This window comes from Frigoribacterium sp. AC759 (genome assembly GCF_979256015.1).
Map to the genome: position 1 here is coordinate 1 of NZ_CEEDMT010000018.1, position 41,056 is coordinate 41,056.

Annotated in this window: 42 protein-coding genes; 19 read left to right on the plus strand and 23 right to left on the minus strand. The window is 71.8% G+C overall.

Annotation, left to right across the window (positions count from 1 at the left end; translation table 11 throughout):
* Positions 1-42: 42 nt before the first annotated feature.
* Positions 43-825: a type I methionyl aminopeptidase gene (gene map / locus ACZ6JE_RS11700; protein ID WP_464319057.1), complete on the plus strand. Its 783-nt coding sequence runs from the start codon at positions 43-45 to the stop codon at positions 823-825.
* A 34-nt stretch (positions 826-859) separates the two neighbouring features.
* The gene (locus ACZ6JE_RS11705) at positions 860-1,192 is read left to right on the plus strand and encodes a DUF3140 domain-containing protein (protein ID WP_243213926.1); all 333 of its coding nucleotides are present in this window, start codon (positions 860-862) and stop codon (positions 1,190-1,192) included.
* A gap of 69 nt (positions 1,193-1,261) precedes the next feature.
* Here ACZ6JE_RS11705 and ACZ6JE_RS11710 read toward each other — a convergent pair whose 3' ends face one another.
* Entirely contained in the window at positions 1,262-1,819 is a 558-nt protein-coding gene (locus tag ACZ6JE_RS11710) for a CGNR zinc finger domain-containing protein (protein ID WP_464319039.1), read from the minus strand.
* Between the two features lie 73 nt (positions 1,820-1,892).
* Here ACZ6JE_RS11710 and ACZ6JE_RS11715 point away from each other — a divergent pair, with 73 nt between their 5' ends.
* The 3 genes from ACZ6JE_RS11715 (at position 1,893) to ACZ6JE_RS11725 (ending at position 4,349) form a co-directional block, all read left to right on the plus strand.
* Positions 1,893-2,918, plus strand: coding sequence for an EamA family transporter (locus tag ACZ6JE_RS11715; protein ID WP_464319040.1), 1,026 nt, complete (start codon positions 1,893-1,895; stop codon positions 2,916-2,918).
* Positions 2,915-3,640, plus strand: a complete 726-nt coding sequence (locus ACZ6JE_RS11720) for a TSUP family transporter (protein ID WP_192059099.1) — start codon at positions 2,915-2,917, stop codon at positions 3,638-3,640. Before ACZ6JE_RS11715 ends, ACZ6JE_RS11720 begins: the two co-directional genes overlap by 4 nt.
* Positions 3,641-3,704: 64 nt before the next feature.
* Complete coding sequence (locus tag ACZ6JE_RS11725; RefSeq protein WP_464319041.1) at positions 3,705-4,349, plus strand: MOSC domain-containing protein; 645 nt, start codon at positions 3,705-3,707, stop codon at positions 4,347-4,349.
* A 32-nt stretch (positions 4,350-4,381) separates the two neighbouring features.
* On the opposite strand, the gene ACZ6JE_RS11730 is transcribed toward ACZ6JE_RS11725, so the two are convergent.
* Both ACZ6JE_RS11730 and ACZ6JE_RS11735 read right to left on the minus strand, forming a co-directional pair.
* Positions 4,382-5,509, minus strand: coding sequence for an AI-2E family transporter (locus ACZ6JE_RS11730; RefSeq protein ID WP_464319042.1), 1,128 nt, complete (start codon positions 5,507-5,509; stop codon positions 4,382-4,384).
* A gap of 151 nt (positions 5,510-5,660) precedes the next feature.
* Positions 5,661-5,822, minus strand: a complete 162-nt coding sequence (locus ACZ6JE_RS11735; protein WP_192059105.1) for a hypothetical protein — start codon at positions 5,820-5,822, stop codon at positions 5,661-5,663.
* A gap of 190 nt (positions 5,823-6,012) precedes the next feature.
* On the opposite strand from ACZ6JE_RS11735, the gene ACZ6JE_RS11740 reads away from it, so the two are divergent.
* The gene (locus ACZ6JE_RS11740; RefSeq protein WP_464319043.1) at positions 6,013-7,518 is read left to right on the plus strand and encodes a DHA2 family efflux MFS transporter permease subunit; all 1,506 of its coding nucleotides are present in this window, start codon (positions 6,013-6,015) and stop codon (positions 7,516-7,518) included.
* Between the two features lie 111 nt (positions 7,519-7,629).
* Here the strand turns inward: ACZ6JE_RS11740 and ACZ6JE_RS11745 are convergent, their stop codons facing one another.
* Genes ACZ6JE_RS11745 through ACZ6JE_RS11770 form a run of 6 tightly spaced genes read right to left on the minus strand, consistent with a single transcriptional unit; the run spans position 7,630 to position 13,789 of the window.
* Positions 7,630-8,535 carry a phosphogluconate dehydrogenase C-terminal domain-containing protein gene (locus ACZ6JE_RS11745; RefSeq protein WP_464319044.1) on the minus strand — a complete coding sequence of 302 codons (906 nt, stop codon included), beginning with the start codon at positions 8,533-8,535 and terminating at the stop codon, positions 7,630-7,632.
* Positions 8,528-9,331 (minus strand): sugar phosphate isomerase/epimerase family protein, encoded by an 804-nt coding sequence (locus ACZ6JE_RS11750; RefSeq protein ID WP_243216519.1) that lies wholly within the window; start codon positions 9,329-9,331, stop codon positions 8,528-8,530. The genes ACZ6JE_RS11745 and ACZ6JE_RS11750 overlap by 8 nt, the downstream gene beginning before the upstream one ends.
* Positions 9,328-10,143, minus strand: coding sequence for a triose-phosphate isomerase family protein (locus ACZ6JE_RS11755; RefSeq protein ID WP_464319045.1), 816 nt, complete (start codon positions 10,141-10,143; stop codon positions 9,328-9,330). The genes ACZ6JE_RS11750 and ACZ6JE_RS11755 overlap by 4 nt, the downstream gene beginning before the upstream one ends.
* Positions 10,140-10,631, minus strand: a complete 492-nt coding sequence (locus ACZ6JE_RS11760) for a ribose-5-phosphate isomerase (protein ID WP_464319046.1) — start codon at positions 10,629-10,631, stop codon at positions 10,140-10,142. Before ACZ6JE_RS11760 ends, ACZ6JE_RS11755 begins: the two co-directional genes overlap by 4 nt.
* Positions 10,632-10,670: 39 nt before the next feature.
* Positions 10,671-12,413 (minus strand): dihydroxyacetone kinase family protein, encoded by a 1,743-nt coding sequence (locus tag ACZ6JE_RS11765; protein ID WP_464319047.1) that lies wholly within the window; start codon positions 12,411-12,413, stop codon positions 10,671-10,673.
* On the minus strand, positions 12,410-13,789 hold the full coding sequence (locus ACZ6JE_RS11770) for an MFS transporter (protein WP_320477732.1): 1,380 nt from the start codon (positions 13,787-13,789) through the stop codon (positions 12,410-12,412). Before ACZ6JE_RS11770 ends, ACZ6JE_RS11765 begins: the two co-directional genes overlap by 4 nt.
* Positions 13,790-13,950: 161 nt before the next feature.
* Between ACZ6JE_RS11770 and ACZ6JE_RS11775 the strand changes: the two genes are divergently transcribed.
* Positions 13,951-14,700, plus strand: coding sequence for a FadR/GntR family transcriptional regulator (locus ACZ6JE_RS11775; RefSeq protein ID WP_464319048.1), 750 nt, complete (start codon positions 13,951-13,953; stop codon positions 14,698-14,700).
* Positions 14,701-14,809: 109 nt separating this feature from the next.
* On the opposite strand, the gene ACZ6JE_RS11780 is transcribed toward ACZ6JE_RS11775, so the two are convergent.
* Both ACZ6JE_RS11780 and ACZ6JE_RS11785 read right to left on the minus strand, forming a co-directional pair.
* On the minus strand, positions 14,810-15,412 hold the full coding sequence (locus ACZ6JE_RS11780; protein WP_464319049.1) for a response regulator transcription factor: 603 nt from the start codon (positions 15,410-15,412) through the stop codon (positions 14,810-14,812).
* Positions 15,409-16,590, minus strand: coding sequence for a sensor histidine kinase (locus tag ACZ6JE_RS11785; protein ID WP_320477730.1), 1,182 nt, complete (start codon positions 16,588-16,590; stop codon positions 15,409-15,411). Before ACZ6JE_RS11785 ends, ACZ6JE_RS11780 begins: the two co-directional genes overlap by 4 nt.
* Before the next feature lie 131 nt (positions 16,591-16,721).
* Between ACZ6JE_RS11785 and ACZ6JE_RS11790 the strand changes: the two genes are divergently transcribed.
* Positions 16,722-17,663, plus strand: a complete 942-nt coding sequence (locus tag ACZ6JE_RS11790) for an ABC transporter ATP-binding protein (protein ID WP_192059129.1) — start codon at positions 16,722-16,724, stop codon at positions 17,661-17,663.
* Between the two features lie 35 nt (positions 17,664-17,698).
* On the plus strand, positions 17,699-18,463 hold the full coding sequence (locus ACZ6JE_RS11795; protein WP_243216515.1) for an ABC transporter permease: 765 nt from the start codon (positions 17,699-17,701) through the stop codon (positions 18,461-18,463).
* Positions 18,464-18,580: 117 nt separating this feature from the next.
* Here the strand turns inward: ACZ6JE_RS11795 and epsC are convergent, their stop codons facing one another.
* From epsC to ACZ6JE_RS11825, 6 genes are all read right to left on the minus strand, one after another.
* Positions 18,581-19,129, minus strand: a complete 549-nt coding sequence (epsC, locus tag ACZ6JE_RS11800) for a serine O-acetyltransferase EpsC (protein ID WP_320479839.1) — start codon at positions 19,127-19,129, stop codon at positions 18,581-18,583.
* A gap of 1 nt (position 19,130) precedes the next feature.
* Positions 19,131-20,069 (minus strand): cysteine synthase A, encoded by a 939-nt coding sequence (gene cysK / locus ACZ6JE_RS11805; protein WP_464319050.1) that lies wholly within the window; start codon positions 20,067-20,069, stop codon positions 19,131-19,133.
* A 45-nt stretch (positions 20,070-20,114) separates the two neighbouring features.
* Positions 20,115-20,915, minus strand: a complete 801-nt coding sequence (locus tag ACZ6JE_RS11810; RefSeq protein ID WP_464319051.1) for a hypothetical protein — start codon at positions 20,913-20,915, stop codon at positions 20,115-20,117.
* Between the two features lie 506 nt (positions 20,916-21,421).
* Positions 21,422-23,119 carry an FAD-binding oxidoreductase gene (locus ACZ6JE_RS11815; protein ID WP_308196191.1) on the minus strand — a complete coding sequence of 566 codons (1,698 nt, stop codon included), beginning with the start codon at positions 23,117-23,119 and terminating at the stop codon, positions 21,422-21,424.
* Positions 23,116-24,105, minus strand: coding sequence for a lysophospholipid acyltransferase family protein (locus tag ACZ6JE_RS11820; protein WP_192059137.1), 990 nt, complete (start codon positions 24,103-24,105; stop codon positions 23,116-23,118). The genes ACZ6JE_RS11815 and ACZ6JE_RS11820 overlap by 4 nt, the downstream gene beginning before the upstream one ends.
* Positions 24,102-24,881: an SDR family NAD(P)-dependent oxidoreductase gene (locus tag ACZ6JE_RS11825; protein WP_192059139.1), complete on the minus strand. Its 780-nt coding sequence runs from the start codon at positions 24,879-24,881 to the stop codon at positions 24,102-24,104. Before ACZ6JE_RS11825 ends, ACZ6JE_RS11820 begins: the two co-directional genes overlap by 4 nt.
* 85 nt (positions 24,882-24,966) lie before the next feature.
* Between ACZ6JE_RS11825 and ACZ6JE_RS11830 the strand changes: the two genes are divergently transcribed.
* Genes ACZ6JE_RS11830 through ACZ6JE_RS11845 form a run of 4 tightly spaced genes read left to right on the plus strand, consistent with a single transcriptional unit; the run spans position 24,967 to position 29,325 of the window.
* The gene (locus tag ACZ6JE_RS11830; RefSeq protein WP_464319052.1) at positions 24,967-25,788 is read left to right on the plus strand and encodes a hypothetical protein; all 822 of its coding nucleotides are present in this window, start codon (positions 24,967-24,969) and stop codon (positions 25,786-25,788) included.
* Entirely contained in the window at positions 25,785-28,121 is a 2,337-nt protein-coding gene (locus ACZ6JE_RS11835; RefSeq protein WP_464319053.1) for an SDR family oxidoreductase, read from the plus strand. Before ACZ6JE_RS11830 ends, ACZ6JE_RS11835 begins: the two co-directional genes overlap by 4 nt.
* A gap of 23 nt (positions 28,122-28,144) precedes the next feature.
* The gene (locus tag ACZ6JE_RS11840) at positions 28,145-28,981 is read left to right on the plus strand and encodes a ferritin family protein (protein WP_192059146.1); all 837 of its coding nucleotides are present in this window, start codon (positions 28,145-28,147) and stop codon (positions 28,979-28,981) included.
* The gene (locus ACZ6JE_RS11845; protein WP_192059148.1) at positions 28,978-29,325 is read left to right on the plus strand and encodes a helix-turn-helix domain-containing protein; all 348 of its coding nucleotides are present in this window, start codon (positions 28,978-28,980) and stop codon (positions 29,323-29,325) included. Before ACZ6JE_RS11840 ends, ACZ6JE_RS11845 begins: the two co-directional genes overlap by 4 nt.
* Here the strand turns inward: ACZ6JE_RS11845 and ACZ6JE_RS11850 are convergent.
* The 4 genes from ACZ6JE_RS11850 to ACZ6JE_RS11865 all read right to left on the minus strand — a co-directional run bounded on the left by ACZ6JE_RS11850 (position 29,303) and on the right by ACZ6JE_RS11865 (position 32,979).
* Entirely contained in the window at positions 29,303-30,505 is a 1,203-nt protein-coding gene (locus ACZ6JE_RS11850; protein ID WP_464319054.1) for a GAF domain-containing protein, read from the minus strand. The two genes, ACZ6JE_RS11845 and ACZ6JE_RS11850, sit on opposite strands and share 23 nt — an antisense overlap.
* Positions 30,506-30,608: 103 nt before the next feature.
* Positions 30,609-31,208, minus strand: coding sequence for a hypothetical protein (locus tag ACZ6JE_RS11855; protein ID WP_243214097.1), 600 nt, complete (start codon positions 31,206-31,208; stop codon positions 30,609-30,611).
* A 148-nt stretch (positions 31,209-31,356) separates the two neighbouring features.
* Complete coding sequence (locus ACZ6JE_RS11860) at positions 31,357-31,935, minus strand: type 1 glutamine amidotransferase domain-containing protein (protein ID WP_243214098.1); 579 nt, start codon at positions 31,933-31,935, stop codon at positions 31,357-31,359.
* 144 nt (positions 31,936-32,079) lie between these two features.
* On the minus strand, positions 32,080-32,979 hold the full coding sequence (locus ACZ6JE_RS11865; protein WP_192059324.1) for a sugar-binding transcriptional regulator: 900 nt from the start codon (positions 32,977-32,979) through the stop codon (positions 32,080-32,082).
* Between the two features lie 239 nt (positions 32,980-33,218).
* On the opposite strand from ACZ6JE_RS11865, the gene ACZ6JE_RS11870 reads away from it, so the two are divergent.
* The 4 genes from ACZ6JE_RS11870 to ACZ6JE_RS11885 all read left to right on the plus strand — a co-directional run bounded on the left by ACZ6JE_RS11870 (position 33,219) and on the right by ACZ6JE_RS11885 (position 37,422).
* Positions 33,219-34,919 (plus strand): glycerol-3-phosphate dehydrogenase/oxidase, encoded by a 1,701-nt coding sequence (locus ACZ6JE_RS11870; RefSeq protein ID WP_279292972.1) that lies wholly within the window; start codon positions 33,219-33,221, stop codon positions 34,917-34,919.
* A 155-nt stretch (positions 34,920-35,074) separates the two neighbouring features.
* Positions 35,075-35,734 carry a GntR family transcriptional regulator gene (locus ACZ6JE_RS11875; RefSeq protein ID WP_192059158.1) on the plus strand — a complete coding sequence of 220 codons (660 nt, stop codon included), beginning with the start codon at positions 35,075-35,077 and terminating at the stop codon, positions 35,732-35,734.
* A gap of 92 nt (positions 35,735-35,826) precedes the next feature.
* On the plus strand, positions 35,827-36,642 hold the full coding sequence (locus ACZ6JE_RS11880; RefSeq protein ID WP_320479833.1) for a hypothetical protein: 816 nt from the start codon (positions 35,827-35,829) through the stop codon (positions 36,640-36,642).
* Between the two features lie 210 nt (positions 36,643-36,852).
* On the plus strand, positions 36,853-37,422 hold the full coding sequence (locus ACZ6JE_RS11885; RefSeq protein WP_463463342.1) for a manganese efflux pump MntP: 570 nt from the start codon (positions 36,853-36,855) through the stop codon (positions 37,420-37,422).
* Between the two features lie 23 nt (positions 37,423-37,445).
* Here ACZ6JE_RS11885 and nadE read toward each other — a convergent pair whose 3' ends face one another.
* A complete protein-coding gene (gene nadE / locus ACZ6JE_RS11890) occupies positions 37,446-38,270 on the minus strand; it encodes an ammonia-dependent NAD(+) synthetase (RefSeq protein WP_464319055.1) in 825 nt (274 codons plus the stop codon).
* Positions 38,271-38,519: 249 nt separating this feature from the next.
* On the opposite strand from nadE, the gene ACZ6JE_RS11895 reads away from it, so the two are divergent.
* Both ACZ6JE_RS11895 and ACZ6JE_RS11900 read left to right on the plus strand, forming a co-directional pair.
* Entirely contained in the window at positions 38,520-39,239 is a 720-nt protein-coding gene (locus tag ACZ6JE_RS11895; RefSeq protein WP_192059167.1) for a hypothetical protein, read from the plus strand.
* Between the two features lie 155 nt (positions 39,240-39,394).
* The gene (locus ACZ6JE_RS11900; protein WP_192059170.1) at positions 39,395-40,681 is read left to right on the plus strand and encodes an Nramp family divalent metal transporter; all 1,287 of its coding nucleotides are present in this window, start codon (positions 39,395-39,397) and stop codon (positions 40,679-40,681) included.
* Positions 40,682-40,750: 69 nt separating this feature from the next.
* On the opposite strand, the gene ACZ6JE_RS11905 is transcribed toward ACZ6JE_RS11900, so the two are convergent.
* The coding region (locus ACZ6JE_RS11905) for a hypothetical protein (protein WP_464319056.1) at positions 40,751-41,056 on the minus strand (306 nt) is incomplete at its 5' end.

Below are 41,056 nucleotides of genomic sequence, written 5' to 3' on the forward strand. Positions count from 1 at the left end.
CCCCCGCACCCCCAGACCACCGCATCCCGAAAGGCCCCCCGCGTGATCGAGATCCTCACCCCCGACGAACTCCGCCGAGCCCGGCGCACCGGTGCGCTGGTCGGCGACATCCTGCACGAGCTGTCGGGGCGCGCCCGGGTCGGCACGAACCTGCTCGAGATCGACCGGTGGGCGCGCGAGATGATCCTCGAGGCCGGGGCCACGTCGTGCTACGTCGACTACGCGCCGTCGTTCGGGCGGGGTCCCTTCGGGCACTACATCTGCACCGCGGTGAACGACGCGGTGCTGCACGGGCTCCCCCACGACTACGCGCTGGCCGACGGGGACCTGCTGACCCTCGACCTCGCGGTCGTGCTCGACGGCATCGCGGCCGATGCGGCCGTCAGCTTCGTGGTGGGCGACTCCCCCCAGCCCGAGAGCGACGCCCTGATCGACTCGACGCGCCGCGCCCTCGCGGCCGGCATCGCGGCGGCCGGCCCCGGTGCTCGCCTCGGCGATCTGTCGGCGGCGATCGGCGCGGTGCTGAGCGCCGACGGCTACCCGATCAACGTCGAGTTCGGCGGCCACGGCATCGGCTCGACGATGCATCAGGACCCTCACGTGGCGAACACCGGTCGCGCCGGCCGCGGCTACAAGCTCCGCCCCGGTCTGCTGCTCGCCCTCGAGCCGTGGATCATGGCCGACACCGACGAGCTGGTCACCGACCCCGACGGCTGGACGCTCCGCAGCGCGACCGGCAGCCGCACGGCGCACACCGAGCACACGATCGCGATCACCGAGACCGGCGCCGAGATCATGACGCTGCCGGGGCACCTCCGCGCCTGAACCCCCGGGCGCCCCGCGGGAGCAGCATGGGCGCATGACCGACCACGACGACAAGGCCACGCGCGACGAGTTCGGCGACGCCGTCAACATGACCGCCTCCGAGCTCGAGCGCTGGCTCGACACCGACGAGTCGAAGGAGGTCGGCCAGAAGACCGACGGCCACGAGTCGACCGGTCACGCGAGCGGTCGGCGCATCGTCGGCATCCTGAAGAAGAAGCAGGCCGACTACACCGACGACGACTACGCCCACATGCGCAAGGTCGTCGGCTACGTCGCCCGCCACTCGAAGCAGCGCCCCGACGGCGACGTCACCGACACGCCCTGGCGCTGGTCGCTGATGAACTGGGGCAACGACCCCCTGAAGTAGTCCCGGCTCCGTCAGGGCGGGTCGGGCCGAGCGGACCCGACCGGGTCGACGGGAGCCGAGGAGGCGCGGCTAGGCGCCGTCCGTCGACTGACGGGCCCGGAACGCCACCATGTTCATGCGGTTGCCGCATCGGACGCTGCAGAACCGCTTCGAGCCGTTGCGCGACAGGTCGACCAGCACGCCGTCGCAGTCGGGCGCCTCGCACGCCCGGAGGCGCCCGACCTCGTCGGAGCGGATGACGTCGACGAGGGCCAGTGCCGCCTCCACGCGGATGCGCACGGCGAGCGGAGCGTCGTCGGCCGTCGCGTGCACGTGCCAGTCGAAGTCGTCGTGCCGCACGAGGCGCGGTGTCGCGTCGGCGTCGCCGAGCAGGGCGTTGACCTCGCCGACCATGGTCTCGCGATCGAGCGACCACAGTCGTCGCAGCTCGGCCCGGGCCTCGTGCACCTCGCGCAGCTCGCGCTCGTCGTGGTCGATGCGCCCCGAGAAGCCGCTCTCGGCCAGCAGCCCGCCGAGCTGCTCGATCGTCGCGAGCTCGTCGGCACCCGACCTCGACGCCGAGGCGGACGTGTTGAGCAGCACGACGTCGAAGGCGAGGACGTCGGTCGTGTCAGGGGCGAAATGCAAGTTGACTCCTTATCCGCAGACACCCTAGCGTCAGGACCACCACCTCCTCCAGCCCCTGACCAGAAGGCGTCCCATGTCGCATCACCCGACCACGCGGGGCCTGCTCGTCGCCCTCGTCGCCGCCACCTCGTTCGGCGTCTCGGGCGCCCTCGTCAAGCCCCTCCTCGAGGGCGACTGGAGCCCCGCCGCGGCCGTCACCGTTCGCGCCCTCGTCGGCGGTCTCGTGCTGGTCCCCTTCGCCCTCCGCGCCCTGCGCGGTCGCAGGCGCACCCTCTGGACGGCCCGGTGGCGCATCCTCGGCATGGCCGTCGTCGGCGTGGTCGGCACGCAGGTCTTCTACTTCGCAGCCGTCCGGCGCATCCCCGTCGGCACCGCGATCCTGATCGAGTACATGGCACCGCTCCTCCTCGTCGCGGTCGCCTGGGTCGTGACCCGTCGCCGACCGGCCGCGGTCGTCCTGATCGGCGCCGCCGTCGCCGCCGGAGGACTCCTGCTCGTCGTGTCGCCGAGCGGCGGCGGTCGTCTCGATCCCATCGGCCTCGCCTCGGCGGCCGTCGCGATGGTCTGCTGCGCCGCCTACTTCGTCATCGCGGCCCGACCGACCGAGGGGCTCCCTCCCGTGGCGCTGGCCTGCGCCGGGCTGCTGCTCGGGGTCGTCGTGCTCGCGATCGTCGGGCTGACCGGCCTGGTCCCCTACACGGCGTCGACGGCACCGGTCGAGCTCTTCGGCGCCACGACCGCGTGGTGGGTCCCGATGCTCGCCGTCGGCGTCGTCGCCACCGCGATCTCGTACGCGGCGAGCATCACCGCGACCACGATGCTGGGGTCGCGACTGGCGTCGTTCGTCGGCCTGCTCGAGGTCGCCGCCGCCGCGCTGTGGGCGTGGATCCTGCTGGGCGAGTCGCTCACCCTCCTGCAGGGGCTCGGCGGCGCGGCGATCCTCGCGGGGATCGCCTTCGTGCGCTCGGATCGCGAGGGCCGACCTGAGGACGCCGTGGCCGAGGCCGCGTCCGACATCGGCCCCGTGCCCCAGGCGGCACCCGCGCCCGCCGTCGGCACGCCGGACGCGGCTCCCCCGGGGGCTAGCGTGGAACGGTGACCCCGTTGACCCTCGGCCTGGCCGCCGCCGCGATCATGCTGGGGGCGCTGACCCAGCGCATCTCGGGGATCGGCTTCGCCCTCACCGCCGCGCCCCTGCTCGTCATCGTGCTGGGCCCCGAGGCCGGCGTCACCGTCGGCAACGTGCTCGCCGCCGCCCTCGCCGCGGTGCTGCTGGCCCAGACGTGGCGCACCGTGCGGTGGCGGCGTGCCCTGCTGCTCGTCGCACCGGCTCTCGTCGCCGTCCCGATCGGGGCGTGGGTCGTCCGCACCGCCCCGACCGGGCCCCTGACCGTCGCCGTCGGAGTGCTCGCCCTGGTCGGCGTGCTCGTCATGGCGTTCTCGTCGACAGTGCGGCTGCTGCCCGGCCCGGGAGGCGCGGTGGCGGCGGGCGCGCTCGGCGGCTTCATGAACGTCACGGCCGGGGTCGGCGGCCCAGCGCTGACGGTGCACGCGACGAGCGAGCGGTGGTCGCGCGACGTCTTCGTGGGCACGGGGCAGGTGTTCCTCCTCTCGGTCAACCTCGCGTCGGTGCTGTCGAAGGGCGTGCCGTCCGAACCCTGGGGCGTCTGGGTCGGCGCCTTCGCCGCCCTCCTGATCGGCGCCGTAGCCGGCCACCGCCTGAGTCGGCACGTGTCGGCCCGCGTGGGGCGCATCCTCGTGCTCGTGCTCGCCGCGGTCGGCAGCGCGGCCGCGGTCGTCCGGGGCGTTCTGCTGCTCTGAGGGTCGAAGGCGGATGGTCTCGCGGCGCTTGTCGCCGGGCCGCCCCGTGCGGCAGCATGGCGTCATGCCCTCGCTGACCGCCGTCTGCCGCGTCCACGCCCTCCTCGACGACTCGGGCTCGGTGGGCGTCACGGCCATCGACAAGCGACCCGTCGACGGCCCGGTCGAGGTCAAGCGGCTCGGCGTCCGCGGCGACGTCCAGGCGAGTCGCGCCCACCACGGCGGCCCCGACAAGGCCGTCTACGCGTACGCCGACTCCGACGCCGAGCACTTCGCGGGGATCCTCGGCTACGAGGTGACTCCCGGGCTCTTCGGCGAGAACCTGCGGGTCGACGGGCTCGACGTCACCGGCGCCGTCATCGGCGAGCGCTGGGCCGTGGGCGAGACGCTCGTGCTGCAGGTGACCATGCCCCGCACGCCGTGCGCGACCTTCGCCCGCCGGCTCGGCGAGAGCGGCTGGGTCAAGCGGTTCCAGGCGGAGGGACGCCCCGGCGCGTACCTGTCCATCGTCAAGGCCGGCCCGATCCGGGCGGGCGATCCGATCGAGGTCGTCTCGCGCCCCGCGCACGGGGTCACCATCGGCGACGTCTTCGCGGGTCTCGAGCCCGAGCAGGCGTTGGCGCTCCTGGCCTCGCCCGCGCCCCGGCTCAGCGAGATCGTGCACGGCCTGGCCGAGAAGGCGCTGACCCGCGCAGCCGTCGGCGCCTGACCAGGCCGACCCGCGCCTCCTCGGCCCCGGGGTCAGACGCGCTGCTGCCGCGGTACGACGACCCGCTCGAAGACGAGCACGCCCGCCGTCGCGATCGGGATGGCGACGAGCGCCCCGAGCACGCCGCCGAGGGCCCCGCCGCCGAACGCCGCGACGATCACGAGGGCGCCGGGCACCGCCACCGCCTTCGACATCACCCGCGGGGTCAGCACGTACGCCTCGATCTGCGCGTAGACGAGCAGCACGACGCCGACCACGAGCGCGGTGACGGGCGAGACGGTGATCGTCGCCGCCACGATGACGGCGTACGCCACGACCGTGCCGACCACGGGGATCAGCGCCCCGAGGAACGCCAGGGTCGCGAACAGCACGGGCACGGGGCCGCCGGCGATCGACAGCACGATGAACACGAACACCGCGTTGACCGCGGCGAGCACGACCTGACCGGCGACGTAGCGGCCGACCGACAGGAAGATCTCGTCCGAGATGTCCATCACGCGCTCGCGGTGGCTGCGGGGCACGGCCCGGCTGAGCGAGCGGAGCATCTGCGGCAGGGTGATCGCGAAGTACAGCGTCAGGATGGCGACGACGATGACCGCCGTGATCGCCGAGGTGATGCCCTGACCGACGGCCAGGATGCCGCCGCCGAGCGCGAGCAGCTGATCGGGGTCGAGCAGGTACGACGACACCGCGCCCACCGCGTCGTCGATGTCGAAGTCGAAGCCGACGGTCTGCTGCACCCACGGCTCGCGCGACAGCTGCTGCAGGGTGGCCGGGGTCTCGCGGATCACGTAGCCGATCTGCTCGACCAGGGCCGGCACCACGGCGGCGACGATGCCGACGACGACCCCGATCACGAGCACGACGGCGACGACCACCCCGACCCAGCGCGGGGCGCCCGCGCGGACGAGTCGGCGGACCACCGGTTCGAACGCCAGCGCGAGGAAGAACGCGAGCCCGATGTACACGAGGATCGTCGACAGCGCCATCAGCGAGACGATGATGCCGACGCCGAGTCCGCCGCCGAGCGTGGCGATCAGACCGAAGCGGAACGCCCCCGTGCGACGGGCGGGGTCAGGAGGCGCGGGGTGCGTCGCGCCCGTCGGCCCGGTCGCCGTCGCCGAACGACGGACGGAGCGGGCGCGTGAGGAGAGAGCCATGCGACCATCCTGGCGTGCCGCCGCGGCTGGGGGCCGCCGGCACCGGGGGCCGCCGCGGCCGGGGGCCGCCGGGCACGACACGGCCCCGCCCGGTCGCCGGCCGCAGCGGTCTGCGGTCGAGGCCCGAGCGGGGCCGGTGGTGCGGGTGTCGCTAGTTCGCGGACCCGTCGGAGATCTCGCTGTCGTCGCTCTCCTCGGAGTCGTCGACGAGGCCGGGCTTCGAGCCGTCGGGCAGCCCTTCGGTGCGCTTCGCCTGCTCGTCCGTGATGTCGGTCGATCCGTCGGGGGCGGTGGTCTCTTCTGGTGTGCTCATGTCCGGGACGATACGCCGCGACTCCGGGGTCGTGTCCACCGAGAAGATGCAGACCATGAACTATTCTCGGCGGGCTCGGGTACCATCGATGCTTCTGGCCGTCCGGTCTCGGCGACTCCCCTGCCGCACGTTCGCGCCTCCTCTCCTCCTTCTGCTCCTGTCCGGCCCCGCGCCGCACGAAAGGCCCCTCATGACCGACGCCACCGCCCGGGCGACCGCCCCCGCGCCCGCCATCCCCCGGCAGTCCTGGCTGGCCCTGGTGGCCCTCCTGCTGGGCATGTTCATCGCGCTGCTCGACACGACGATCGTCAACGTCGCGCTGCCGACCATCCGCACGACGCTCGACGCGTCGGAGGCGACCCTGTCGTGGATCATCTCGGGCTACGCCCTCGCCTTCGGCCTCACGCTCATCCCCGCCGGCCGCATCGGCGACCGCATCGGGCACAAGTGGGTGTACTTCACGGGCGTGCTGCTCTTCACGCTCGCCAGCCTCGCCTGCGGCATCGCGACGAGCGATGTCCAGCTCGTGGTGTTCCGCGTGGTGCAGGGTCTGGCCGGCGGCATCTTCGTGCCCGCGGTGACGGCGTTCATCCAGCTGCTGTTCCCCGGTCGCTCGCGGGGCAAGGCGTTCGCGATCATGGGCGCCGTCATCGGCGTCTCGTCGGCCCTCGGGCCCATCATCGGCGGGCTGATCATCCAGGCCTTCGGCGACGAGAACGGCTGGCGTCTCGTCTTCTTCGTCAACCTGCCGTTCGGCGTCATCACGCTGATCGCGGCGGCCATCCTGCTGCCGAAGCGCGACGAGTCCGTGCCCCGCCCCGACAAGGGCCTCGACGTCGTCGGCCTCGTGCTCGTCTCGGCCGCGTTCGTCGCCCTGCTCGTGCCGCTCATCCAGGGGCAGGACGAAGGCTGGCCGCTCTGGACGTACCTCACGATCGCCGCCGGCCTCGTCCTGCTCGCCGCCTTCGGACTGTGGGAGGTGCGCTACACCCGCTCCGGTCGCACCCCGCTCGTGCCCCCGACGCTGTTCTCGCACCCCTCGTTCACCGGCGGCGTCGTCCTCGCCCTGGTCTACTTCGCCGCGTTCACCAGCATCTTCTTCACGATCTCGCTGCTCTGGCAGTCGGGCCTCGGGCACAGCGCGCTCGCCTCGGGCGCCGTGGCCATCCCGTTCGCGGTGGGCAGCATCATCAGCTCGTCGCAGAGCAACCGGATCGCCCAGCGCCTCGGTCGCAACGTGCTCGTGCTCGGCACCGCCCTGGTCGCGATCGGGCTCGGCTCGATGTGGATCATCCTGATGCTCACCGACGCCGCCGACCTCACCAACTGGCTGCTGCTCGTGCCGCTGCTCGTCGCGGGGCTCGGCAACGGGTTCTTCATCGCTCCGAACGTGCAGTTCATCGTCGCCACCGTCGACCCCCGCGACGCCGGCTCGGCCAGCGCCGTCATCTCGGCGATCCAGCGGATCGGCTCGGCCGTCGGCATCGCCATCATCGGCAGCGTGCTGTTCGGGTCGCTGCCCGGGGGCCGCGAGCTGGCCACGGCGGCCGGTCGCGCCACGGGCTTCACGGACGCGGCGGCCGCGGCCATGGGCGTGAGCGCGGCGTTCGCGGTGCTCGCGTTCGCGCTGGTGTTCGCGCTGCCGCGCCGGGTCGACCAGCACCGCGGGGCGCCCAGCGCGCCCGACGCCGCCTAGCCGCCGCCGGCGCTCCCGCACCCGCACCCGCGCGTCGATGAGTCACGACACGCCGCGCCTCTTCCCGAGGACGCGGCGTGTCGCGACTCATCGACGCCGGTCGACGCCTCGCTAGCGCTTGACGGCGTCGATCTTCAGCATGCGCGCGATGACGTGGTCGAGCTGGTCGTCGTCGAAGATCTTCTTCCAGTCGTCCTTGACGATCGACTCGCGGCCGTAGTCCATGGCGATGTGGCAGGCGTCCGAGAACGGGTTCGAGCCGCGCAGCGCGTTGGTCAGCGCGATGCCGGTGTGACCCCAGAGCATGGCCCGGGCGGCCTCGGCGGGGACGCCGGCCTGGTCGACCGTCGTCTCCAGCGCCTCCTGCAGCAGTTCGCCGATCATGCACGCGATGGTCTCGACGAGCGTCGGCTCGAGGATCGCCAGCTGCTTGACGGTGACCCAGTGCACCTGGATGACGGGTGCGTAGATCGTCGTGATGACGTCGGTCGCGAGCTGACGGACGGCGTCGGCCGGCTCGCCCTCGAGGGCGGCGACGACCTCCTGCGGGGCGGCGATGCCGCCGAACGTGTCGGCGTACTCGGCGTCGGTGCGACGCTCCAGGAACACCGACGGGTGGCACGGGTGCGCCACCGCGTAGTGGATGTCGGCGCGCTCCTCGAGCAGGCCGGCGTAGGCGGCGGCCGGGTCGAGGGTGAGGATGATCGAGCCCGACTTCATCGCCGGCACGACGCTCTCGGACACCTTGCCGAGCACGACGTCGGGCACCGCGAGGATGACGACGTCGGCGTCGGCGATCGCGTCGTCGGTCGAGGTCACCTCGCGCCCGAGGCCGCGGATCAGCTCCTGCCCGGCGGGCGACGCCTCGCTGTAGAAGACGGTGTAGCCGCTCTTCTCGAGGTTGTTCGAGACGCGCTGGCCCATCTTGCCGCCGGCGCCGATCACGGCCACGGTGACGTCGGGGGCCCCCTGGTCGGCGGCCTGGGTCACGGTCTGCGTGCTGAGGGTGTCAGTCATTGCTGTTCTTCTTCCTGAGGTGGTCGATGGTCAGGGTCGTCCACTCCGCCTCGAGGCGGGTGGTGGTCTCGGGGTCGCTCCGCCAGGGCAGCCAGTGCTCGACGACCTGGTTGATGCCGCGGGCCTCGGGCTCGAGCAGGGCGAGCATGCCGTCGTAGTCGAGTCGCCCGGCGCCGAGGGGCGTGCTGGTGAGGGCGAAGCCGACCCAGCCGTCCTCGCGCGAGAACGCGAAGTCCTTGATGTGCCAGTTCTTGACGAACGGCGCGCAGCGGGCGGTCACGTCGGCGGGGTGCTCGAGGTTCGCGACGGTGTTCGCGGGGTCGAGCACGATGCCGAGCCGGTCGCTGCCGATGCTGCGCACGACGGCCACGAGCTCCGTCGAGGTCACCTGCTCGTAGGTCTCGAGGGCGAGGGTGACCCGCGCCTCCTCGAACTCCGGCAGCACCTCGCGGAGGCGCCGATCGGTCTCGATCGCGTCGGGCCGGTCGTCGCCGGCCGTCCACATGCTCCGGACGAGGGAGGCGCGGAGCGCGACCGCGAGGCGCAGATACGTCCGCAGCACGGCCGGGTCCGTCCCCCGCGTGCCGAGCTCGAGCGTCAGATCGAGCTCGTCGGCCAGGGCGCGCAGGGCGGCGAGCCGGTCGTCGTCGTAGTCGGCGAGCGGCGCGTGGTCGCAGATCTGGAACAGCCGGACGCCCTGCGCGGCCGTGTCGCGGAGCATGTCGTCGAGCGTCATCGGCTCGGGCACGCGCTCGGAGCCGCGCCAGAAGTAGGCGTAGGTGCTGAGGCCGATCATGCGCGCGCCCCCTCGCCGAGTGCCAGCGCCTCGTCGAGGGCCAGCGCCTCGTCGAGGATGCTCTCGACGGCCGAGACGTCGTGCGCGAACCGTCCGAGGAACAGCCCGTCGACCTCGCCGCCCAGCGTCGTCAGCAGCCCGGGCCCGGCGCTGCCGCCGTAGACCACGCGGCTGCCGGTGTGAGCGGGCAGCGACTCGAGATGCGCGCCGATCGCCCGCACCACGGCGACGATGTGCTCGGCGGCGGCGGGCTCGGGGGCGCCGATGGCCCAGACGGGTTCGTAGGCGACGAGCAGCGGGCCGGTCAGACCGGCGGCGGCCGAGGCGGCGAGGGCGGCGTCGATCTGCTGAGTCACCTCGAGCGCGGCCACGGCGGCCGGCGCCTGCTCGATCTCGCCGACGCAGAGCAGCGGGGTGATGCCGTTGCGCAGGGCGGCCGCCGTCTTGGCGGAGATGACGGCGTCGTCCTCGAAGAAGAGACGGCGGCGTTCGGCGTGACCGATCTCGGCCAGCGTGCAGCCGATCTCGGCGAGCTCGACCCCGCTGACCTCGCCGGTGAAGGCACCGGAGTCCGCCGACGCGAGATCCTGTGCACCCAGCCGCACAGGAGCCCCGTCGAGGGCGTCGCGCACCGGCACCAGGGCCGGGAACGACGGCACGACGAACAGCTCGACGAGACCGGAGCGCACCGCGGGGTGACGCTTCGCCAGCTCGCCGACCGCCGTCGACCACTCGATGGTACGCGTGTGCGTGAAGTACATCTTGAGACTCACCCCGATGGTGAACCGGGGGGTCGCGCGCGCGGTGCTCATGACCGGCCGTCGAGCCCCACGGTCTCCGCCGAGCCGTCGTACTCGCAGATGGACCGCACCTTGTCGGCCGAGGCGCTGCTCGTGTCGAAGCGGTAGGTCAGCCACTCCTTCGCCAGGCGGCGCATCAGCTCGACGCCGACGACGCGCTGACCCATGCAGAGCACCTGCGCGTCGTTCGACAGCACGCTGCGCTCGACGGAGAACGAGTCGTGCGCCGTCACGGCGCGGATGCCCGGCACCTTGTTCGCCGCGATCGCGACGCCGAGGCCGGTGCCGCAGATCAGGATGGCCCGGTCGGCCTCGCCCGCGGCCACCAGGCGAGCCGCGTCGACGGCCACATGCGGGTAGGCGGTGCCACCGTCGGCGTCGACCCCGACGTCGACGACGCTCGCGACACCGGGGTTCGCGGCGAGATCCGCTTTCAGGATCTCCTTGTAGTCGAATCCGGCGTCGTCCGATCCGACGACGATGCGCAGCTGGTCAACCATGGTGATGCCTTTCGAGAGAGCGGAGGAGCGAGCGGGAGTTCAGGAGGCGCGGTGCGCGGAGGCGTGCTCGTCGAGCACCTGCGCGACGGTGCGGGTGATGAGACCGAGCGATGTCGCACCCGCGTCGGGCGTGCCGAGGCTCTTCTCGGCGTGCGGCCGGGCGCGGCCCATCTTCGGCAGCAGGTCGGCCGTGGCGGCGGCGGCCTCGACGGCCGTCTCGGCGGCGGCGGCCCAGGCGGTCGGCAGGTCGCCGCCCGCGTCGACGGCCGTGCGGAGGGCGGCGGAGAACGGCACGAGCACGTCGACCATGGTCTTGTCGCCGACCGTCGCACCGAACTCGAGGATGGCGTCGGTCGCGGCCGCGACACCGGTGACGACGGAGTGCCGGGTGGGCGCGGCGTCGTCGGTGAGGGCGGCTCCGAGGCTGGCCAGCGCCGAACCCCAGAGGGCGCCCGAGGTGCCGCCGGCTCGGTCCGACCACGCGTCGCCGGCGAGATCGAGCAGCGTGCCCGCGCCCGCACCCCCGGCGAGGGCGACGTCGGCGGCCGCGACGGCCGCGGTGACGCCGCGCTGCATGCCGATGCCGTGATCGCCGTCGCCGGCCACGGCGTCGATGCGACCGAGCTCGTCGGCGTTGTCGTCGATCGCCGTCTTGACGGCGACGAGGGCGGCGTGGACGACCCGGGCGGCGGCCTGCGACTCGGCCGAGGCCGGCGGGATCGATTCGGCCGCGAGGGCCTCGAGCTCGACCGGGTCGATGCGGTCGGCCGCCTCGATCGAGCCCTTCTTGTAGGCGGGTGCGTCGGCCGGCGCGGCCCAGAAGCCCTCGAGCTCGTCGTCCAGCCAGAACAGGGTCAGCGAGACGCCGGCCATGTCGAAGCTGGTGACGAGTTCGCCGACCTCCGGCTCGACGACGACCAGGCCGGCGTCGCGCAGCAGCTGGTCGACCCGGGCGTAGACCACGAAGAGCTCTTCGTACTTGACCGAGCCGAGGCCGTTCAGGAGGACCGCGACCCGCTGGCCCCGCGCCGCCTCGACGCCCTCGGGCAGTTCGGCCAGCAGCGACGTGACGAGCAGCTCGGCCAGCTCGTTCGCGGTGGGCACGTCGGTCTCGCCGATGCCGGGCTCGCCGTGGATCCCCATGCCGACGGCCATGCGGCCCTCGGGGACGGTGAAGAGCGGTTCGGCGGCGCCCGGCAGCGAGCAGCCCGAGAAGGCCACGCCGAAGCTGCGGGTGCGCTCGTTCGCCTTCTCGGCGACCCGCACGACCTCGTCGAGCGGGTAGCCGGCGTCGGAGGCCGCGGCGGCGGTCTTGAAGACCGTCAGATCGCCGGCGATGCCGCGACGCCGGTGCTTCTCGGCGAGCGAGGCGCTCGAGATGTCGTCGGTGACGGCGACGGAACGTGTCTCGATCCCCTCGGCGACGAGCTTGGCCTGCGCCTGATCGAAGTTGAGCACGTCGCCGGCGTAGTTGCCGTAGCTGAGCAGCACGCCTCCGCCGGTGTGCGCCGAGCGGGCCACCGAGCGGACCTGCTGCCACGACGGCGAGGCGAAGAGGTTGCCGAGGGCCGCGCCGTGCGCCAGCCCCTGACCGACGAGTCCGCCGAAGGCCGGGTAGTGACCCGAGCCGCCGCCGACCACCAGGGCGACCCGGCCCGGCGCGCTGCGCGTCGAGCGCACCACGCCGCCGTGCACCCGGCGCACCCAGCGCTGGTTGGCCGCGACGAAGCCGTCGATCATCTCGTCGGCGAAGTCGCTCGGCTCGTTGAAGAGGCGGGTCATCGCGGGGCCTCGGCGAGCTCGGCGTCGTCGGACGTCTCGGCGCCGGCGGGCTTCTTCAGCCGGCTCAGCACGGTCATCAGCACCGCCGACAGCAGCAGGAAGAATCCGACGATGAACATCGGAACCTCGTAGTTGCCGGTCGCATCCGTGACGGCGCCCGTGATGTACGGGGCGCTGAACCCGGCGAGGTTGCCGATCGTGTTGATCAGCGCGATGCCCGCGGCGGCGGCCGCTCCGGTGAGGAACTGCGTCGGGAGCGTCCAGAAGTTCGGCAGCGCCGCGAAGATCGCCATGGCGGTGACCGCGATGACCGCGATCGTGGCGGCCGGCGAACCGGTGAACAGCGCGACGGGGATGCTCAGACCGCCGACGATCGCCGGGATGACGATGTGCCAGGTGCGGAGCCCACGGCGCGAGGCGTCACGCGACCAGAAGTACAGGGCGATCGCGGCGGGCACGTACGGGATGGCGGTGATGAAGCCGCGCTCGGTGACGCTGAACTCGGTGCCGAACTGCTCTTGGAACCCGCCGATGATCGTCGGCAGGAAGAACGCGAGGGCGTAGAGGCCGTACACGAAGCCGAAGTAGATGAACGCGAGCATCCAGACGCGACCGTTGCCGAACACCTTCAGGATGCTGGGGTGCTTGCCGGCTGCGGTCGACCCGGTCTTGCCGGCCGACTCCTTCTTCAGCGCCTCCGTCAACCAGACCTGCTCGTCGCGGGTCAGCCACTTCGCGTCGGCGGGCTTGTCCTTCAGGTAGAACCAGGCGATCACACCGATGACGATCGCGGGGATCGAGACGCCCAGGAACATGAAGCGCCAGCCCTCGAGACCGAGGATGCCGTCGTGGCTGATCAACCAGCCGGCCAGCGGGGCGCCGATCACCGAGGTGAGAGGCTGCGCCAGGTAGAACAGCGCGAGGATCTTGCCGCGGTGTCGCGCGGGCACCCACAGGCTGAGGAACAGGATCGCGCCGGGGAAGAACCCGGCCTCCATCACACCGAGCAGGAACCGCAGCACGACGAGCTGCTCGTAGTTCTGCACCCAGGTGAAGAGCAGCGACACGATGCCCCACGAGACCATGATGCGGGCGAGCCACCGTCGGGCGCCGAAGCGGTGCAGGGCCAGGTTGCTGGGCACCTCGAGCAGGATGTAGCCGATGAAGAACACGCCCGAGGCGAAGCCGAACTGAGCGGCCGAGAGGGCGAGGTCGGACTCCATGCCGTTGGGGGCGGCGAAGCCGATGGCCGTGCGGTCGAGGTAGTTGATGAAGAACATCAACGCGACGAACGGCACCAGCCGGATGGCGACCTTGCGGATGGCGGACTTCTCGACGGCGCTCTGCGGCTCCGCCGAGCGGGTGGGGGTGTCCACATCGACTCCTTTTATCTAACGACTCTGTTGGATGGACGCCGCCTGGCCCCGGGAGGCCCGCTTCGCGTACTCGAACATCGTGCCGTTTCCCGCCCGACTTGTCAACCGGTTGACCAATCACCGTCCACGACACGAGGCATAGCAGTCGGTAGGATTGCGCCGTGCCCGCCTATCCCGACGACGACCCGACCTCGCTGCGGCTCGAGCTCGAACTCGTGCCCCGGGGCACAGCGGTCTCCGAGGTCGTGAAGCAGCTGATCGGCCTGCTGACGGCGGGCGAGCTCGTGCCCGGTTCGCGCCTCCCTCCCGAACGCCAGCTCGCCGAGCGCATCGGCGTCGGCCGGTCGGCGGTGCGCGAGGCCCTCGCGGCGCTCGAGATCCTCGGCATCGTGACCGTCCGCCCCGGCTCGGGCACGTACCTGCGCGACAACACCTCGGAGCTCCTGCCGACCACGCTCAGCTGGGGCATGATGCTGAACGCCGCGCGCACCCGAGAGCTGATCGAGGTGCGCAGCGGCCTCGAGACCCAGGCGGCGACACTCGCGGCGACCCGGGTCGACGACGCCGACGTCGAGAAGCTGCGCGGCTTCGTCGACACGATGCGCGACACCCGCGACGACCTCGACACCTTCCTGCAGGCCGACATCCGGTTCCACCTGCAGATCGCCATCAGCGCCGACAACGTCGTGCTGCGCGATCTGCTGCAGAGCACGCGGTCGCTGCTGCGGCTCTGGGTCGAACGGGGGCTCCGCGACCGGGCTCAGGCCGAGGCTGCCTACCTCGAGCACCTCGACGTGTTCGAGGCCATCGCGGCCCGCGACCCCGCCGCCGCCGAGGCCGCGATGCGACGGCACATGTCGACGGCCGGCGAGCGCGTCGGTCACGCCGACGTCGAAGACCCCGCCTCCTGACGCCACGCGGCCGAGCGTCCCCCCGCCCGGTACCGCGCCCGCCGCCGACCGCCGACCGCCGCGACGAGTCGCCCGCTACCGCGCCCGCGCCCGGATCCGCTACCGGCGGCTACAGCCAGCTGCGCTCGCGTGCCACCCGGGCGGCCCCGTGCCGCGACGAGCTGCCGGTCTTCTGCATCGCCGCCGACAGGTAGTTCCGCACCGTCCCCGATGCGAGGTGCAGGCGGGCGCTCATCTCGCGCACCGACAGCCCCTCCGCCGTCAGCCGCAGGGTGTCGAGCTCGCGCTCGGTGAGCGGGCAGTCGTCCATCATGGCGGCGGCCGAGATGTCGGCGTCGATGTACCGACGCCCGCCGTGCACCTGCACGATGACCCGCTCGAGCTCGTCGGGGTCGATCGACTTCGGCACGAACCCGCGCACGCCGGCGCTCAGCGACCGCCGCAGCACACCGGGTCGCGCGTGCCGGGTCAGCAGCACGACCGCCTGCTCGGGGCGACGGGCGAGGATCTGCGTCGCGGCGTCGATGCCGTCCATGCCCGGCATCTCGAGGTCGAGCAGCACGACGTCGGGCTCGTGCTCGCCGGCGAGACGCACGGCCTCGGCCCCGTCGCCGGCCTGCGCGACGACCTCGATGCCGTCGCCGAGGTCGAGCAGCGCGGCGATCGACCGCCGCAGCAGCGTCTCGTCGTCGGCGAGCAGCACCCGGATCATGCGCGCCCCCCGGTGGCGACGCCGGGCCCGGGGGCGAAGGAGGCGCGGGTCGCCCCCGCGAGACCGCCCGCACCCGCCGATGCCGCCCTCGCCTCGAGTCGGAACACCCCGTCGTGGTGGCTCGTGGTCACCGAGCCCCCGATCTCCGCGAAGCGCTCGCCGAGGCGGGCGAGTCCGCTGAGCAGACGCGGCGCCTCGCCGGCGCCGTCGTTCTCGACCACGACGGTGTCGTCTCGCAGTCGGATGGTCACGTGCTCGGGCTGGGCGTGGCGCAGCAGGTTCGTCGTCGCCTCGCGGACGGCGTGCCCGAAGAGGTCGTCGGCGGGGTGCCCGACGGGCGGGGCGCCGTCGACGACCAGGTCGATGCTCGCCGCCCGGATCAGCTCGGTCGAGTTGGCGAGCTCGCCGGCGAGGGTCAGGGTGCGCTGGCCGTAGGCGAGGCGCCGGGTCTCGGCGATGGTCTGCACGATCAGCTGCTCGGCCTCGCGGAGGTGGCGCCGCGCCTCGGCCGGGTCGCGGTCGAGCGTCTTGTCGGCGAGCTGCAGCTGGAGGCGGCTGACGTGCAGGGCCTGACCCTGGATGTCGTGCAGGTCCACCGAGAAGCGGTAGCGCTCTCGCACGACGGCCAGTTCGGCCGTCGTCTCGCGGGCGGCCTCGATCTCGAGGTACAGGTCGAATCCGTACCGGTTCAGGCGGTAGACGAGGTAGATCGCCGCCATCGTCACGACGACGACCGCGATCGAGACCGGCAGGACGACGGGTCGCGCGCCGGGGCCCGCGACGAGCAGCGGCGCCACCGCGACGCCCACGGCGGCGGCCAGCCACCGCCACGAGGTGAAGGGCGGGGTCGTGGTCACGAGACCGACCGAGACGCCGAAGAACAGCAGGAGCGTCAGGTTCTGCTCGGCGAGGTGGGCGGCCCACCAGAGCGCGGCGGACGACGCGAGAGACAGGGTCGCGAGCCACCACGGCGCCCCGCGCTCCCAGAAGACGGAGTGCGCCGCCACCGCGACCGAGACCGCGACGACGGCGACGACCAGCCAGGCCGGCGCCCCCTCGGTCGTCAGCGCCGCGACGTAGAAGACGGCCATGAACGCGACCAGCGCCACGAACGACCCGGTGACGTACCGCCGCATCCGCGTCAGCGCGGGCAGGCGGTCGGGGGTGCGGCGGGGCATGGGTCCACGGTAGCGACAGCCCCCGACACCCGTCAGCACGCGATGTCATGCCCCGACGTGACGGATGTCACGCCGAGAGGGTGGCAGGTCGGCACTACCGGGCGCCCGCCCCTCCCGGCATCGTCGAGGTCATGACGAACTCCACCGACACCACGCCCCGGCCCGCCGTGACGCACGACCCCCGTGACGGGTCGGACGTCGTGATCTCGACCAGCGGTCTGACCTGCACGTACGGCGACTTCACGGCCGTCGGCGGCGTCGACCTCACGGTGCGGCGCGGCGAGCTCTACGCCCTGCTCGGCACGAACGGCGCCGGCAAGACGACCACCCTCGAGGTGCTCGAGGGCCACCGGGCGGCCGACGGCGGCACCGTCGAGGTGCTCGGAGGCGACCCGACCGACCGCTCCCGTACCCGACGCCGCCTCGGCATGATGCTGCAGGACAGCGGCCTGGCCCCCGAGCTCACGGTCCGCGAGAGCGTGCTGCTCACGGGGGCGATCTCGGGCCGCGACGACGACGTCGACCGCGTGCTGGGTCTCGTCGGCATCGACCACAAGGCGCGGTCGCGCGTCGCCCAGCTCTCGGGGGGCGAGCGCCGTCGCGTCGACTTCGCGGCCGCCGTCTGGGGCACCCCCGAGCTGGTCTTCCTCGACGAGCCGACGACGGGGCTCGACCCGGCGGCCCGCGACGCCCTCTGGGACGTCGTCACCGAGCTGCGGGAGGCGGGGGTCACCTTCGTGCTGACCACGCACTACCTCGAGGAGGCCGCCGACAATGCCGACCGCATCGGACTCATGCACGCGGGCACGATACGCCGCGAGGGCACCGTGGCCGATCTCACCGCCGGCAGCACGACCAGCATCCGCTTCGTCGCCCCCGGCCCGCTCGACGAGCTCCCCCTGCGGGTCGCCCGCACCGAGAACGACCTCGTCGTCGTCGAGACCGACTCGCCGCAGCGCGATCTCACCCGGCTGATGACCTGGGCGGCCGAGGCCGATCGGCGTCTGGAGCGGCTGACGGTGCACCAGTCGGGACTCGACGAGGTGTTCCGCGAGCTGAGCCGCGCCTCCTAGGCCCCCTCCGACCGACCCTCCCGAAAGGACCCCTCATGACCACCGCCACCACCGCCCGTCCGTCCGAGTCCCCGGCGACGCCGTCGCGTCGCTCGGGCCCGGTCGCCATCGCCGTCGCCGAGCTGCGGATGCTCGTCCGCAACCGCACCGTCGCGCTCTGCGCGCTGCTCCTGCCCCTCGCCTTCGGGGCGCTGACCTTCGCGTTCGGCTCGTACGGCACCGGGGGCATGCTGGCCGGCGTGCAGATCATCGGCATGCTCGGACTCGGCGTCTACGTCACGGCGACGACGACCCTCGCCGCCCGGCGGCAGTCGCTCCACCTCAAGCGGCTGCGCAGCGGCTCCGTCTCGGACGCGGGCATCATCGGCGGACTCGTCCTGCCGATCGTGGCCGTCAGCCTCGCGCAGCTCGTCATCGTGCTCGGGGTGCTGGCCGTCCAGGAGCCCCCGGCCCACCTCGGTCTGCTCGTCGTCGCCGTGCTCGTCGCCGAGGTGATGTTCGCCGCGTTCGCCCTCGCCACGGCCGGCTTCAGCACGTCGCCCGAGCACGCCCAGTACACGACCATGCCGATCTACCTCATCACCCTCGGCGTCGCCATCTGGTGGACGATCACCGGCGCCGACGACCTGCTCTGGCTCAAGAGGATCCTGCCGGGCGGTGGACTGATGGAGCTCATCGTCCTCGCCTGGAACGGCGGCGACCTCGGGCTGCTGCCGGTGCTGCTCGCCCCGACGCTGCTCTGGGCCGCCGTGGCCGTCGCGGCCGCCGTGCGCATGTTCCGCTGGGAGCCCCGCCGCTGAGCCCGCTCCCCGCTCCCCCGCGTCCGTGAGTCGAGACACGCCGCGCCGCCCCCGAGCCCGCGGCGTGTCGTGACTCATCGCCGGGCACGGGCGCGCGGAGCCGGGTGCAGGCCGGGCTCAGACCCGGGCGCGCGCGACGGCCGGCACCCCGACCGCGATCGAGCCGGCCGGCACGTCGCGCGTGACGACAGCGTTGGCGCCGACGATGCTGTCGTCGCCCACCGTGACGCCACCGAGCACGGCGGCCCCGGCACCGACCATCACGCCCCGACCGAGGGTGGGGTGCCGGCGACCGAGCGCGCCTCCTCGGCCCTTGCCCCCCAGGGTCACGCCGTGGAACAGCGTGCAGTCGTCGCCGACCACCGCGGTCTCGCCGATCACGACTCCCATGCCGTGGTCGATGAACAGCCGCCGACCGAGCAGCGCACCGGGGTGGATCTCGACCCCGGTCGCGGTCCGGGCGAGCTGCGACAGCACGCGGGCAGCGAACCGTGCACCGAGGAGGCGCGGCGCACCTTCCGCACGCCACAGCCGCGAGGTCACGCGATGCGCCCACACCGCGTGCAGCCCCGAGTAGACGAGGGCGGTCTCGAGCCGCCCCCGAGCCGCGGGGTCGCGTCGCCGGACGGTGTCGAGGTCCTCCCGCAGGCGGGCGACCAGGCGCATGCTAGGCGCCTGCGAGGTCCTGGAAGAGCACCGTCGACAGGTACCGCTCACCGGTGTCGCAGACGATCGCGACGATGCGCTTGCCGGCGTTCTCGGGGCGCTTCGCGATCTCGAGGGCGGCGTGCATGATCGCACCCGACGAGATGCCCGAGAGGATCCCCTCGTGGGTCGCGAGGTCGCGGGCGACGCGCAGGGCGTCGTCGAGCTCGACGGGGAACACCTCGTCGATCTGCGATCGGTCGAGCACCTCGGGCACGAAGTTCGCGCCGATGCCCTGGATCTTGTGCGGCCCGGCCTTGCCCTGGCTGAGCAGCGGCGAGTCGGCGGGCTCGACGGCCACGACCTTCACGCCGGGCACCTGCTCGTGCAGCACGCGGCCGACGCCGGTGATGGTGCCGCCGGTGCCGACGCCGGCGACGAAGAAGTCGATGCGCCCGTCGGTGTCGCGGAGGATCTCGGGCGCGGTCGTCGTGCGGTGGATCTCGGCGTTCGCCTCGGTCTCGAACTGCTGGGCCCAGATGGCGTTCTCGGTCTCGTCGACGATCTGCTTGGCGCGCTCGACGGCGCCGCGCATCCCCTCGGGCCCGGGGGTCAGCACGATCTCCGCGCCGTAGGCCTTCATGACGGTGCGACGCTCGACGCTCATCGTCTCGGGCATCGTGACGATCACCTTGTAGCCGCGAGCCGCGCCGACGAGGGCGAGCGAGATGCCGGTGTTGCCGCTCGAGCCCTCGACGATCGTGCCGCCGGGCTTCAACGCTCCCGACTTCTCGGCCGCATCGACGATGGCGACGCCGAGCCGGTCCTTGACGCTGGCGCCCGGGTTGTAGAACTCGAGCTTCGCGAGGATCTCGGCACCGCCCTCGTCGGCGAGACGGTTGATCTTGACGAGCGGCGTGTCGCCGAATGCGGACGTGATGTCGGCGTGGATTCCGGGCATGCGAGCCTCTTCCGTGAGCGATGTCTGTGCGTGCGGATCGAACCCTCATCCTAGGTCGGCCCCCTGCGCCACCGCCCCACCATGACGCCACGTGATGGACACGACGCCATCTTTACTTCTGGCGTCATGCCCACATCCTGGCGTTATGGCGAGGACGCAGCGGCACCCCATGTCGCGCAGCGTCGAGGCGAGCGGAGCGAGGAGGGCGACGTCGTCCGAGTCGCACCGCCCGATGGCCCTGACCCCGCCCGTGCGCAGCACCCGTCGCTCTCGCATCTTCTCGGCTCGGATCACGGCCGACGGAGCCCTTCCGCCCCGCATGGCCTCGTCGTCGTACTTCACGTTGCCGTCGAACTCCAGCGCGACGTCGCCCAGCACGAAATCGCACCTGCCCGCGAGGCCCTGACCGTCGTAGAACTCGACCTGCATGAGCGGCTCGGGCGCGCCGACCGTCAAGAGCGCCAGTCGACAGAGGGACTCGCCCCCGTTCTCGGCCCAGGGGGTCGCGAACTCGACCACCCTCCGGGCTGCGACGAGACCGCGGGTGCCACGAGACGCGTCGATCCTCCCGAGCAGGACGCCTCGGGTGAGATGGGCGGCCGCCTCGACCCGCTCCCGTCGCTGCTCTCGGTTCGGAGGCCACGCTGCAGGCCCCGGCGAGAAGGCCCCCGCTCGGAGCGCCTCTCGTCGCAGGAGCGCATCGACGCAGAGGACGGCGTCGGCGAAGGAGGCGCGGCGTGCGACGTCGATGGCGGTCCGGTGCTCGGAGGTGACGAGGAGCCCGTCGATCTCGACGACGTCGCCGGGGGCGACGGGCCCCGCATGGCGGACCACTCGCTCGCTCACCTGAGTCCGGGTCCGCCGCGGGTCGATGACGTGGACGGGGCCTCGTGGCCACGTGGCACTGGGCAGCCCGTGCAAGACGGCGGCCGACGAGTGCGAGGCGATCGCGCCCGGAGCTAGTCGCGACATGACGGCGTGGACGGTCAAGCGATGCCGTGGACGCGGATCGAGCGCGTGCCACGCCGCGGACTCGACGAACACCCCGGGGTGCAGGGTCTCGAGGTGTCCGCGTCGCGCGTCACGACGCAGGGCCGCGGCCTCGCGACTCTGCGAGCCGTGTGTCGCGGCGAAGATCAGCGGAGGCAGGGGGTCGGTCACCCGGCCAGCCTGCCCGGGCGACGTCCGGACGACACGCGCACCGCGCCTCCTCGGGGACGAGCACCCCACTCGGATCAGCTGGGGAGGACACGTCCACGAGATCTGTTAGCACCACCCCGCCAAAAGGTGGATACGACGCCGGCTTTAAACCTGGCGTCGTGTCCACCTCCTGGCGTCGAGCGCGGCGGCGGCTAGGCGCCGGTCACCTTGCCGGGGTTGAACACCCGCCCCGGGTCGGCCGAGTCGAACAGCCCCTGCATGACGGCGACACCCTCGGGCGAGACGTCCTGAGACATCCACGGCTGGTGCTCGAGGCCCACGCCGTGGTGGTGCGACACCGTCGCGCCGGTGTCGATGAACGCCTGCTGGATGGCGTGCTTGACGACGTCGTACTCGGCCTCTGCGTCGGAGCCGTGCTCGAAGGCGAAGGTGAAGTACAGGCACGCCCCCGAGTGGTACGAGTGCGACAGGTGGCCCATGATCCAGCCCTGCTTGCCGATCTGGTCGAAGGCCTGGTTGGCAGCGGCGTACACGCGCGACGACACGTCGCGCAGCTTCGACCAGGGTGCGGCGGTCTCGCTGACGTCGGCCGCGCCTCCGTGGTCCATGAAGAAGTCGCGCAGGTAGGGCGTGTCGAACTTCTTCTGGTCGTACAGCTTGCCGGGGCCCTTGCCGACGCTCATGCCGCGGTTGGCCTTGACGATCTTCGCGACCGTCTTCTGGGTCTGGGCGACGTGCTCGGGGCTGCCCTCGTAGCCGATGAACGACAGGCACATCGCGTCGACGTCCCAGCCCTTGGCCTTCAGCACCTTCGGCAGCGCGTCGTTGACTATCTTCGAGATGCCCGTGCTCGCCTTCGAGGTGGCGAACGAGAACGCCGTCTCGTGCGCGTCGCTGACGCGGGTGACCGAGGGGTGCGCGTCGCTCTCGGCGATCGCCTGCATCGCCGCGAGGCCGTCGTGCCACGACGGGAACAGGTAGGCGAGGATCTCGCGCTTCTCGGGCAGGCGGTGCACCTGCGCGGTGACCTCGGTGATGACGCCGAGACGCCCCTCCGACCCGATGATCATCTCGCGCAGCGACGGCCCGGTCGACGCGCTCGGCACGGCGCGGATCGACAGGATGCCGCCGGGGCGGACGACCCGCAGGCCCTTGGTGATGTCGGCGATGTCGCCGTACTTGTCGCTCTGCATGCCGGACGAGCGGGTGGCGACCCAGCCGCCCATGGTCGAGTGGGTGAAGCTGTCGGGGAAATGCCCGAGGGTCCAGCCGCGGGCGTTCAGCTGCTCTTCGAGGTCGGGGCCCTGGCCGCCGGCCTGGATGCGCGCGAGTCCGCTGTCTTCGTCGATGTCGAGCACCTTGTCGAGGCGCCCCATGTCGAGCGAGATGACCGTGCGGGTCTCGGCCGGCAGCGGCTCGAGACTGCCGACGATGTTGCTGCCGCCGCCGAACGGGATGAGCACGAGGTCGGAGGCGACGGCGAGGTCGACGATGCTCTGCACCTCGGCCTCGTCGGCCGGGTAGACGACGACGTCGGGCACCCGCTCGAGGATCCCCGCGCGGATGCGGATCAGGTCGCGGATGCTCTTGCCGTAGGTGTGCACGACGCGGTCGTGGTCGTCGCGGGCCACGGCGCCGGGGCCGACGATCTGCTCGAGCGACTCGACCACCTCGGGGGCGGCGATCGACGCGGGCACCACGAGGTCGGCGAAGTCGAGCCCGGTGTCGTGGCCCTGCGACAGCTCGACGCCGACGATCTTCTTGACGAAGGGGGCGAAGCCCGGCTTGTCGTGGTGGTGGAAGGCGACGCCCTCGACGCCCCAGCCCCACCACTTCATGTGCTTCACGTCTACGACGGTGTCGCTCTTCTGCTGCTGGACGTCGGTCACCGGTGTGCTCCTTCGGACGGGTTGTCAGGCCCCAGGATACGGGCCGTGTTGGCGTCGCGGAGACGCAGGACCTCGGCGCGGACGCGCAGCGAGAAGGCCGCCGCGCCTTCGCCCTCGGCGGGCAGCATGGGGTCGCCGAACGCGACGCCCACGGGCAGCCGGCCGGGTCGCGGCCAGTTCGCCCCGCGCGGGTGCGCGATGTGCGCCCCGATCAGCGCGAGCGGCACGACCGGCACGTCGCAGGCGACCGCGAGCGCCGCGGCACCTGGCTTGAAGTGCCCCACCGTGCCGTCTTTCGAGCGCGTCCCCTCGGGGAACACCAGCACGGGGTAGCCCCGCTGCAGCAGCGACTTCGCGCTGACGGTCGGCTGGCCCGACCGACCGCGGGCAGCGGCTCGGGCGGCGGCCCGGCGGCGGGCCGAGCTCTGCGGCGTCGACCCCGCGGAGGCACCGGCCGAGGAGGCGCGGGTCGCGTCGGCCGCGGAGGCGGGAGTCCCCGAGCCCCGCTGCACCGGGAACGCGTTGAAGAAGAGCTCGGTCAGCTGGCGCCGCCAGGGCACGTCGAAGAAGTAGTCGGCCGCGGCGCCGGTCGCGAGGTAGCGGGCGAGGCGGCGGGGCAGCGCGCCGAGGATGAGCGGCGCGTCGAGATGACTGGAGTGGTTCGCGACGACGACGAAGCCGCCCGAGAGCCCGTCGAGGCGGTCGCGGTCGATGACGGTGACGTCGGTGATCGACCAGATGGTCGGCTTCAGGACCATCCGCTGCGCGACGTAGCGCGCCATGGCGTGCCGTCGCGAGCTGAAGCGGTCGCGCGCGTCGCTCGCCACGTCGCCGGCGCGCTGCGCGACGGCGTCCGCCCGCTGGGCGACGGCGTCGAGACGCGGGCGCTCCGGACGCGGGGCGTCCTGCCGCGGGGCGTCCTCCCGCGGGGCGTTCTGCTGCGGCTCGTCGTCGCGCGGGCGATCGCGCCGGTCGCGGGGGCTCACGGCTCGACGGGCTTCCGACGACTGGACGAGATCTTCGCCGACGCCGCGCGCACGGCGCTCCGCGGAGCGTGCCGCACCAACCAGAAGAGCGCCCGGTACCGAACCGTGGGCATGGAGACCACCTTGCCTTTGTCGACGTCGCGCAGACACGCGGTCACGAGGTGTTCGGCGCTGAGCCACAACGCGTTGGGTATCGACGACGACCGGATGCCGGCGCGCTGATGGAACTCCGTGCGGACCCAGCCGGGCAGCAGCGTCGTGACGCCGACGCCGGTGCCCTGCAGCTCGACCGAGAGGCTCTCGCCGAACGACGTCGCCCACGCCTTGATGGCGCTGTACCCGCCCATGGTCATGAACCCGGCCGTGCTCGAGACGATCACGATGCGACCGCGTCCGCGACCGCGCATGGCGCGGGCACCGGCGCCCGACAGCACCAGCACGGCCCGGCACATCACCTCGAACGCGGCGTCGTGCGCGGCGACGTCCGTGGACGACAGCGGCGTGTGCACGCCGAAGCCGGCGTTGTTGACCAGGAGGTCGATCGGGGCCGCCTCGTCCTCGAGTCGGGCGGCGACCCGGTCGACGTCGGCGCGGTCGCCGAGGTCGGCCGCGAGGACCTCCACGCGACGACCGAGCGCCCGCAGCTCGGTCGCCGTGGCGTCGAGTCGTGGGAGGTCTCTCGCGACGAGGACGAGGTCCCAGCCGCGACGGGCGAGTTGGCGGGCGAATTCGGCTCCGATGCCGGACGTGCCCCCGGTGACGAGCGCTGTTGCCATGCCGCTTACGATACGGTCTGTAGGGCTCGCGACGTGCATCGTGCCCGAACCACCACACGAGAGCGTCACGAGAGGATCGCAGGCCTTGTCCACCCCGAGTGACCCCTACGACACCACCGACTTCGACATCCGCGAGTTCACCCTCACGGCCCAGGGCGCCTTCCGCGGCGAGCTCGAGCTCGACTCGTTCGCCACGGCGCCCCTCGGCGACGACACCCTCCGCCTGCTGCGCCACGTCGGGCGGCTCGAGAGCGCCACGATGGAGCACCTGCGCAACCTGCTCGTCACCGCGACCCACAAGGACGCCCGCGTCACGGCCTTCCTGGTCACCTGGGCCTTCGAGAAGTTCTGGATCGCCGACGCGATCGACGCTGTGCTCGAGTCGCACGGGCAGCCCCGCCTCAAGGAGGTCGACGAGGGCCCCCGCCGGCACAGCCCGTCCGAGGCCGTCGAGCGCCGCGGCCCGATCACGCGCGCCATCGAGGCCATGGGCAAGGGAGTTCCGATCGTCGCCGTGCACATGACCACCGGCCTCGTCGACGAGTGGGTCATGTCCGACGCCTACGACGTCCTGGTCGAGCGCGCCTCCGACCCGGCTCTGACGGCCGTCGTCGACCGCATCCGCGCCATCAAGGCGCGGCACGAGCGCTTCTTCGGCATCGAGTCGCGATGGCGTCTCGACGACTCGCCCCGCGCGGTCAAGCAGACCCGCGCCTCCCTGTCCACCGCGGTGCTGCCGATCGGCGCGATCGAGCGGGCCGACTCCGAACGGACCCTCTTCGACGCGCTCGTCTACGGCGGGGCCGAGGGGCACCTCAGGGCCGACGCCGTCGGCGAGCGGGTCGCAGCACTGCCCGGCCTCGACTCCACGATCGGTTCCACCGTCACACGAAAGCTCACCGCATGACCACCGCACTGCCCCCGTCCGTCCCCGGCTCGACCGAGGCGAGCCTGGGTTCCGCCCATGTGCTGCTCACCGGCGGCACCGGCTTCGTCGGCCAGGCGATCCTCGAGCGACTGCTCTCGACGCACCCCGACACCACCGTCACACTGCTGATCAGGCCCAAGGCGGGCACCCCGGCGCTCGGTCGACTGCGGCACCTGCTGAAGAAGCCGGTGTTCGCGACGTGGCGCGACCGCGTCGGGCCGGCCGAGGTCGAGCGCGCGCTGACCGAGCGCCTGCGCGTCATCGAGAGCGGACTGGGCTCGCTGCCCGAGCTGCCCGCCGACCTCGACGTCGTCATCCACAGCGCGTCGACCGTCTCGTTCGACCCGCCGATCGACCAGGCCTTCGACACGAACGTCGGCGGAGCCGTCGGTCTCTACGAGGCGCTCGGCCGTGCAGGTGGCGACCCGCACGTCGTGCACGTCTCGACCGCGTACGTCGGCGGCATCCGCAAGGGCGTGTTCCCCGAGGCCGCGCTCACCCACGACGTCGACTGGCGTGCCGAGTACGCCGCCGCCCGCGACGCCCGCGCCCGGGTCGAGGCGGCCTCGCGTCAGCCCGAGACGCTGCGCCGGTTCCTCGCCGAGGGTCGCATCGGTCATGGCAAGACCGGCCCGCAGGCCGTGTCGACCGCAGCCGAGGAGGCGCGGGTCGCCTGGGTCGCCGCCCGTCTCGTCGACTACGGCCGCACCCGGGCCGAGACCCTCGGCTGGACGGACGTCTACACGCTGACCAAGGCCTTCGCCGAGCGCGCCGCCGAGGAGCTCTGGGCCGAGAAGGGCCACCGCCTGTCGGTCGTGCGGCCGGCCATCGTCGAGAGCGCCCTCCGGCACCCGTTCCCCGGCTGGATCGACGGCTTCAAGGTCGCCGACCCGCTGATCATGTCGTACGCCCGCGGGCTGCTGCCCGAGTTCCCGGGGGTGCCCGACAGCGTGCTGGACATCGTGCCGGTCGACTTCGTCGTGAACGTGATCCTGACGGTCGCGGCGAACCCGACCCGCGCCTCCTCGGTGGGGATCGAGTCGGCGGCCGGCGACGCACCCGCGGGCGACGCCCAGTACTTCCACGTCGCGTCGGGCAACAGCAACCCGTTCCCGATCCTGCGGATGTTCGAGAACCTCAACACGTTCTTCACCGCGAACCCGCTGCCGCGCGACGAGCACACCTCGATCCCGGTCCCGACCTGGAACTTCCCGGGGGTGCGCAAGGTCGAGGGCGCCATCCGCATGAAGCAGCGGACGAACGACCTGCGCGAGAAGGTGCTGACGCGGCTGCCGTCGAACGCCCGCACGCGCACGGCCCTGACGGCCGTGCAGACGCGCCGCGCCGACCTCGAGTCGCTGCAGAGCCTGACCGATCTCTACCGGCACTACGTGCAGTCCGAGATCATCTTCGACGACCGCCGCACCCGCGCCCTGCACGCCGGTCTGCCCGCGGGGTCGCCCGAGAGCATCGGCTTCGACGTCACCGACATCGACTGGGAGGACTACTTCCAGACGGTGCACTTCCCGTCGATCACGGCGATGACGCGAGCCTTCTCGGTGCGCCCCGCCGCCACCGGGGCGGTCGCCGACACGAAGGCGCTCCCCCGCCGCGACGACGTCGTCGCCGTCTTCGACCTCGAGGGCACCGTGCTCGACTCGAACATCGTCGAGCAGTACCTGTGGGTGCGCTCGAACGGGTTCCGCAAGGCGGCCTGGCCGGGCGAGGTCGCGAGTCTGCTGACCGGCCTGCCCGCGTACCTCCGGGCCGACGCCCGCGACCGCGGCGAGTTCATCCGCTCGTTCCTCCGGCGGTACAGCGGCATGCCTGTCTCCCGTCTGCAGAACGTCGTGTCGTCGACCGGCTACGCCGAGACCGTCCGCCGGCACACCCTGCCCGACGCCCTGGCCCGCATCGCCGAGCACCGCGCCGCCGGTCACCGCACGGTGCTGGTCACGGGTTCGATCGGCAGCCTCGCGGCGCCGCTCGCCTCGCTCTTCGACGAGGTCGTCGCGAGCACGATGCACTCGCGCGACGGCGTCTACACGGGTTACCTCGCCCAGCCGCCGCTCGTCGACGAGGCCCGGGCGGCCTGGCTCTCGCAGTACGCGAGCGAACTCGGAATCGACCTCGCAGGCTCGTACGGATACGGTGACTCTCACGCCGACCTCGTCTGGCTCGAGCTCCTCGGCAACCCGTCCGCTGTGAATCCCGACGCCAATCTCGCACGCGAAGCGCTCCGAAGAAGATGGAGCATCCGCGATTGGAATCGTGGCGGCAACTCAGCGAAAGGAGATGGAGGCAGGGCCTGACGCCCGCGCCTCCTGAACACGGCATGGCATTCGACATCGACAAATTCGCCGCGACGAGCGAGCGGATCACGTGGGACGACCTCGACCTCGACCACTTCAAGCAGAACCCGCTGTCGGCCGACTCGCTGCGCACGCTCCGGTACATGGCCGACGTCGAGTACCACACGGTCTGCTACACGCGTGATCTGCTGACTACCCCCTCGCACAAGGAGGACGACGTCTCGACCTTCATGACGATGTGGAACCGCGAGGAGTTCTGGCACGGCGAGGCCCTCGCCGCCATCCTCGAGGTGCACGGCGTCAAGGTCGACTACGACCAGCTGCGCGCCAACCGTCTGAAGCTCGGCTGGCGCGACCGCCTCGACCCCGTCAAGCAGGGTCTGCTCGGCAAGTTCGTCGGCTCCGACTTCGTCGCCGTGCACATGTCGTGGGGCGCCGCGAACGAGTACTCCGCCGTCGCGGCCTACAAGCGCATGGCCGAGCTCGAACAGGACCCGGTGCTCGCCGAGCTGCTGCGTCGCATCGCCAAGCAGGAGGCGCGGCACGTGGCCTTCTACGTCTCGCAGGCCCGAGAGCGCCTGCTCAAGAGCAAGAAGGCTCAGAAGCTGACCCGGTTCCTGCTGTCGAAGGTCTGGGCTCCCGTCGGCTCGTCGATCATGGAGCTCGACGACGTCAAGTTCGTCTTCGGTCAGCTGATGAGCGGCGTCGACGGTCGCAAGGCCGCCGCGAAGCTCGACCAGAACATCTCGAACCTGCCCGGCATGAGCGGGCTGACGATCTTCCAGAAGGCCCTCGACGGCCTCGGGGTCCGAGCGGACGCCGGTGCCTCGACCGGTGCCGGTTCGGTCGCCACCGCGTGAAGACCAGTCACCTGAGGCACTTCCTCGTGGCCGCCGAGGTGCTGCACTTCCCGGTCGCGGCCGACAAGCTCGGCATCTCGCGGCAGAAGCTCGAGTCGTCGATCGAGGCGCTCGAGCTCGAGTTCGGTCAGAAGCTGTTCGACCGCGACGCGTCGCCCTACCGCCTGACGAAGGCGGGGCAGGCGGCGATCGTCGTCGCCGAAGAGGAGCTGGCCAGCCCCTCGACCCCGCCGCCGCCGCCTGCTCCCCCCGGCGGCGGCAAGGCGAAGGCGAGCAAGGGCAAGGGTCGGACCCCCGCGGTCAAGGGTCAGCCCAAGCCGTTCAAGAAGCGTCAAGGGCGCTGACGCGCAGTTCGCGTTGCACGGCGAGAGCCAGCTCGCGCAGCAGCACCAGATCGACGCCTTCGACGCCCCGGGGCTCGGCGTCGACCACGCACAGCGCTCCGATGCGGACCCCGTCGTCGGTCTCGATCGGATGCCCGGCGTAGAACCGGACGGAGGGGTGCGACACGAAGCGGTCGTCGCGCCACGCGTCGGGCACGACAAGGGGTCGCCCGCTGCGGATCGTGTGGGCGCAGAACGAGTCGACGACGGGCATCTCGGTGAGTGACGACCCCGAGACGGCCTTGTTCCAGTGCCGGTCCTCGGTGATCAGCGAGAAGGCGGCGCCCTGCGCCCCGAGCAGGGTCCGAGCCCGCTCGACGATGTCGTCGAATCTCTTCTCGGCGGGCGTGTCGAGCAGCCCCAGCGATCGGATCGCCTCGACGCGGCGATCGACGCTCTGCGGTGCATGACGGGAGGCACGGGCCCCCTGTCCGTCGGCCACGCCGATGTCCACGATCGGCGCCGCGACCTCGGCGAGGGCTGCACCCCACGCCTGATACCGAGCGGTGTCGCCTGAACGGTCGTCGCTTCCGCCGGGCATCTCGGGGGCCGGCATGACGCGCACAGCGGGTCGCTCCGCGCAGAGGGCCCGGGTCGTCTCGTTCAGGAGCCGCGCGTGCCGGTCGACGACACCGCCGGGCGCGGCGCCGAAGCGGGGGACGGTGCTCGGCGGCTGGATGCCCGTCACGATCACCCCGGTGGAGGGACCGGTCGCGCGATCCACCGCGTCGAGCAGTCGGGACATCCCCCGACGCCACTTCTCCGGCGGCAGCAGTCTCAGGGCGTCGCTCATCCCCAGCACGACGACCACGACGTCGTAGCCGCAGAGCTCGCGGTCCGGCAGGTGGTCGGCGGAGGTCGCGACCGTCATGTCGGCGTCGGCGAACGCGTCGACGTCGACGCCGCGACCGGTCAACGCCGACAGGCTCCGGGCCAGATGCCCGGGGATGGCGAGGTCGTGGCAGCGGACACCCCAGCCGACGGCCGGGCCGTTGCCGAAGACGAGCACCCGGTCGGGGTCGACGCCCGGTGCGTGCACGTGCGGAGAGTCGTCGGGCCGAGGGCGGGTCGTGAGGTCGTCGACCACCCGGTATCGACCGCGGAAGAACGGTCGGAGCGCACGGGCGAGGATGCTCGTCATTCTCTGCTCCTCCGACACCCGGAGCGACCGGGTCGGTCTCCTCGCGGCAGGGCGGTGACCCTGCATTCGTAGCTAACGACTATCCGCGCCCAGCGCAGACGACTCAACCCCCAGTCGGGGGCGCAGACCGCCGGTCGCCCAGAGCGGCGAGGTCGTCGCCGAGCCCCGCGAGGCGCGAGGCCCTGTCGTCGCGGTAGTCGTCGTCGACGACGACCTGCCGCGCCCTGACGCGGGTCACGACGGCCGACCCGACGTCGCCCCAGGCGCGTTCGACGGCGGACGCCACGATGCCGTCGACGTAGTCGTGGTCGTCGCGGAGCTCGTCGAGGCGGTCGGCCACGCCGACGTAGGCGTTCTCACGGAACCAGAGCGTGCCGTCGTCGCCCGGTCGGTAGTCGTGCTGGTGACGCGAGCGACCACGGGCCCGCAGGGCCTTCGACCGTTCGCCGGCGATGCGGGTGTTCTGCGCCCGCTGCTCTTCGGCGAGGCGGTGCAGGGTGCGGCGGACGGCGGCGGCCGTCTCGTCGTGGTCGAAGGTCTCGCCGTCGCGGAGCGCGTGCACGACGATGCGGTTCGCCACCGTCACGACGGCGGCGGCCCGGGCGATGAGCAGGGCCTCGCCCACGGCACGATCGAGCGCGCCCTGGTCGACCGGTGCCGGCGTCGACGTCGACGTCTCGCTGCGCGTCTTCCCCCACTTCATGGCGGGACTCCCTCTCGTCGTGCGGACTGGCGTCGAGTCGAGCAGAGTCGACCTCCCTCATTAAAGACCTCCCGCCCCGGGCCGGCGGACCGGTTCGGGGCGGGAGGTCGACGGGACGGCCGCGGCGCGGGACGCCGGCCGACCCGTCTCAGCTGTCGGCGGGTCGCTCCGACGCCGCGGCCGTCGTCAGCTCGCGGACGAAGTCGTCGAGGTCGTCCGGGGTCCGCGACGTGACGAGGGTGAACCCCTTCTCGACGTCGGTGATCACCGGGGCGTCCGACCACGAGCCTCCGGCGTTGCGGATGTCCGTCGTCAACGACGGGAACGACGTCAGCTCCTTGCCCTCGACCAGACCGGCTTCGACGAGCAGCCACGGGCCGTGGCAGATCGCGGCGATGGGACGGCCCGAGGCCGCGAACGACGAGGCGATCGAGACCGCCCCCGCGTCCTGCCGGAGCGTGTCGGCGTTGATGGTGCCGCCGGGCACGAGCAGCAGGTCGAACTCGGAGGCGTCGACCTCCTCGATGGTCGTGTCGGGCCGGACCGCCTCGCCCGGGTCCTTGTCGCCGACGAGCGTCTCGACGGGCGCGGTCGACTGGGCGGCGACCACGACCGTGGCGCCCGCGTCGCGGAGCGCGCGCGTCGGAACGACGAGCTCGTCCTGCTCGACGCCGTAGTTGGTGACGATCGCGAGTACGCGACGTCCGGTGAGATCCGTGCTGGCCATGGGGCTCCTCCTTCAGGCCCGCTGCGGCGGGCCGATCGATGACCCGTCCCGTCTACGCCCCGAGGCTGAACCGCCGCTCTGCGAGGTGTCCCCCGGGATCACGCGCGCTGCCCGACGTCGTCGACCCGCGCCTCCTCGGCCCGGTCAGCTGGCCAGCAGCGCCCGCGCAGTGCCCTCGTCGATGATCAGGTCGGTCACCAGACCGGCGGCGAGCGTCCCGCGGACGGCCGCCACCTTGGCGGTGCCGGCGACGACGCAGACCCGTCTCGGCACTCGGCGGATGGTCGCGAGGTCCGGCCCGCTGCCCCGCGCGTTCAGCGCGATGTCGACCGACGAGCCGTCCTCCCGGAAGAACACCGTCGCCACGTCGCCCACGACCCGGTCGTGCTCGAGGCTCGACTGGTCGCTGTCCTCGAGGTAGGCGCCCGAGTAGACGTGGCTCGGCACGAGGGCGCCCCGCGCGCCGACGCCGAAGACGACGAGGTCCATCCGCTCGTGCAGCTCGAGTACGCGCCGGGTGCTGCGCTCGCGCCAGAGCGCGCGCTTCGTCGCCGGGTCGTCGAAGAACGCCGGCACCGGGAACTGCTGGATGACCGCGCCGTAGGCGTGCCCGAAGCGGCGGAGGATCTCGCTTGCGTACTCGATGCCCGTGGTGCGCGTGTTGGCCGCGCCGTTCAGCTGCACGATCAGCGAGTTGTGGGTCGCCTTCGGCACGAGGTAGCGGCTGATGGCGCTGAGCGTCGACCCCCAGGCGACGCCGATCACCATGTTCGAGTCGACGTAGGGCGTGAGCGTCCGTGCAGCGGAGAGGGCGACGCGGTCGAGACGGTCGACGTCGCTGGCCTGGTCGGGCACCGGCACGACGTGGGCGACCACGCCGAAGCGGTGCTGCACGGCCTCGCCGACGACGGTCGCCTGGTCGAGCGGCGACTTGATCTGGATGTCGACCAGACCCGTGTCGCGGGCCGATTTCAGGAGGCGCGAGACCGACGAGCGGGACGTCCCCAGCTCATGGGCGATCGCCTCCATCGTGAGGTCCTGCATGTAGTACAGGTGCGCCGCCCGCAGGGCGTCCTGCGTCTTGTCGGGCGAGAGCAGATCAGTCACGACGGCCTCCGTGCACGTTTGTGCAGATACGTTGCACCCATGGGAACACGGGTCGACGATAGACGATACCGGCGCGAGCCGCCGGCCGACCCCGTCGGACACACGCAACGCGAAAGAAGCTCCCTGTGACTGCGTCAAAGAAGACTGAACCCGCACGGCCCAACGTCGCCCGGATCATGGACCGCCCCACCGCCAAGGTCCTGGTCGTCGGCGGCGGCATCAACGGCATCGCCACGTTCCGCGACCTCGCCCTGCAGGGCGTCGACGTCGTGCTCGTCGAGCGCAACGACTACGCCTCGGGCGCCTCCGCCGCGTCGTCGCACATGATCCACGGCGGCATCCGCTACCTCGAGAACGGCGAGTTCCGACTCGTCCGCGAGAGCGTCGAGGAGCGCAACGGCCTGCTGAAGATCGCGCCGCACTACGTCAAGCCCCTGCAGACGACGATGCCGATCTTCTCGACGTTCTCGGGCATCCTGAACGCCCCGCTGCGCATGCTCACGCACAAGCAGCGCTCGACGAAGGAGCGCGGCGCGCTCCTCATCAAGGTCGGCATGACCCTGTACGACTCCTTCTCGCGCGACGGCGGCTCGGTGCCCCGTCACCAGTTCCGCACCGGCAAGGCCGCGCTGAACGACATGCCCGCGCTGAACAAGGGCGTCAAGTACACCGGCACGTACTACGACGCGTCGGTGCACGAGCCCGAGCGACTCGCCCTCGACGTGCTGAAGGACGGCCTCGCCGCCGGCGACCACGCCCGCAGCGCCAACTACGTCGAGGCGATCGGATCGCGCGACGGCGGAGTCCTGCTGCGCGACGTCGTGAGCGGCGCCGAGTTCGTCGTGAAGGCCGACGTCGTGATCAACGCCTCCGGCCCCTGGACCGACCTCACCAACGCGGCGTTCGGCGGGGAGTCCGCCTACATGGGCGGCACCAAGGGATCGCACATCGTCGTCGACAACGCCGAGCTGCTCGAGGCGACCCGCGGTCGCGAGATCTTCTTCGAGAACAACGACGGCCGCATCGTGCTCATCTACCCGCTGAAGGGCCGCGTGCTGATCGGCACGACCGACATCGACGCCGACCCGTCGCAGCCGGCCGTCTGCACCGAGGAGGAGGTCGACTACTTCTTCGATCTCGTCAAGCACGTGTTCCCGCAGATCGACGTGACCCGCGAGCACATCGTCTACCGCTACTCGGGCATCCGTCCGCTTCCGCGTCACGAGGACACCGCCCCCGGCTTCGTCTCGCGCGACTACCGGATCGTCGAGACCCCCATCCAGGGGCTCCCCTCCTCGACGGTGCTGAGCCTCGTCGGCGGCAAGTGGACGACGTTCCGCGCCCTGTCGGCGCACCTGTCGACCGAGGCCACGAACCGCCTGGGCGTCACGCGCACGGTCGACACGACCGGCATGGAGATCGGCGGCGGCAAGGGCTTCCCCACCACCGACTCCGCGCGCACCACGTGGATCGCCGCCCACGCCGACGGTCTCGACCGCGCGCAGGTCGACCGGCTGCTGACCCGCTACGGCACCCGCGCCTCCTCGGTGATCGACGTGCTGCTCGACCAGCCGTCGGAGCCGCTGGCCAGCCACCCCGAGCTGACCCGCGCCGAGATCGCGTACTTCGCTCAGCACGAAGACGCCGTGCACCTGGCCGACGTCGTCCTGCGCCGAACGAACCTCGCGTTCGTGGGCGGTGTCACGATCGAGCTGCTGACCGAGATCGCCGACGTGCTGGGCGAGGCCCTCGGCTGGGACGCCGACCGCCACGAGGCCGAGATCGCCGACACGCTCGAGGTGCTCCGCACATCGCACGGCGTCGAGGTCGGCTCGCAGCACGTCCCGAGCGCGACGGGCACCCCCGCCGCCTCGTGACCGGTGAGCGTCGGGCCCCCTGAGCCGGACCGACCGCGACCCGCACTCCCCCGAGAACCCACCCCCGCAGCCCTGCGGCGGGTGGGTTCTCGGCATCCGGTGTCGGAGGACTCGTCTAGAGTCGTTCCCACACACCCGTGATGAATGGAGTCCGCATGCCGATCCCCAGCACGCCCCCGGCCGCCGAACGGCAGCTGCTGCGCGACACGGTCCGCGCGCGCATCCGTGACGCGATCGTCGACGGCACGCTCGAGCCCGGCGAGAGACTCCACGACGAAGAGCTGATCGCCTGGCTGCAGGTCTCACGCACGCCGATCCGCGAGGCGCTCGGCGATCTGGTCCGCGCCGGCCTGGTCGAGATGGCCCCCAACCGCTACACCCGCGTCGCGACCCCGAACGCCGACGAGGCCGTCGAGTCGATCCAGACCCTGGGCGTGCTCTACGGCGGCGCGGTCCGACTCGCCGTCCCCCGCCTGTCGGCCACCGTGCTGAAGCAGATCGTCACCGCCATCGACGGCTGCCTCGTCGACCTCGAGAACGAAGACGGCCCGGCCCTCAACGCGCACGCCGTCGCCCTGTTCGCCCTCTACGTCGAGCAGTGCGGCAACGCGTCGCTGCAGAAGGTCAGCCGCGACGTCACGGACGGGCTCGCCTACAAACTGCGGGTGCCGAACATCGTCGAAGTGCTCAACTGGTCCGAGATGCCGGCGGCGTTCCGTCTGCTGCGTCAGGCGACCATCGATCGCGACCCCATCAAGGCCGAGCTGGCGGCCGAGGCGCTGCACGAGCTGCCGGGCGCACGACCCGTCGAATAGCACCCCGGCGCTGCGCGGCCCGTGCGTCCGACCGGGTGATCGGCAAGGGCCGGGCCTACTACGCTTGCTCCGACCGATTGGACACCTTCGCCGTGACAGACATGAGCCTCCGGCTCCCGACGACCCGGTTCCGGGCCGTGTTCGCCCTGGGCAACCGACCCGCCGCCGCTCTGCCGGTGCCCACACTGCTGGGCAAGCCGAACCTCTACGGCGAGTTCGACGACGAGACGGGCCAGAGCACTCTCTACGTCGGCTTCGGCACCGGGCAGATCCATCTCGAGTCCGACGGTTCGAACCTCGCGTTCCACTATCACGACGCCGCCGGCGACGACACCGACATCAGCCCGTGGAACACCGCCGACACCGCGATGCTCGTCCAGTGGTCGACCCAGCTGCTGCAGGACTTCCACCGCCTGCTGCCCGGGCTGCTCGACGACGTCGACGACGCCGCGGCCTGGCACGACGTCGGGCTCGACCTCTGGGTCTGCGAGGTCGAAGAGCCCGCCAAGCTCGATCTGATCGAGGTCGACATCGAGGGCGAGCTGCTCACCCTCCCCTGGCTCGGGGCCGGGCACGTCGAGCACGACCACGTCGACGAGTCGGTGTTCGGGGCCCGAGACGGCTCGGTCGACGGCGAACGCGAGCACCCGATCGCCCTGCTCTGGGCGGCCGACCCGAACGCGAGCCCCGACAGAGCCATCGCCGAGGCCTGGCTCACACCGGGCACCGAGCAGCCCGTCACCAGGGCGCTGCCCGGCATCGACTGGGAGGCCATCGGCTGGCCGGCCGACGAGGTCCTCGCGTGGCTCGAGGGCATCTACCTGAACCACCACGTGCTGCCCGACCCGGCGGGCACCATCCTCACCGGCGTGCTCGAACGACTGGGCGGCATCGACGGCACCGACTGAGGTTCGCCTCGCGGCAGGCCGCCTCTCGGTGGGGTGAAGCCGCGAATTCGGACTCCCGAACATCTCTGATCAGGGCTTTTTCGGCGCTCCGGCCCTCTGGGGCATGGCAGGATCGGGGGGTTCGTCGGCACCGCAGCCGCGCCTCCTCGTCTCATCGCGCCGTGCTGCGCGATCGCGCTCGCGCGCGCCCGCTGAAAGGTCGTCACCCTCGTGTCGTTCTGGACCCTCCTCCTCATCGCCGTCGGCGTCTCCGCCGACGCCTTCGCCGTGGCCCTCGGCAAGGGGCTGCACATGCGGAGGTTCTCGGCCCGGAACGCCGTCGTGATCGCCCTCACGTTCGGCGCGTTCCAGGCGCTCATGCCGCTGCTCGGCTGGCTGCTCGGATCGGCGTTCGCGTCATACATCGCCGACATCGATCACTGGATCGCCTTCGGCCTCCTCGCGCTGATCGGCGGCAAGATGCTCCACGAGGCGTTCTCGACGAAGGACGACGTCGACGAGGACACCGACCGTCTGCCGCTCCGTGAGCTGCTGGTGCTCGCCCTGGCGACCAGCATCGACGCTCTCGCCGTCGGCGTGACCCTGGCCTTTCTGCCGGTGTCGATCGTCGGGGCCATCGCCGTCATCGGCGTGACGACGACCGTCCTGGCGTTCGTCGGCGTCGTCGTCGGTCGGCGGGTCGGCTCGCGTTTCGGCAAGCCCGCCGAGATCGCCGGCGGGATCATCCTGATTCTGATCGGGCTGAACATCCTGCTCGATCACCTCGGCGTCTTCGGCTGAGCCTCAGCGTCTCCGGCTGAGGCTCAGCGGCGCCACCAGGTGTCGAACGGCGAGGCGGGCACCCGGCGCTTGTGCTCGGTCGCGAGGTAGCGCGCCTCGATCAGCTCGGCGACGTCGTCGGCGATGTCGCCGCCCTCGAGATAGGTGTCGATGTCGTCGTAGGTCAGCCCGAGGTTGGCCTCGTCGGTCTGACCGGGTGTGTCGTCGAGCAGATCGGCGGTGGGCGCCTTCTCGTAGAGACGGGCGGGGGCGCCGAGGTGGGCCAGCAGCGCCTTGCCCTGGCGCTTGCTGAGACCGGTGAGCGGCACGAGGTCGACCCCGCCGTCGCCGTACTTGGTGAAGAACCCGGTCAGCGCCTCGGCCGCGTGATCGGTGCCGACCACGAGCAGCCTGCGCTCGCCCGCCAGGGCGTACTGCGCCACCATGCGGGTGCGGGCCTTGACGTTGCCCTTGGTGAAGTCGCTGAGCGCCACGCCTGTGGCGTCGGCGTGGTCGCGGGCGATGCCGTCGACGCCGTGCTGGATGTTGACGGTGACGCCGTCGGACCCGGCGATGAACTGCAGGGCGAGCTGCGCATCGGCCTCGTCGGCCTGCACCTTGTAGGGCATGCGCACGGTGACGAGCTCGGCGGAACCGCCGTCGGCTCGGACGGCCTCGACCGCGAGCTGGCAGAGGCGCCCGGCGAGCGTCGAGTCTTGGCCGCCGCTGACGGCGAGGACGAAGCCGGCCGCGCCGGTCTTCGCGAGGTAGTCGCGCAGGAACGCGACACGTGCCTCGACCTCGGTGGCCGGGTCGATCACGGGACGGACGGACAGCTCGGCGACGATCTCGGCCTGGAGTGCTCTCATGCCAGAACGATACCCATCACCGCCGACACTCGTGAAGTCTCCGAGTCGAGGAGGCGCGGGTCAGCTCGAGCGGCCCATCGCGATGAACGCGGCCGCGACCAGGCCGAGACCGGCGACGGTCATGGCGCTGATGAGGATGGTGAAGAAGAGCTCGGTCATGGGGGTCTCCGTCCGATCGGGTGCGGGGTCTCGGACGATCCTGTCACGGGCCGCATGGTAGAACGGTGGTCGGACCACCGAGAGGCTTCTGTGCAGTCGACCCGCACCTCCTTCCGTTCGTCGCTCGGGCTCGTGGCGGTCGTCGCGGTCGCCGTCGGGCTGGCCGGCTGCTCCGCCCCCGAGGGGCCCCGCGGCACGGTCGCGGCCGCCGAGCTCGAGGGGCTCCTGCCCGGTGCCGACGAGGTCTCCGCCGCCACCGACGACGAGGGAGGCGCGTGGCGGCTCGAGCAGGCGACCTCGGTGGACGGCACCTCGGCCCCCGACCCTGCGGCGGGCTCCGACGCGGCATCGGGCGCGGGTGACGGCGACCTCGGGATCTGCGCGATGGACTTCCGGAGCTTCACGGCGGCCGAGACCCTGCCGTCCGCCTCGGCGGTGTTCACCCGCGAGCGTCAGCAGTTCACGACCGGCGTCGTCTCGCGTGACGACGCGGCTGCGTACATCGCGGCCCTCCGCGACGAGCTGGCCGGCTGCCCCGCGACGACGACCGCGGGCGTCAGCGGCACGGAGAGCAGCTTCACGCTGACCCCGTTCGACGAGCCGCTCGCCGAGGCCGACGAGTCCGCCGCCGTCTGCTTCGGCTACGCCGCGTCGTTCGGCGGCGCCCCCGCCCGCGGTCACGCCTGCCAGGTGGCGCAGGGCGATCTCGTCACGCTGTCGTGGGTGCTGGCGCCGACCGACCGCGAGGCGCTCGACGCGGCCGCGTTCGCCCGTCTGGTCGATCTGTCGGTGGCGACCAGCGCCTCCTGAAGCGCTCGACGCCGTCGCGCCCGGGTGGCGCGAGACACGCGCACCCGCTTGACTGGGGTGGACGACGCGCGACGCGTGTCGCCCAGGTCGAGCAGCGACGCCCGGACCGGAGGCACTGCTCGACGTTCGATGACGAACGATCCGAGAGGAACCCCATGGCCGCCAGCCCGGACATCCCGCGCACCGACGACCTGACCACCCCCGTCTCCGCCAAGCGGTGGCGCATCATCGGACCCGGCCTCGTCGTCGCGGCCACCGGCATCGGAGCGGGCGACCTCGTCGCCACCCTGGTCGCCGGGTCGCGGTTCGGCTACGCGCTGGCCTGGACGGTCGTGATCGGCGTCGTGATCAAGATCGCGCTGGTCGAGGGGGCCGGTCGCTGGTCGCTCGCGACGGGCCGCACGATCTTCGAGGGCTGGCGGTCGCTCGGCCGGTGGACGAGCGTCTACTTCGGCGTCTACATCGTCGTCTGGGGGTTCGTCTACGGTGCGGCCGCGATGAGCTCGTCGGCCCTGCCCCTGCAGGCGCTGTTCCCCGCCGTCGATCTGAAGGTCTTCGCCATCGGGGCCGGGGTGCTCGGCGGAGTGATGGTGTGGTTCGGCCGGTACTCGTTCTTCGAGAAGGTCATCGCGTTCTTCGTGGGCGTGATGTTCGTCACGGTGGTCGGGTCGGCGATCGTGACCCTGCCCAACCTCGGCGACATCCTCACCGGTCTCGTGCCGACCATCCCCGAGGGCGGGCTCGTCGTGGCCCTCAGCGTCACCGGTGGCGTCGGCGGCACGATCACCCTCGCCGCGTACGGCTACTGGCTGCGCGAGAAGGGCTGGAACAGCCCCGGGTGGATGCGCGTCATGCGCCTCGACAACGGGGTCGCGTATGTCGTCAGCGGGGTCTTCGTGTTCTCGATGCTGGTCGTCGGCGCCGAGCTGCTGCACTCGGCCGACATCGCCCTGGCCGACGGCGAGGGCGGGCTCGTGCAGCTCGCGGCCGTGCTCGGCGAGCGGTATGGCACGTTCATGACGTGGTTCTTCCTGATCGGGTTCTTCGCGACGTCGTTCTCGTCGATCCTCGGGGTGTGGAACGGCGTCTCGCTGATGTTCGCCGACTTCGTGGGCACCCTGCGCGGTCTCGACGCCGACGATCCGCGTCGCCGCATCGGCGGAACCTACTACCGCGCGTTCGTGATCTGGCTGACGGTGCCGCCGATGGCGATCCTGTTCCTCGACCGGCCGATCGGCCTGATCGTGCTCTACGGCGTGCTGGGCGCGCTGTTCATGCCGTTCCTCGCGATCACGCTGCTCTGGCTGCTGAACTCGTCGCGGACTCCCGCCGAGTGGCGCAGCCGCTGGCTGAGCAACACGATGATGACGATCTGCGCCGTGCTGTTCGTGGTGCTCGGGGTGCAGCAGCTCGTGACCGAGGTCGGCAAGCTGTTCGCCTGACCGGCTGCGCCCGGGAAGCCGAGGAGGCGCGGGTCCAGTCGACCCGCGCCTCCTCGTCTCTCTGTGCGACTACTCCGCGGTGTTGAAGCGGATCGTCTCGCTGCCGTTCGCGATGTCGGCACGCTCGCTGGTGACCGTGAAGGTCACCGGGGCGGTCCCGACCCAGCGGCGGACCGTCCACGAACCGTCGTACTGCACGGTCGCGACCGACGGTGCAGCCGAGGTGCCGTCGCTGATCGAGACCTTCGACCACGTCGTGCCGGTGCCGGTGAAGGTCACCCAGCCCGCGACGTCGTGACTGGCACCGTCCAGCGGTGCCGTGACGACGAGGTCACCCTGGGCGACCCGGTCCGAGAACAGACGCAGCGTCTGCTT

What these genes read in the sequence shown, in the direction of transcription:
- ACZ6JE_RS11705 (WP_243213926.1), top strand. Translation starts at nt 860, where the DNA reads ATGACCGACCACGACGACAAGGCCACGCGCGACGAGTTCGGCGACGCC.
- ACZ6JE_RS11715 (WP_464319040.1), top strand. Translation starts at nt 1,893, where the DNA reads ATGTCGCATCACCCGACCACGCGGGGCCTGCTCGTCGCCCTCGTCGCC.
- ACZ6JE_RS11725 (WP_464319041.1), top strand. Translation starts at nt 3,705, where the DNA reads ATGCCCTCGCTGACCGCCGTCTGCCGCGTCCACGCCCTCCTCGACGAC.
- ACZ6JE_RS11730 (WP_464319042.1), bottom strand. Translation starts at nt 5,509, where the DNA reads ATGGCTCTCTCCTCACGCGCCCGCTCCGTCCGTCGTTCGGCGACGGCG.
- ACZ6JE_RS11735 (WP_192059105.1), bottom strand. Translation starts at nt 5,822, where the DNA reads ATGAGCACACCAGAAGAGACCACCGCCCCCGACGGATCGACCGACATC.
- ACZ6JE_RS11740 (WP_464319043.1), top strand. Translation starts at nt 6,013, where the DNA reads ATGACCGACGCCACCGCCCGGGCGACCGCCCCCGCGCCCGCCATCCCC.
- ACZ6JE_RS11745 (WP_464319044.1), bottom strand. Translation starts at nt 8,535, where the DNA reads ATGACTGACACCCTCAGCACGCAGACCGTGACCCAGGCCGCCGACCAG.
- ACZ6JE_RS11750 (WP_243216519.1), bottom strand. Translation starts at nt 9,331, where the DNA reads ATGATCGGCCTCAGCACCTACGCCTACTTCTGGCGCGGCTCCGAGCGC.
- ACZ6JE_RS11755 (WP_464319045.1), bottom strand. Translation starts at nt 10,143, where the DNA reads ATGAGCACCGCGCGCGCGACCCCCCGGTTCACCATCGGGGTGAGTCTC.
- ACZ6JE_RS11760 (WP_464319046.1), bottom strand. Translation starts at nt 10,631, where the DNA reads ATGGTTGACCAGCTGCGCATCGTCGTCGGATCGGACGACGCCGGATTC.
- ACZ6JE_RS11765 (WP_464319047.1), bottom strand. Translation starts at nt 12,413, where the DNA reads ATGACCCGCCTCTTCAACGAGCCGAGCGACTTCGCCGACGAGATGATC.
- ACZ6JE_RS11780 (WP_464319049.1), bottom strand. Translation starts at nt 15,412, where the DNA reads ATGATCCGGGTGCTGCTCGCCGACGACGAGACGCTGCTGCGGCGGTCG.
- ACZ6JE_RS11785 (WP_320477730.1), bottom strand. Translation starts at nt 16,590, where the DNA reads ATGCCCCGCCGCACCCCCGACCGCCTGCCCGCGCTGACGCGGATGCGG.
- ACZ6JE_RS11790 (WP_192059129.1), top strand. Translation starts at nt 16,722, where the DNA reads ATGACGAACTCCACCGACACCACGCCCCGGCCCGCCGTGACGCACGAC.
- ACZ6JE_RS11795 (WP_243216515.1), top strand. Translation starts at nt 17,699, where the DNA reads ATGACCACCGCCACCACCGCCCGTCCGTCCGAGTCCCCGGCGACGCCG.
- epsC (WP_320479839.1), bottom strand. Translation starts at nt 19,129, where the DNA reads ATGCGCCTGGTCGCCCGCCTGCGGGAGGACCTCGACACCGTCCGGCGA.
- cysK (WP_464319050.1), bottom strand. Translation starts at nt 20,069, where the DNA reads ATGCCCGGAATCCACGCCGACATCACGTCCGCATTCGGCGACACGCCG.
- ACZ6JE_RS11825 (WP_192059139.1), bottom strand. Translation starts at nt 24,881, where the DNA reads ATGGCAACAGCGCTCGTCACCGGGGGCACGTCCGGCATCGGAGCCGAA.
- ACZ6JE_RS11835 (WP_464319053.1), top strand. Translation starts at nt 25,785, where the DNA reads ATGACCACCGCACTGCCCCCGTCCGTCCCCGGCTCGACCGAGGCGAGC.
- ACZ6JE_RS11840 (WP_192059146.1), top strand. Translation starts at nt 28,145, where the DNA reads ATGGCATTCGACATCGACAAATTCGCCGCGACGAGCGAGCGGATCACG.
- ACZ6JE_RS11850 (WP_464319054.1), bottom strand. Translation starts at nt 30,505, where the DNA reads ATGACGAGCATCCTCGCCCGTGCGCTCCGACCGTTCTTCCGCGGTCGA.
- ACZ6JE_RS11855 (WP_243214097.1), bottom strand. Translation starts at nt 31,208, where the DNA reads ATGAAGTGGGGGAAGACGCGCAGCGAGACGTCGACGTCGACGCCGGCA.
- ACZ6JE_RS11860 (WP_243214098.1), bottom strand. Translation starts at nt 31,935, where the DNA reads ATGGCCAGCACGGATCTCACCGGACGTCGCGTACTCGCGATCGTCACC.
- ACZ6JE_RS11865 (WP_192059324.1), bottom strand. Translation starts at nt 32,979, where the DNA reads ATGCAGGACCTCACGATGGAGGCGATCGCCCATGAGCTGGGGACGTCC.
- ACZ6JE_RS11870 (WP_279292972.1), top strand. Translation starts at nt 33,219, where the DNA reads ATGGACCGCCCCACCGCCAAGGTCCTGGTCGTCGGCGGCGGCATCAAC.
- ACZ6JE_RS11875 (WP_192059158.1), top strand. Translation starts at nt 35,075, where the DNA reads ATGCCGATCCCCAGCACGCCCCCGGCCGCCGAACGGCAGCTGCTGCGC.
- nadE (WP_464319055.1), bottom strand. Translation starts at nt 38,270, where the DNA reads ATGAGAGCACTCCAGGCCGAGATCGTCGCCGAGCTGTCCGTCCGTCCC.
- ACZ6JE_RS11900 (WP_192059170.1), top strand. Translation starts at nt 39,395, where the DNA reads ATGGCCGCCAGCCCGGACATCCCGCGCACCGACGACCTGACCACCCCC.